Source organism: Vibrio sp. 1401 (assembly GCF_033340295.1).
In genome coordinates this window covers 1-57,671 of the sequence record NZ_JAWOWF010000023.1, presented here as the reverse complement: position 1 = coordinate 57,671, position 57,671 = coordinate 1, and the positions used below count along the sequence as shown (strand labels likewise).

Here is a 57,671-nt window from a genome sequence, read left to right as displayed (position 1 = left end):
GGCGCAAGCAATCAATGATGGCAGTAAAACTCGCCAACTGTGTTGCAGACCGTACCGCTTGATTAATACCAGAAAGATCACAGCACTGGCGGCTGCCAATAGTTCCATGATTTTGATTCGGTATTCACCAAATAGGGCGGATATTTCCTCAGCTTTGTTTAGATAAACAACATCAGACTGCGATTTGGCAAATGCCTTAACAACGGCGGAGTCTTGCAATTGGTTTAACACCACTACCGTTGCAGATTTTCCTTTGATCTTACCCAAATGGAGAAAACGCACAGGCGCTGATACTGGGTTTTGCAAGTACTGATCAACCGTGACAGGGATAAAGTCGGCGTCCATTTTAGGCTTTTTACTTAAGCTCAGTCCGGAAGCTAGTGGGCTGGATTGTGTCGCGTAAAGATCGCGAATCAATTGATAGTCTTGTTGCTGACGCTCCACCGAGCTCAAGTAGCGGCTCAGACTTTGGTAGCTTTCGATGGTGCTGTCCGCTTTCCACGCTTCTAATGTTGGCGTCAAAGACTCCAGCTTTTTCATTAGGTTTTCGTCATCGTCGGCGGTAACGACCAACATTTGCTGCGAAGATTGCATGCCACTAAGCGTCGTAATCAAGGTTTCTTGCTGCTTGAGATCGTTCGGCATCGTTTGCAGTAGACGAATGTCGTCATCGTAGTTCAATTGCAGCAAGAAAAAGCCACTCGCAACCACACATAACATCGGCAATCCGACTTTAATTCGAGGTTGATTCCAAAGCGTTAACCATTTCGCCAACAGTGATTGTCCCGGTAATGTCGAAATGGATCGCGATGGGTTACGAGCCAGTATCGGATACCAAGCCACCACGGTGACGTAAGCGGCAATCAGACCAATGGATGAAAACAGAGCAAGCTGCTGCAAACCAGGAAACGGTGCCACTAACATGCCCAAATAGCCGATCAAGCTGGTGATTAAGCCAAGTGTGATAGCTATGAAAATATGCTTTAATCCTTGCTCGCTATCCCATTCATTTCCCGCCGCAAGACGTTCGGTTAGGTAGTGGAATGCGTAGTCGATAGACACGCCGATTAAACTTGCGCCAAACACTAAACTGAACAGATGGACTTTTCCAAAAATCCACGTTGTCACTGACAACGCAACGAGCAAACCAATGGTGATGGAAAGCAGTGCCAGAGACAGCGGCATCACACTCCGAAAGACCAGCAAGAACAATGCAATGATACCGAGTAGAGAGAATACACCGATGGTGCTGATCTCCGATTTTGCACTTTGCGTACCAAAGTCGGCGTAAAATAGAACGCCAGTATGTGCGACTTCAGCGCCATATTTCTGCGCGACGCTTTGTTCTAGCGCTTGAATATCAGGGACTGCAAGCTGCCCAGTTAGGCTATAAGGCGAGTCTTTTAGTTCGGCAGTAATAAGCAAGTATTGAGCATCGCCTTTTTCGACGGACAGATAGCCGTTATCCAATCGGAAAGAGGACGATTGCTGGGTAACTTGGCTTAAATAATCACGAAATAGCAAGAAAGGGTCATTTTGTAACTCTTGCCCAGTCACCCCAGAAAACGGGTTGTACAGCGACTGAATCACATGCTGCACTTGCTGTTCTGGATTTTGGCTTAAACGCTCTCGTTGTTCAGGCGTCAGCAATTGGAAGCGGTGCTTAAAGTAGTAACTCGCCCAAGCTTGCTGTTCTTGAGGTGAGATTTTTCCTACCACATCGCGAAAATGATTACTTTGGCGTAACCCCTTATCAAATTCAGCGGCCGCTGCAAAAAGGGCATTTTTGTCCGGCGCTGTGATCACGAAAATGACTTTGTCGCTCATACTTGCCGAGACCGACTCAAAGGCTTGCTCAGCCACCGGGTTTTGTTGGTTCTTCGGCAGCAGTTTTAAAATGTTGGTCTCAATCGGAGATTCTGCACTCCAAACCCATTGTTTGAGTAGCAACGCGCCCGCTAAAACAACGAGATTGAGCCAAACCAGAGCAAAGGTGTGAGTGCCAAGACTGAGTTTAGAAACGGAATTGAGCGTCTTCGGCATCCGTGAGTTCCTGAGGTAGAGAGGTCTGGTTCGTAAACGTGATTTCGGTTTTATCGCCGCGCAGCTCTTGTAGGGTTAGGCGATCAATGTGCGTTTTACCGGAAAGAGTGATGGATTGAAACACCGCATTTAATGGCGACTGTTTGGGCACTAAAACGAGCTGCCAATGATTGTTCTCAACTGAAAAATCGAGTGTGAATTGTTCTTGCAGTGCAGAAGTATCCCCGTGGAACACGGATAAAAACACATGGCTAAAGTAGAACGCCATTGGGTTTTCTTCTGCAGAGATCGTTTTCGGAGCTTGGTCGGCAAAAGTCTGACGAAGTTTGTTTTCCGTCAATACCAAATTGACTGCGAAAGGTTCTGTTTGTTGCCACAACAAGCCATGTGTTTTGCTCAGTGTGAACTGACCTTTAGAGGTTAAAGGTTGACTAAACATTTCCAGATGACGCTGCTGCGTAAAATCTCCGCGTACGATTTCATGCTGAGACAACTGCTGTTGAAGCGACGCCAAATCCGTTACGTTTGCTGTCGGTGTGGCCAGTGCTGGAACAGAAAATATCAACAAAAAAGAGAGTAACCACTTTTGCATTAGTTCCGGCTCCCATGGTTGTGCCATTGCTCTACTTTATCTAAAAAGACTGCTGGAGACACAAAGCACATCTCTTGCTTTTCAATGGATACGGCGACTTGCGTTGTATGCGCTTTGCACATACGTTGATTCGTTTCGGCGTCGTAAATCACGTAATCCACACGTAAGCGGTTTTCCCACTCCGTGAGTTGCGCGGTAATACGAATGGTGTGATTAAACGGAATCGCCTTCACGTATTTAACGCGCGTATCGATGATCGGCCACATGTACCCAGAGTCTTGCATATCGCGATAGCTGTATTGGAGCTTCTCCATCAGCACACGACGCGCTTCTTCAAAATATCGAAAGAAGTTGCCGTGATAAATCACGCCCATCGGGTCAGCATCTTGGAATGAGGTGACCATAGTCACCTCCGCTTCTAATGGGTAGAGAACCTGCTCTTGCATTATACCTCCACGTAGAGTGGCCAATGACGTTGCTGAATGCGTTCAATGAAATGACGCAAATCTTGTTCTAACGGGCGATCTTCAATCACAAACTCAAACTCGCTCAGTACGGCGTCACGAATTACTCGCAAACTCTGACTCATGTGGTGTTCGTCCAATTCGTTATGACGGCGACGAATCTCAACCGCTTGAACGCTTGCTAGGAGTGAAGCCGCAGCAACTTGCTCTGTTAACTCAAGTACGCGTAAGCAATCACGAGCCGCGATGGTGCCCATGCTCACTTTGTCTTGGTTGTGACATTCGGTTGAGCGAGAAAAAACGCTTGCTGGCATGGTGTTTTTCAACGCTTCTGCCGTCCAAGCTGAGATACCAATCTGAACCGCTTTAAAGCCGTGGTTGATCGGTTTACGCTCGCCTTCTGCACCGGTTAAGTTAAATGGCAGGCCGTTATTGAACTTGTAATCCATCAATTGCGCCATCTGACGATCCAGCAAATCAGCTAAGTTGGCAATGTTCACTTTCAACGTATCCATCGCCATTGCGATATGACCACCGTAGAAGTGACCGCCGTGCAGAACGCGCTCATTGTCGCCATCGATGATTGGATTGTCGTTGGCACTATTTAGTTCATTCTCAATCAATTGACGTAGCCAAGGCAGTGAGTCTTGCACCATGCCAATGACGTGTGGCGCACAACGTAGCGAGTAACGATCTTGCAGTCGGTCGCTATTGCGTGGCGGACGCTCAGCATTGAGATCATCACGCAGCCAAGCCGCAACTTGCTGTTGACCAGGATGAGGTTTTACCGCAAACAACGCTTCATCAAAGTGGAAGTCATTACCTTGCATACCCACAGAGACCATCGCGGTAATCTTGGTGCACAGCTGCGTTAGGTATTCTGCGCGTTTGTAGGCAAGACAGGCGAGGGCAGTCATCACGGATGTACCGTTCATTAACGCCAAACCTTCTTTTGGTTTTAGGCGAATTGGCTCAATGCCCAGCTCTGCAAACACTTCTTGTGTTGGTCGCACATCGCCTTTGTAAAGCACTTCACGCTCGCCAATTAAGGTCGCTGCTAGGTAAGACAGAGGCGTTAAATCGCCACTTGCGCCCACAGAGCCTTCTTGTGGAATACGCGGCGCAATATCGTGATTGATAAGCGTAACGATTTGGTTCAACAGACCGTGAGACACGCCAGATACGCCTTGCGACAATGAACATAAACGTGTCGCCAACACCGCACGAGCTTGCTCATGAGAAAGGATTTGACCTAAGCCACAGCCATGGAAGCGCGTAAGGTGCAACGGAAGTTCATCCACAAGAGCAGGTGGAATCGCCACAGTGCATGAATCGCCGTAACCCGTGGTCACGCCGTAAATAACGCCTTCTTCCTTCAGTAATCGTTCCAGAAACGCCACGCCACGATCAATTTTCGCGGTAAATTCTGGCGAGGTGTTCATGTGTGCCTTTGCACCTTGAGCAATGGCAACGACATCTTCGATGGTTAAAGATTGGGCACCAAAAGTGATGTTGTGATTATTGTTGTTTGTCATGTGGCTGATTACTTAAAGTCCAGAAGTTAAAAAAGTTGTACCACTGTAACGGCGCTTGCAGTGTGTGGTGTTCTAATCTTTGTGCGTACTGTTGAACAACGTGTTCTAGTGCCTGCTGACGTTCCTTGCGCGGTAGCGTGATTTGGTCACTAAAGTGTTCAAAGTACACATTAAAATGCGGAGTGTTTGCTTCATCGTCGCGTAGGCCGAAGAGTAGATAAACCGGCGCTTTTAATACCGAGGCCAGCATGAATGGGCCTTGCGGAAATGGCGCTGGTTTACCAAGAAAATCTGCCCAAACGACACGATTTTCTTTGCTGGTAGAAGTGCGATCGCCAACGATCACCACCCATTCGCCTTGCTCGATTTTTTGTTGAAGCAGAATCGCGGTGTCTGGTCCCATTGAGCTGACTTGAATCAAATTCAGTTCCGAGTTTGGGTTTACCGCCTTCATTACCGCATTAAATTGTTCAGCGTGTTGGGTAAATACCAAGGCGTTGATTTTGACATGAGAGTGTCGACGACCAAGCGCGCGGCAGAGTTCGATATTGCCAAGGTGCGAGCCTAAAATGAGCACGCCTTGTTTTTTCTGCGCCATCTCTTCGAAATGATGCTGGCCGTGAATGGTTAGGTTATCGACGTTAAAGTCACCTTGCCAGGCAGCCAGTTTGTCGAGCATGGTTCGCCCAAAGGAAAGCAGATGATGATAGCTGTCCAACTGCTTTGGCAGTGCGATGTTCTGCTGCGCTGCGTAGTGCTGTAAGTTGTTCAGGTAAACCTCAGACGCTTCACGGGCAGATTTACCCGTGAAGTGGTAGTAGCGCATGACTAGCTTTAAAATCAGGTCGAACGCTTTTCTACCGAACAAGCGGTAAACCGCGAGCAAGGTTTTGATGCCTAAAATCGTGCCTTGTTCTTTTCGTTTCGACCAGTGGGCATTGCTGTCGTCTGTGTGACGGCGCTTTCTGGCGAGTAGCGAGGGTATACGCGGCAACATGCCAAAAAATAGGCGAGTGTGCATCCAGCTTATCTTGACGTTATCCCACAATGCGTCGAAGTGGGAAATGCCACCTTCAGGGTAGATCACGCGCGTTGGAACAAAATCAATATCGACGCCTTCCCAGTACATTCGCACCAGAATCTCGATATCAAAATCCATGCGTTTGCCGATGTTGTACTTGTTCAACACGGCGACCGTTTTCGCCACTGGGTAGGCGCGAAAACCGCACATGCTGTCTTTGATAGACAGTGACAAGGTTTCTATCCACACCCAAATGTGCGTAGCGTAGCGACCATACAGACGGGCTTTAGGTACGCTCGCGTCGTATATCGGTTGGCCAGAAATCAGGTTATCTGGTTTTGTTTCGCTGGCGCTGAGCAATTTTGGTAGTGCTTCTAGGTCGTGTTGACCATCTGCGTCGATTTGAATGGCGTGCGTAAAACCAAGTTGGTGAGCTTGATGTAGGCCAGCCATCACCGCGCCACCTTTACCTTGGTTTTCGCTCAAACTAATCAGTTTTATCAGCCCTTGCTCACTCAACGCTGAAAGCGCTTGTTTGGTGTCTTCATTGCTGCCGTCGTCCACGACAAGCACTGGCAAATCGAAAGAGGATAACGACGCAACCACGTCTGCAATTGTGCTGCCGTGGTTGTAGCAAGGAATTAAAAAGCAGGGACGGTAATCACTCACGTGACTCACCCAGTTTCATTTTGCCTGAAGAGTGAGTCACCAAGGTTTCACCGTTTTTCGATGTGTACTTAAAGGTCAATTTCTCGCGCTCATTGTCCCAAGAGAGTGAGAGACAAACGTCGGCGTTTGGCAGAATCGGCTCTTGAAATTTGATGACTTCCATTCCTTTAAATACCTTGGGAGTGTTCAAATATTGAACGGCGCAGAACAACGCCCAGTCAATTTGAGTGACGCCGGGTAAAAGAGGAAAGTGACTGAAATGACCTTGGAAATCTAAGATGTCAGCATCCACACGCAGCGAAAGCTCCGCGGTGTGGTCACTCACTTCAATATTCTGAATGGTTGGTTTTCTTTTATCCATGTTACTAGCTTTATTGGAATAGTTTTTCAATTTCAGCAACTTGGCGTTTGCCTTGGCTGTTCAATGGAATTTCGTCGACCACTCGGAATTTTCTCGGGATAGCGATCGGTTCTAGCCAATTGCGCAGTGCCTTGCGAAGCTCAAGCCAAAATTTGCCTTTACCAAGTTCATTAAGCACATCGCTGCCTTTATCGTTAAGTACGATGATCGAGACTAACGTGAGGCGACCAGATTCTTCCATTGGGATCACCACGCTTTCTTGAACCCACGGCAATTGCTCTAAACGTTTTTCCACTTCGACAAGGGAAATACGCTTTTCTTCGACTTTGACGATTCGGTCAGTGCGTCCACGCAATTCAAAAGAAATACTATCATGGAAATAGCATTCATCCGCAGTTTGGTACCAAGTGTTTTCATCAATGTGTGGCGAGCGGAGCTTTAAACAATTCTCATGGTTACGCTCGGCTTCAACACCAGGGAATAACGTCCAAGGAGTGCTGGCTACGTGCTGCTGACGGTAAGCGATGCCGCCGGTTTCTGTGCTGCCAAAAACTTCAATAGGAAGTGACCCAAACAACTGCTGGCTGTGCTGCGCCGCTTGGTTTGGCAAAGGGCCACCAGAAGAAAATACACACCGAATCGCAACCGGATTGTGCTCTTCACTGAGTCGTTTTAGTAACGCAGGGCTGCTTACTAGCGTGGTGTCAGCATCAGCGTGATGGACAATTTGCTCTGGGAACTCAAGGTTGTGTGCTGAAAATGGACGTGCAGAGCACAAAGGCCACAATACGCGGAACAGCAAGCCGTAAATGTGTTGATGAGAAACGGTGCTTTCAACGCGTGTGCTGGCAACCGTGTCGCCCCATAGGTTATCTAGAATAGAAACTTCGATGTCGAGCTGTTTCAGCGTTTTTGCAATGGCTTTTGGTGTGCCGCTTGAACCCGAAGTGAATAGCGTTACCGGTATTTCCGCCAGGTTTAATTCACGCCAAAAATAAGGTTGTTTGGCCTCTGACTCGTTAATCACGGTGGTTTCTAGCAATGATTGAGCTTCGATCAAAAGCGAGCTCACCAGTTCTGGAACCGAGACATCGGCATCATGCAGCAACAAATCGTAGTGCTCACTGAGCTCTTTGAGTGCTTCTGGTTGGTAATTACCAGGTAATACAATGGATTTTCCTGCATAACTACAAGCAAAAAAGCCAACGGCAAACAGGTAGCTGTTGCCAAAACACAACGCAATGTTTTGCGTTGGTTGGGTTTCTAACTGCTGAGCAAGTGTTGCGACGTGCTGCTGGAAATCACCCCACGTGATAACCGTGTCGCGCTCGTAAGAGACTGGGGATTGCTCAGACCTCTCTGCGATGAACAAGGTCGCTAGGGAGGTAAAGCTCGAATACGTTGTATTCATACGATTAGTGTTCCTTTCGAACAAATTGACGCACGATCCATTCTCCAGCGAACAAGCCACCAGCAAGTAAGTAGCTGATGAGGCCGTTATAAAGCGTCCATATTTTTACTGGTAGGAAACAGGTATAGAGTGCAACAGCAGCGTTGAGCGTAAAAAAGGCGCACCAAACCATCGTCACTTTGCGAGTGTAAGTCACGCCACTAGCCGGAAGGTCGGGTTCTTGCAAGCGAGCAAGCCTCTCTATGATCGATTGCGGCTGTTTTAAGCTCAGTCCAAATACACACAGCATACATACATTGACAACGACAGGGTAAAACTGAAGCCACCCATGTTGTTTAAACACCATGCCAAGCGTAATTAGGACAATGCCAACAGCGCCCGTAACGAGCGCCAAGAACTTAAACTCTTTTAGTGGGGTCTTATTTGCGACGAAAACACGCAAAAGTAACGCAGCAATTAACAAGCCCCCAACTAAGTTCAAGCCAAATTTATCTATACCGAAATAGACGGCGAAGGGGTAGGCAAACAGTACAATTGCAGACAGACCAGTCAGCAATTGGCGCATTAACTTTCCTTCAATAACTCAGTAACAGCGTTAACCACATCGTCGACGGTTCTTACTGTACTAAACTCTGCCGGCTTGATTTTTTTGCCAGTGACATTCTGTAGGTGTACGACCAAATCAACGGCGTCAATGCTATCAAGATCGAGATCTTGGTATAAGTGCGCATCTGATTGAATGTCGGCTGCATCAATTTCGAACAGCTCAACAAGCGCATCTTTAACTTGTTCAAATACTTGACCTTTATTTACATCAGTCATGAATATACCTACAACTTATTCATTAGTTTGAGAAGAAACGTATTTCGCTAGATTTGCTACAGACGCAAAGTGTTCGCGCGTATTTGAGTCGTCGGCATCAATAACGATGTTGTATTGTTTTTTTATTGCGAGTCCAAGCTCAAGCGCGTCGATAGAATCTAAGCCAAGTCCATCACCAAAAAGTGGTGCATCCGTTTCAATATCATCTACGGTTAAATCTTCAAGGTTTAAAGCATCAATAATAAGTTGCTTAATGTCGTTGTGTAACTGTTCCACTGGGACCTGCTTATTAATAAAAGTTTTCTGGAAAAATGTTTTCAGCTAGGTGCTGTTGTAAGCGTCGCGCCGCTATTGTCGGCGACGTAGTTTGCTTTATAAAGGGGGTAATCTCAACTTTATCCTTAACTTCAACCCTGAAAAAGGGCTTTGTTGCCGGTACTTGATACCATTTTTTCTCTTTTGTGAGGAAACTTGGCGTTACCGTAATATGGACAACTCTTAAATCTCGTTCTGTTCTTACCGCAATTTGTGCTGCACCGCGTTGTAATTTCGGCTCTACACCTGGTGTTGTTCTTGTTCCTTCAGGGAATATAAGCAACACGTTGCCTTTGTTAAATCGTTCATCACAAAGTGCTAATAAATCATCCGGTGCTTCATTGGGAATATATCCGGCTGCTTTTACGATGTGCTTCATAAAAGGATTCGACCATATTGCCGATTTTACTAAACAGTCGCAGCGATTTAATTGTGAAGCAATGAGAACGTAATCGATTAAACTAGGGTGGTTGGCAACAATTAAACAATTACGATCTTGTTGAAGAATATCGGCACCAATAATTTGATAATCGATTGCGCCACTTAGCTTCATCAATTTACAAAATGTGTTGAATGAATATCGAATCGCACCCTGAACTTTATATTCGCGTTCCGTTTGGTCTGAAACAAAAATACGAATGGTCGGAATAACAATGAAACTCAGTACTAAACCACCTAACCCAAATACTGAAAAACAAAAGCCTGTTGCTAGCACACGCCAATACTGATTTAAGCGAGTCATTTTTTGTGCCATTCCCAAGCTTGATGCGGAGCGAAAATAGTCCACTGGCTTTTATCTAACAAGTATTGTTGCAAAAATACTAAACCTTGAGGAAGAGGATGACCGGAACGTTCTGCGTTTATGGAGCTTTGTATCGCGAAATTGTCTCCATGAGAAAGTATTAAGCCAAGTCCAAACCCTTGGTATTGTTGGTTTTCATATTCTAAATAAGAGTCAGGCATAGGCTCATCAAAATCAACAAGCAGCACTTTTTTGTCAGGATTGTCGGACAAAAACAGCCATGCTTCTAATATTGCGCTTTGGAATGTGTTTTCTGCCGCAGCGATAGAAGTTAGGGGAATGGGTTGTTTAGTTGCGATAGTGGCAAGCCCTGCGGCGGTATTGTGCACCGATTGAGAAAAAGCCATCGGAGACGCCTCTTCTCCATTAATTATATCTTCAACTAGTGCGACGCTGCGATGCAGTTCACCATGACGGCTTGAAAATACAAGGTAATCAACTTGATGTTGATTAAGCATTTCGATTGCAGTTTGTACCGCCAGTTTACTGAGTGGGCTCATTCTTCTGCGCATCATCGCAGGAATATTTGCAACATTGATTTTGCCATCTTCTGGCCATTTTATCTCTGTTGCCCATTGTTTCCATTCATTGGATTCGGATAAACCGAATGAATTCGCTGTCCACGCATCAATATTGAACGAAATGTTGATCTTCGAGTTTGGCATATTGGGTTAAATTGTTTATTTTACAGCTCGATACAAATTGGGGTTGACCCAAATTCACAATAAAAAGGAAATTATCATGTCGCGTTTTAAGCTGTATGTCTCGTTATTATTAACTTTGCTTCTTGTTGGTTGTGGACGAGTACAACCTGTAATGAATGTGGAGGATACTCCAGTTGCTTATGATCTTCAAAATAAACAAGTAAAAATGGCCATAGTGCAATCAGCAACTAACCGAGGCTGGACGATCGAAGAAGTAAGCCCTGGTGTTCTTATTGCAAAAATCCACGTTCGTAAACACTCTGCAGAAGTAAAAATCCCATACAATAATAAATATTACTCAATTATTTATCTCAACTCAGTAAATCTCAAAGCAAGTGATGGCAAAATCCACCGCAATTACAATCGTTGGGTAAACAACTTGAATGTTGATATTCAGCGAGCTATTGCATTGTTGGGCAATCAATCTCAACAATAAAACTATTAATTGCAGTTAGGTTTTTCCGTGTTAAATCAAAATAATGACCCTTTTAATGCTTTTGAAGCGAAGACAGAAGCTCAGAAGTTATCTTTTGCACCAATCGTGTTCCAGACCGCCAAAACGCTTCGAGATTTAGGTATTTTAGCCGCTTTAGACAGCGCTGGCGCACAAGGCATGAGTGCCACAGATATTGCCGAGAAAACGGGAGTATCAGAATATGGTGTTAAAGTACTGTTGGATATGGCGATTAGTGCGCATATTGTTTTATGGGAACGACCTAACTATTCGCTTGCAAACCTTGGTTTTTACCTTCTTCATGATGGTATGACGAATGCAAACATGGATTTTACGGCAGATGTTTGTTACGCCGCGATGATGCATTTGACGGAAGCAATTCAAGAAGGTAAACCGTCTGGTTTGAAAGAGTTGGGCAATTGGGAGACCATCTATCAAGGTCTATCGACGTTACCAGAACAAGCCAAACAGAGCTGGTTTAAGTTCGATCATTTCTATTCGGATCGCTCGTTCCCACTTCTGCTTAAAGAGGTATTTGCAAGCAAGCCAAAGCATCTTGTGGATATTGGCGGAAATACGGGAAAATGGGCGATTCAGTGTTGTAAACATGACCCTGACGTTCAAGTGACGATTGTTGATTTACCGCAACAATTAGAAGTAGCGATGAAGAATGTTTCAGAAAACCAGTTCGTCGAGCGTGTACGTCCATACCCTGCAAACATGCTTGATAAAGCACAAACATTGCCTGAGCATGCTGACGTATGGTGGATGAGCCAGTTCTTGGATTGCTTTTCCCCAATTGAGATCCTCAATATCCTTAAAAAAGTTAAAGCCCAGTTAACGAAGGGAGATACTATTTACGTATTGGAGCTGTTTTGGGATGCTCAAAAATACGCGGGAGCTTCCTATAGCCTTAATGCCACTTCTCTTTATTTTACCTGTTTAGCTAACGGTAATAGTCGCTTTTATCGCAGTGATGATTTCTTAGAAATTGTCGAAGCGGCAGGTTTATCTGTCGTTGAAAGAACCGACAATATTGGCCTTGGTCATACCTTATTAAAACTACAAGCAAACTAAATTCAGAATGAAAACAGAGCTCAAGCAAGTTGTTGTCGTAGGAGCGGGGCCATCAGGTTCAACCGTTTCTGCCTTATTAAAATCGCGTGGCATAGATGTTGTTGTCTTAGAAAAAGCGACTTTTCCACGTTTTTCCATAGGAGAAAGCCTACTCCCTGCATGTATGGAAGTTGTTGAACAAGCAGGAATGACCAATGCAGTAAAGCAGTTTGGCTTCCAGTATAAAGATGGTGCTGCATTTCGTCGTAATGGCGTATACACCCAGTTCGACTTTACAAACAAATACACGCCAGGACCGGGCACGACGTTTCAGGTTCAACGTGCCAGCTTTGATAAAGTATTGGCAGATAGCGCTGAAGAGCAAGGCGTAGAGATTCGCTATCAGCATGAACTGCTCAATCTAGTGTTTGAAGGGAAAAAGTCTCGATTAGAAGTGCTCGACTCAAATAAGAAGGCTTATCAAATCGAAGCAGATTTTGTGTTGGATGCAAGTGGCTTTGGGCGTGTTTTGCCACGCTTGTTGGAGCTAGAAGAACCTTCTTGTCTTCCGCCTAGAAAAGCGATCTTTACCCATATCGAAGATCATATCTCTCCCCAAGAGCCGGAATACGACCGCAACAAAATTTTAATTTCAGTTCATCCTGAAAATCACGACGTATGGTACTGGCTAATCCCATTCTCTAATGGTACTTGTTCGTTTGGTGTGGTGGGTGAGCCAGAATTTTTCGAACAATACCCAGAAGATAAGATTGCAGCGTTGCAGCAGTTAGCCAATGAAGAGCCGGGTTTGGCTTCTTTGTTGCGAAATGCGAATTACCCGAATCCAGCAGGCGAGTTGGGTGGCTATTCTGCTAACGTCAAACGTTTAGCGACAGAGCACTACGCGTTGCTTGGTAATGCAGGTGAGTTTCTTGATCCTGTATTTTCATCGGGTGTCACTATCGCCATGAAATCGGCAGAGTTTGCAGCGGACTGCGTGGTTCGTCAGCTGAATGGTGAAAAGGTTGGTTGGCAAGAAGAGTACTCGCAACGCTTAATGGTGGGAGTGAACACATTCCGCACTTATGTGGAAGGCTGGTACAACGGCACGTTGCAAGATGTGATTTTCTATCAAAACCCGAACCCACGTATTAAACAGATGATTAGTGCGATTTTGGCTGGATATGCTTGGGATACGAATAACCCTTACGTAAAACAAAGTGAGCAGCGTTTGTCGACGCTTGCAGAACTGGTTCGGGAAGCTGAACTGTAAGAATATACATTCGCTTATCCGAGAATCAGTAAACCTAGGTCTTACCAAAAAAATTGGTAAGACCTTTTTAATGCCTCTTTACTTTTACTTCTAGCGTGTTGGAGACACATTGACCACTTACATCGGTGTGTATCGAATTTGAGAATTTTTATGGTGACATTGATCACATCTAGAATTCCTATTGCTGATATTTATATTAAATTTGTAGGAAATGGATTACATTCTGGGAGTGTTCCCTACATCTGGCTTCGTTGTGAAAACGGTTTATAAGCAACTGTATAAGTTAGTAAAGTTCCAAAAACTACACCAAAAAAAAGACAAGTTTCTTACCAAATCAATTCGCTTGGTGAGTTCGAGCCATCGACTACGCCAAACGCTTCCTCTACTTTCTAAAATTGTCGAAGAACATGACGCATCAACGGTCTCTTCGATTGCAGATCCCGAGAACGCGGTAGCGTGGGGAGGTAAAGTTTCTCCAGAGTTCAAATCTAAAGTCATCCGTATTAGTAAAGAGCTAAAGATCAATCATAATCATCTTATGGCGTGCATGGCATTTGAAACTGCTGAAACTTTCAGTCCAAGCATCAAAAATGGTTCCGGAAGCGGGGCTACAGGGTTAATTCAATTTATGCCCTCTACCGCAGAGTCATTAGGAGTGAACACAAAGACTCTTGCGAGAATGAGCGCGCTTGAACAACTTGACTATGTGAAAGCGTACTATTGGCCCTATCGAAATAAAATTAATAGCTTAGAAGATGCTTACATGGCCATTCTCTACCCTGCTGCGATTGGTAAACCGCCGTCTTTCGTTTTGTTCAGACAAGGCTCAATTGCCTATCGACAGAATGCAGGTATCGACCGCCACAAAACGGGGAAAATCACGCTTAATGATGTTTCCTACAAAGTGAGGAAAAAATTAGAAAAAGGTTTGCAGCCCAATTTCATGGGCTAAGATTGTGTCATGTTCCTAGTTTTTCGCGCATGAATCCTTCTGTTACTTCACGGGGATTCTGATACACTACGCGCCCATTTCCTCTGTTGAGACCTTTCTATGCCATTTTCTAAGCTTGGTTTAAGCGCATCGATTGCTGATGCAGTAAAAGCGCTAGGTTATGAAAAACCCACATCTATCCAACAAAAAGCCATTCCAATCGTATTGCGTGGCCGCAATTTAATTGCAGCAGCGCAAACGGGCACAGGTAAAACGGCCAGTTTTGTTCTGCCAATCTTAGAAAAGCTTAGTCGAGGCGAAACGCAACGTAAAAAACGCGCTCGTGCGATTATCCTAACGCCAACACGCGAACTTGCGCTTCAGGTTCATCAAAGTATTGAAGCTTATGGTAAAAACTTACCATTACGCTCAATGGCGATGTTTGGTGGTGTGGATTATGCACCACAAAAACAAGCCTTGATCGAGGGTGTCGATATTGTGGTAAGCACGCCTGGGCGCTTGATTGATCTGTACGGTCAACGCGCGATTCACTTTGATGAAGTGGAAATGCTAGTGCTTGATGAAGCCGACAAAATGTTGGATATGGGATTCATCGATGCGATCGACAAAATCGTCGACTGTATGCCAGAACATGTGCAAAGTTTGCTGTTCTCAGCGACGTTATCTAACCCTGTTCGTGACTTGGCGAAAAATGCGATTATTGATCCTGAAGAGATCACGATTGCAAAGCACAGTGCCTCAAAATCAAATATTAAACAGTGGATCACGACCGTCGATAAAGACATGAAGTCGTCGCTGTTAAGTCACTTGCTTAAAGAAAATGACTGGTCGCAAGTACTGGTATTTATTGAAACTAAACACGGCGCAGCCAAACTGGTAAGCCAACTTGAGAAACGTGGCATTGTGGCAGAAGCATTCCACAGTGGCCGTAATCAGCGTGTTCGCCAGGAATTAATAGAAAAGTTTAAAGCGGGTGAAATCCAGTACTTAGTCGCAACCGGCGTTGCTGCGCGCGGTATTGATATTGATAATCTGCCAGTTGTCATCAACTACGATTTACCTTACCCAGCGGATGAGTATGTACATCGTATTGGTCGTACAGGTCGTGCTGGCGCGAAAGGTGAGGCGATATCACTGGTTTCAAAAGACGACTTTAAGAACCTCTGCATGATTGAAAGTCGTTTAGGGCACTTGCTAGAGCGAGTGGAAATTGAAGGTTTTGCGCCAAGAAAGCCAGTACCAGTTTCAATTTTAAATTACGTGCCTAAGAATAAACGTAAACCGCACGATAAGCGCGAATCAAAATAGCCAGTTTATCCCATGATCTAAAAGCCGCATTCTTGCGGCTTTTTGCGTTTTTAGGCATCCAATTATGTAGCCATCGCGACGGTTTCTATTCGGTAATGAGGAAAAAAGTTAATCAGTGTCATACGCTTAACACGTAAAGTGAATCAAGGTGCGTTAAGCTTTTGTCAATTATCTGTCCGCAGGTTTGCACAAGGTAAGGAATGGGCGCAAACTTTTTTGCTTGCTAATGAATGCATAAGATGGGGCACAAATGAAAACAGGTGATAAGCAATTCGCCGTTATTGGTCTTGGCCGATTTGGTTTGGCAGTGTGTAAAGAGTTACAAGATTCAGGCGCTCAAGTTTTAGCCGTTGACATCAACGAAGACAGAGTTAAAGAAGCCGCCAGTTTTGTTAGTCAGGCGGTTGTGGCTAACTGTACTCACGAAGAGACGGTTGCTGAGCTCAAACTTGATGATTACCATCGGAGCGGATGTCAATGCCAGTATTCTTGCGACATTGATTGCTAAAGAGGCGGGAGTAAAGTCAGTATGGGTTAAAGCCAACGACCGCTTCCAAGCTCGTGTTCTGCAAAAAATTGGCGCAGACCACATTATCATGCCTGAGCGTGACATGGGGATACGTGTCGCGCGTAAAATGCTCGATAAACGGGTTCTTGAGTTCCACCCATTAGGCAGTGGCTTAGCTATGACGGAGTTTGTGATTGGCTCTCGTTGGATGGGTAAGACACTAAGTGATTTGGCTCTGTGCAAAGTCGATGGCGTGCAAGTGCTAGGGTTTAAACGGGGGCCAGAAATTACCAAGGCACCTGACCTTAATACCGCACTAGAAATTGGTGACCTAATTATTGTGGTCGGCCCTCAAGATGCGCTCGCAAATAAATTAAAATCGCTATGACGTATTTTCATCAGAAAGGTGTTTTTTACGCACCAGATGGTAAACAAGAGAAAGCGAAAGGCAACGAACCGCGAATTATATTGCTCAGTTTTCTCGGTGTTTTACTGCCTTCTGCGGTATTGCTAACCTTGCCAGTTTTTTCTGTTACGGGCCTGTCGATAACGGATGCTTTGTTTACCGCAACGTCCGCTATTAGTGTGACAGGGCTTGGTGTTGTCGATACTGGGCAACACTTTACGCTTGCGGGTAAAATCTTGCTGATGTTTTTAATGCAAATCGGTGGGTTGGGGCAGATGACTTTGTCGGCGGTCTTACTCTATATGTTCGGCGTGCGTTTGAGTTTGCGTCAACAAGCGCTGGCGAAAGAAGCATTAGGGCAAGATCGGCAAGTCAATCTAAACCGACTAGTAAAGCGGATTGTTGTTTTCGCGCTTGTTGCAGAAACGATCGGGTTTATTTTTCTCTCTATCCGCTGGGTCCCTGAAATGGGCTGGAAGACTGGTATGTTTTACGCCTTGTTTCATGCAATTTCTGCATTTAACAACGCTGGGTTCGCGCTGTTTTCTGACAGTATGATGAGCTTTGTGAATGATCCGTTGGTTATCTTTACACTGGCGGGGCTATTCATTTTTGGCGGGCTTGGTTTTACTGTTGTGGGTGACATCTGGCTAAACTGGCGCAAAGGTTTCCACTTTTTGCATCTTCACACCAAAATCATGCTGATTGCGACACCGATATTGCTCTTAGTCGGAACGATGATGTTTTGGTTACTTGAGCGAAGCAACCCAAACACAATGGCGTCTTTACCTGCAACAGGGCAATGGTTGGCGGCATTCTTTCAATCTGCGAGTGCTCGAACGGCAGGGTTTAATAGTGTTGACTTGGCGTTGTTTACCCAGCCGGCCTTACTGGTCATGATTGTTCTAATGTTAATTGGAGCGGGTTCCACCTCAACGGGGGGCGGTATTAAAGTTTCCACATTTGCTGTTGCGTTTATGGCTACGTGGACCTTTTTACGCCAAAAGAAACATGTGGTTATGTTTAAGCGAACCATAAATTGGCAAACTGTGACTAAGTCATTGGCAATTATCGTTGTGAGCGGAGCCATCCTGACAAGCGCAATGTTTTTATTGATGCTTACCGAGAAGGCCAGCTTTGATAAGGTTATGTTTGAAACCATTTCCGCATTTGCCACAGTGGGGCTCACCGCCGGTTTGACTGCGGAACTTTCTGAACCTGGTAAATACATTATGATCGTGGTGATGATCATTGGTCGTATTGGGCCGCTCACGCTTGCCTACATGTTGGCACGTCCTGAACCTACCTTGGTCAAATACCCAGAAGACGCCGTTCTTACAGGTTAATATAGCGTTCAACAATGGCCGCGCGACCATTACGAGCATTGATTAATAGCAGTGCTCGTACATTTATAGAATATGTGGAATGTTGCCCAGTTTTACCTACAAATTCGTAGAAGTTCATTTCTTCTTCCTTTCGTTTCGATACTATTCATTCACTCAATTTATATTCTCAGAAGCTACGCTCATAACAGCGTTTTGGAATCCGACGCTTTTGTAGTGTGACACCAAACTACGTCGTGTTATCTGAGCGAATTGATACCAGCCTTCGTCAATAGTCACTCAGTCTTACTCTATGCCCATAGGGTTACTTTGTGTTTGTTGTGCTTGGTATTAATTAACGAATCGAAAAGATGGAGTCGTACTTTGAAATTCAACACACTCGCCATGGCTATGCTAACTGCGCTTCTTGCAGGGAAGAGCATGGCAACTACTCCGCCATCACCGGTTTGGCATACTATTGCGTTGAGCGATGGTAGTTCCAGTGAGGCAATTCTACGTGGAACGGCAGATTTCCACTGGTTTGAAGATAAGCAGGGCAATGCCTTACTTCAGGAAGACGGCGTTTGGTTTTTCGCGCGGATTCAGCGCGAGTCAGACACGCCAATATTGATCTCGACAGGTGTGGTGAAAACGCAGTCGAGTGAGCCACCTGAGTCGGCGAGGTTTCGCCCGGATTTACAAGTTAAACCGCAATTATCTTCTCTAAAAACCATTGAACCGATGGCACGAAAAAACCTACTGCGTTCGGCGCAAGGTTACCAGGCGATGAGCAGTTCAACGGTGAAGCAGCAGCCCCTATTGGTTGTGCAAGTTTCGTTTGATGACCAAGCAATGGTGCATGATTTTGAGCAACGCGTATTTAATACCAATGGTCAAAGCGTTGTGGATTACTTTGATAAAAACTCTCAAGGTAAATTCAAAGTTGTTCCTGCACTTGAGAGTTACGGCACCGCCAATGACGGTGTGATAGATGTGACTGTGGCACAAAGCCACCCTAACTGTCACTCTAGTTCGACTGATAAGACATGCACCGCCAAGTTGAATGCGGTTTTCACCGAGGCTTATCAAAAACTGGATCCATACTTTAATCTTTCGGCCTACGACAGCAATCAAAATGGTACCGTAGAACCGTCAGAACTCTCTGTCATGTTTATTTTTGCGGGGGGCGATCGTTCAACAGGGGTTCTCAACCGTCCTGCTATTTGGCCGCACAAATTCTCTCACGATGATGTCACACTAGATGGTAAAAAGATCACAGACTATTGTGTGTTCGCTGACTATCAAGTTGATCATCAAGCGACCTTGGGCGTGATCGTACACGAGCTTGGCCACTTAATGCTTGGCTTACCGGATTTGTACGCAAGGAACAGTGATGCCTCGATCGGCTCTTGGGGCGTGATGGGTGGCGGTTCATGGGCGCAGAAACCGGGAGATTCATACGCTGGTGACACTCCGGTGAACATGAGTGCATGGAGCAAACACGCTGCTGGTTTTGTTGTACCAACGGTAACTCATGAAAGTCCAGCGCCTATTTCTGTGAACAACGACGATGTCAAGCTGGTGTATCTCGACCCGTACTTGAAAGAGTTTGGCCCACGTGTTTACTTGGAAAATCGCACCTTTAGCGGTTACGACCGAGCATTGGCGGCTGAAGGTATCCTGGCGACGTCGGTCAATGTCCAGAACCGCTTTAATGATGTTGGCGCGATGCAGGTTCAAATCATGCAGGCTGATGGTCTGAATGAGTTAGAAAATGATGGTAGGAGTGACGCTGACGATTTATACCCTAATGGTGGCAATGTCATTTCAGATACATCGACCCCGGGTCTGAGAACGATCACAGGGTTTGATACTGGGGTTCGTATTTCCAACATTGCCAGCAACACCAACGGTGGTAGTTTTTCTCTTGAACATACAAACGAACCAAATAAATCAGCATGGCTGAACTCTCTTCACCAAGGTTATGTGTACGCGAGTGGGAGTAACACTCTGGCGGTGTCACTGGACTTGAATAGTGATACAGAGCTTGATGGCCTTCAACTTTACGCGCAAAGAGATAGCGCTCAAAGTGACATGACTTATCGAGTTTGGCGATTCCCATTTTCTGGAAACATTGGCTATCGATTAATATTGAATCAAAACAACGCTGAGCTTTTACAGCAAGGTAACTTCCAAAAGTCATCTCGAATTTTATTCCCTCAATCAAGCCAATTGAGTGCGGGTCAGCATTTATTGGTCGTTGAATTGGAAGGCGGTCAATTTGATGCAAACTTTGACTTCGGCCGCTTGCTAAAAACTGAAAAAGCCTCCCTACCTGTAATGTGGACTGGTGATTACAGTGAGATTGGCACGTTTGGTCTAGAAAAAGCCGGGTTCTCTTATATTCCGTTTGCAGCATTATTAAATGTGGATGCGAGCAACTTGGTTGAAGCGAGATCTGATTCGTTACAAACCAATAAAAATACGCCAATCAAACTGAACCTGATGGACAATGATTTCATGGCGGTAGGGTATCAGTTCAATGTGGACATTGTGCAGAAGCCTGAGCACGGCACCATCTCTGGCAACCAGTACCAACCTGAAACTAACTTCGTTGGTCTGGACACTTTCCAATATCGTTTGTTGTCGGTTGATGGTGCGTACTCATCTTCAATCGTGAATGTGCAGGTGGAAGTGCTTGGCAGCAACGAAGCGCCAGTGGCCGTGATTGATGTTGATAATAAAGACATGACGGTTGGGCAGCGAGTCACGTTGTCTGCGTTAAATAGTACGGATGCTGATGGTGATGTGTTGAGTTATAAATGGGAGCAGTTGGCTGGCACTTCAGTTTCTCTTGGCAATGCAACCAGTGTTAGCACAAGCTTTACGGTGCCTCAAGGTGCAAAAGCGGGTGAGGTTCTGACATTCCGTTTAACCGTGACTGATCCTAGTAATGAAGCGTCCAGTGCTACCGTCGATTTAACCATGAAAAACGCAGCGCCACTTACGCTTGCAGATACGGCGACCGTTGCCGTTGGTGAAAGTATTCTGATTGATGCAGCGAGCAATGATTCGGATGTGAACGGCGATAAACTGGTTGTAGAAAGTGTACAGAACGTAACGGGTGTGGGAAGTGCGAGTGTAGAGAATGGCAAAATCCGTTTTCAAGCACCGGATAGCCCTACTGACGGCATCAAGCTGCAATATACGGTTTCAGACGGTCATGGTGCCACTGCTACGGGTGAAGTTATCGTGACGGTTGTTGCTTCTTTGAAGACAACGACATTCAAGAACTCAGAAGGTAGTGGCAGTGTTTCTTATTGGGCTTTGATGTTACTTGCAACATTAGGCTGGCGACGTCGCGTCTAAAACGGTATTGAATTGCGGTATAAGCCACTCACATTGGGTGGCTTATTTTTTATCTGATTTATTTTGGTTTCGTTCTCATTATCTTATGAGATGTGTTTCTCATTATTTTTAAAGCGATTTTTCTACTCTGCGGTTACCCTAGGGGCCGATTTTTATGAACTAAGGATGTTATATGTCTACCGAGGGCTTTTCTGTTTCGGAAATATGCCGAGAAGCGGCAGTGATGGTCAGAAGGAATCTACTCGCAATTGTTATTGCTTGTATTCCGTTGATTATCGTGCACTCAATTTTTGCTTTTATGTATCCTGAAATGACGGGGCAAGATCAAGCGAACGTTCAAGAAGGCAATGTCTCAGGATTTTATTTCGTCACAATTATTTTGTACCCACTTGTTGCCGCTATGGCGGCTGTGCGTGTGCATCGAATTTATTTAGTCGGTGATTACATGCACTCGGCGTTGGATGTATTTCGTTTGTCAGCGCGAGAATTCCGTTTCATAGGCTGGTGGATACTGTTTGGACTGATGATGATGCTCGTTATTGGTATCCCGATCTTTGTGTTGTCGTTTATCTACATTGCAGAAAGTGGTGAAGCCGACTTTGTTGCTATGGCTATTATCACAACGATTGCAAGCGTTCCTGGCTATTGGGTAATGGCGCGATGGTCATTTGTGTTGCCAGCGACTGCAATGGATCATCAACCGCGCAGTTTGCGTCGTTCGTGGAACCAGAGCAGAGCATACAACAAACAAGTATTCATTTTGATGGGACTAATTCCATTGGGTGCGGGCTTGCTCAGTCAGCTGATCTTTAGCCACTTTACGAATCTCTTTATGTTGAGCCTCGTCGGTGTGGCCTATGGTATTTTTGGCGCGTACCAGCTGGCATTGTTATCGTTGAGCTATAAAACGGTAGTGGATATCGAACGCGCTCGTTTTGATACGCCATCACAGCCACCAAAAACGGGTGAAGAATTTTCCGCTTAACCCTTTGATCGTTTTTACATGCTACCTCCGTTTAGGAGACGGTCTGCGGCAGGTTGATACCTTCCTGCCGCCTTCGCGTTATTCACGCAAAATACCCATGCCCATTTCATGGCTGAATGACAGGGACATTCACACGTATACTCACAACAGTACTTCTTTTTATTAAGGAACCCTACATGTCCATTTGGCAACGGGTCAATTTCACCCATCGCTTTAGTCAATTACCGTCAGCGTTCTATACGTTGGTCGAGCCACAACCCTTGGACAACACTCGCTGGGTCGCTTGGAATGGTGAGTTTGCACAGCAGTTTGGTTTACCAGAAGAGCAAAACGATGAGTTATTGGCGGTTTTTTCCGGGCTAAGTGAATTCGAACAATTTCGTCCTCTTGCGATGAAATATGCAGGCCATCAGTTTGGCGTTTACAACCCAGATTTGGGCGATGGACGTGGATTACTGTTGGCAGAAATTGAGCATCAGGATGGTACTTGGTTTGATCTTCACCTCAAAGGTGCAGGGCTAACGCCTTACTCGCGAATGGGAGATGGGCGAGCGGTATTACGCTCGACTATCCGTGAGTACCTGTGCAGTGAAGCCATGGCAGGCCTTGGGGTTCCCACGACACGTGCTCTCGGTATGATGGTCAGTGATACACCTGTTTATCGAGAAAAAACGGAATCGGGCGCTTTGTTACTTCGAATGGCTGAAACCCACGTTCGATTCGGTCACTTTGAGCATTTCTTTTACACCAACCAGTTAGCAGAGCAGAAGCTGTTGGCGGATAAGGTGATTGAGTGGCACTTTGCTGATTGTGCATCGGTGGAGAAACCATATGCCGCGATGTTTGACGCCATCGTGACTAAAACAGCCGAGATGATCGCATATTGGCAAGCTTTTGGTTTTGCGCATGGTGTGATGAATACCGATAACATGTCAATTCTTGGGCAAACTTTTGATTATGGTCCGTTTGGCTTTCTTGATGATTATGAGCCGGGATACATTTGTAATCATTCAGACTACCAGGGTCGTTACGCATTTGATCAACAGCCTAGAATTGCGCTTTGGAACCTGTCAGCACTGGCGCATGCGCTATCGCCACTCGTTGAACGAGAAGATTTAGAATCGTCGTTGAGTCAATTTGAAGTTCATTTAAGCCAGCAGTTCAGCCGCCTCATGCGTGAGAAGTTGGGCTTAAAAACCAAGATAGCGGAAGATGGGCGTTTGTTTGAAGCTATGTTTGAGCTTCTTCACCAGAACAAAACGGACTACACTCGCTTCTTCAGAACACTTTCAAATCTTGATAATGCGCCTTCCCAAGCCGTAATCGATTTATTTCTCGACCGAGAAGCTGCGCGAGCTTGGCTTGATCTGTACTTAGCTCGGTGTGAGCTAGAGGTTGATGAACTAGGGGGCCTGATTTCAACCGAACAGCGTTGCAAACAGATGCGTCAAGCCAATCCCAAATACATCTTGCGTAACTACTTGGCTCAGTTGGCGATTGATAAAGCGGAAGAAGGGGACCTTAGCGAATTACACCGATTGGCCGAACTGTTAAAACGCCCATTTGATGAGCAACCCGAGTTTGATGATTACGCGAAATTGCCGCCGGAATGGGGGAAGAAAATGGAGATAAGCTGTTCTTCATAAATGGGTCATTTTCCACCCATTTGTATCTTTTTCTTGGGTGGAATTCACTCGTTACACTTCGGATTCATGTTAATGGGCCATGTTAATTTATTGAAATACATATAAATTTTAACATGGTCCATTAATTGCTCTTTGTTGAACATCCGTACCCATCGCCTAACACCTAGTTACTCATGGACGGGATGGGATGTGATTCAACAAGGAGAATAATAATGTTTAAGCCTCTAACTCTACTATCTGTCTCTGCACTTGCTGTTACCAGTTTTAATGCTGCCGCAAATTGTGACCCGGGTGAAACGGTCATCAAGTTTAGCCATGTAACGAACGCGGACAAACACCCTAAAGGCATCGCGGCTTCGTTACTTGAAAAGCGCGTCAACGAAGAGATGAACGGTAAAGTCTGTATGCAGGTGTTTCCTAACTCAACACTTTATGATGATGACAAAGTGTTGGAAGCGCTACTGAATGGTGATGTTCAACTCGCTGCTCCTTCTCTTTCTAAGTTTGAGAAATTCACCAAGAAGTACCGCCTATTCGATCTTCCTTTCTTGTTCGATGATGTCGACGCGGTTGACCGTTTCCAAAACTCGGAAGCGGGTGAAAAGCTGAAAAATTCAATGAAACGTCGTGGCCTACAAGGCATTGCGTTTTGGCATAACGGCATGAAGCAAATGTCAGCCAACAAGCCGCTCATTTCTCCAACTGATGCTGAAGGACTTAAGTTCCGTGTTCAAGCCTCTGATGTACTCGTTGCTCAGTTTGAGCAGCTAGGTGCTAACCCACAAAAAATGTCGTTCAAAGAAGTTTACGGTGGCTTGCAAACTAAGGTTATTGATGGTCAAGAAAATACTTGGTCAAACATTTACGGCAAAAAATTCTTCGAAGTTCAAGATGGCATTACGGAAACGAACCACGGAATTCTGGATTACTTAGTTGTGACGTCAAACGACTTCTGGAAAAACCTACCAGATGATCAGCGCGAGCAGTTAAATACCATTATTCAAGAGGTAACTGCGCAGCGTAATGCTGAGTCAACCAAAGTAAACCTTGCGAATAAGAACAATATCATCGAAGCCGGTGGTGTGGTTCGTACTCTAACGCCAGAACAGCGCCAAGAATGGGTCACTGCACTTCAACCAGTATGGAAGAAGTTCGAAAAAGACATTGGTTCTGACCTAATCGAAGCCGCTTTGGCGTCTAACCAAAAATAATAACACCTAGCACATTTAGCCCTCTCAAACTAAGGGGGCTCTTTCCCTCTACAGACGACGTGATGTAATTATGGAACAGACTTTTTTTGCCAAGGCTGGACGAATCACCGATGCCATTGAAGAGACTTTGATTGCTTTCTTCTTGGGTGCCATGACCTTGCTGACCTTTGCCAATGTCATCTTTCGTTATGTCTTTAACGACAATATTCTTTGGGCGCTTGAGCTCACCGTTTTCATGTTCGCATGGATGGTGTTGGTTGGCGCATCTTATGGTGTGAAAAAACACTTTCATATTGGTGTCGATGTCATTATTAACATCGTTCCGGAAGGTAAACGAAAAGCCCTGGCGCTTTTTGCAGCAATGTGTTGCTTAGCCTTCTCTATTTTGCTGTTAATTGGCGCTTGGAACTACTGGTATCCGTTCGCTACTGACCGAGCGTGGTATGAAACGGACGATATTCCGATGCCTGAAATACTCCAGTTCATGGCCGACTGGTTAAATGAGGGAGAGCGTTATGAAAAGCTGCCACGTTTTATTCCTTACTTCGCTTTGCCACTTGGAATGGCGCTACTAACGTTTAGATTTGTTCAAGTCACGTGGCAAATCGCTACTGGTAAGCTCGATCGCTTGATTGCAGGACATGAAGCGGAGGAAGAGCTCGAATCTCTTAAAGCTGAGATGAGTGACGCTGAAGACGTAATGGCTCCAAAGGCCTCGCAAGACGCTAAAAACAAGGAGCAATAAGCCATGGATATCTTATTTCTATTTTTGATGGTAATTGGCTTTATGCTGGTTGGCGTGCCAATTGCTATTTCGCTGGGTCTTTCCAGTGTTCTTTTCCTTTTAATGCATTCGGATGCCTCTTTAGCGTCAGTTGCTCAAACGCTGTTTAATGCATTCGCGGGCCACTACACGCTATTGGCTATTCCATTCTTTATATTGGCTTCAAGCTTTATGTCGACGGGTGGCGTAGCAAAGCGGATAATTCGTTTCGCCATTGCCATTGTAGGCTGGTTCCGCGGCGGTTTGGCGATGGCTTCGGTTGTGGCGTGTATGATGTTTGCCGCGTTGTCAGGTTCCTCACCTGCAACGGTTGTTGCCATAGGTAGTATTGTTATCGCAGGTATGATCAAAAACGGTTACTCAAAAGAGTTTGCCTCTGGGGTAATTTGTAACGCAGGTACGCTAGGGATTTTGATCCCACCTTCGATTGTGATGGTGGTGTATGCAGCCGCAACGGATGTGTCAGTTGGACGTATGTTCCTTGGTGGTGTGATTCCCGGTTTGCTGGCGGGTGTCATGTTGATGATCGCGATTTACATTGCCGCGAGAATCAAGAACCTTCCAAAGCAACCTTTTGTCGGTTGGAAAGAAACTTTTGATGCCGCCAAGGATGCAAGCTGGGGCTTGTTGTTGGTCGTCATCATTCTTGGTGGTATCTATGGCGGTATCTTTACGCCGACAGAAGCCGCTGCGGTTGCTGCTGTGTACTCATTCTTTATTGCTAACTTTGTATACAAAGACATGGGGCCATTTGCAGACAAGAAAAACACTAAACCTGCGCTCGTTAAAATCTTCCAAACCTTTGTTCATAAAGACACGAAACACACCCTGTATGAAGCGGGCAAACTCACCATCATGCTGCTGTTCATCATTGCTAATGCCTTAATTTTGAAGCATGTTTTAACGGAAGAACGCATCCCGCAAATGATCACCGAGTCGATGCTCTCGGCTGGTCTCGGACCAATCACTTTTTTGATTGTGGTGAACGTCTTGTTGCTGATTGGTGGTCAGTTCATGGAGCCATCAGGCTTGTTGATCATTGTTGCGCCGCTCGTGTTCCCAATTGCGATTGCATTAGGTATAGACCCAATTCATTTGGGCATAATGATGGTGGTGAATATGGAGATAGGAATGATAACGCCGCCCGTGGGTCTTAACTTATTTGTGACCGCTGGTGTTGCCAAAATGTCGATGATGAACGTAGTGAAGGCAGCATTACCCTGGGTTGGAGTGATGTTCTTGTTCCTAATTATCGTCACATATGTACCATGGGTTTCGACTTGGTTGCCTACTACCTTGATGGGGCCGGAGATCATTACCAAGTAATGGAAGCCAGAAAGTAGAAAGAGGTGTGAGAATTCACACCTCTTCGTCTATTGACTTGTAACAAGTTTTGCGCGGGTCTGAATTAATTCGACGTTCATAGTGTCGCCACCTCTTTTTATTTTTACGACGCTCTTCACCGAATCTTCTCTCTTCTTGATAGCAACCGTCTACGAGCACGGTATCTGTAACAATCGGTATTCTCACTTTTTCGTTCATATCTATAACAACCATGATAAACCCGTTGTTAAAAATTATGATTCAAGTTGAATATAATGCCAGCTATTTGAACGTGTTTTATTTGTAAAGGTCTTTATTTATTTGGTAGCGCTGCATCTTGTCGTAAAGGGTTTTTCTTGGCACATTCAATTGGCACATTGTCTGTTTAATACTACCGTTGTTTTCTAATAAAGCGCCTTCAATGGCTGCTCTCTCAAACTCCGCCACTTGCTCTGCAAGGCTTGAGGAAGACTTAGCGACTGGGTTTGATTCTCCCAACTGAATTAACTTACCCAATAGCACAAAACGCTCTGCAGCATTTCTGAGTTCTCGAACATTGCCAGGCCAGTCATGGCTCATCAGTTGCGCTAGATCTTGGGGTGACAAGCTAGGTGAGCTTTTGCCATAACGTGAAGCTGCTACCAACAGAAAGTGGTGAAAGAGGGCTGGAATGTCTTCTTTTCGTTCGCGTAGTGGCGGGAGATCCAAGGTCACGACATTGAGCCGATAATAGAGATCCTGACGGAAAGTACCTTCTTCAGCTGCGTGTTTTAAATCGACCTTTGTTGCGGCAATCACTCGAATATCTAAAGGCAATAATTCATTTGAACCGACACGCTCAATCACGCGCTCTTGTAATACCCTCAATAAACGAATTTGGGCTTGGATAGGCATCGACTCGATCTCATCCAAGAAAAGTGTGCCGCCTTGTGCAAACTCAAATTTACCGATACGACGGCTTTCGGCGCCAGTGAATGCGCCTTTTTCATGGCCGTAGAGTTCACTCTCAATTAAGTTCTCTGGAACCGCTCCACAATTTACGGCGACAAAGTTTTGGTTCCGGCGAGAGCTTTGCTCATGTAAAGAACGAGCGATTAACTCTTTCCCTGTACCGGTTTCACCAAACAATAAAATATCGGCGTCGGTATCGGCGATTTGGGTGATGGTCTCTCGTAATATTTGGATGCTAGAGGTTTCACCAATAACTCGTGGACCAAGGGTTTTACTGGCTTTAAGTGACAGGCGCAGTTTTTCATTTTCATTGGTTAGTTTGCGCTTCTCAATCGCCCGCTTAACCGTTTCAACCAAATGCTCTGGCGCAAAAGGTTTCTCAATAAAGTCGTAAGCGCCTTGATGAAGGGCTTGCACTGCCATGGAAATATCACCGTGTCCAGTGATCATGATGACGGGTAAGTTTGCATCGCGTTGAGTCAAAGTTGTTAGCATATCCATACCAGAAATGCCCGGTAAACAGATATCAGTGACCACGACGCCAGCTTCTTCTCCTTGCTGCATCGCTATTAAAGCCGATTCTGCATCCACAAAAAACTTGGCGTCGATATCCGCAAGTTCAAAGGTCTGCTCTATAGCGAGTCTGAGATCGGCCTCATCATCAATAAAAAACACCTGACACATGATCTTATCCTTTTGATGGTTCAGTGTTGTAAGAAGTGATAGGTAAACACAATGAGAATCGAGCGCCGCCTTGTTCTCGATTATGGGCACATAATTTTCCATTCATACTGGCTAAGATTTGTTGCGAGATAGAGAGACCCAAACCTAAACCGTTCAGTTTAGTGGTTAGAAACGGCTCACATAAATCAGAAAGTGAGAAAGAGCCAAGTCCTGGGCCATTATCATCAACATGAATCCAAACTAAATCAGTGTGCTCATCGTGTTCTACAGATAATTCTACCTGTTTGTCTTGTTGTTCTTTGAGTGCTTCTATCGCATTAGTCAGTAAATTGACCAACACTTGCTCCAGTTGAATAATATTGATCTGCACTTCAACATCATGCTCTGGCAAATTTGTTTCTAACGTGACGCGCCCTGATTTAAATGCGGGCTTCATCAGTTCTTTTACAGAGGCTATCACAGGGAACAATCGAGATTGAGCCAACTCGTCACCACTGGTTTTTTTGGCGAAAGAGCGAAGTTGCTGACTGATATTTGCCATACGGTCAGTGAGAGCAGAAATGCGAGTGAGATTATCTTCCACTCGCTCATATTTTTCTTTTTTTAGAAACAGCTTGCCGTTCTCCGCAAAGCTACGAATTGCCGCAAGTGGATTATTCAGTTCATGGCTGATACTGGCCGACATTTGTCCTAACACCGCGAGTTTCGCTGCTTGCACCAATTCGTCTTGAGTAACGCGTAAAGTTTGTTCGGTATCGATACGCTGTGCGATCTCCGCTTGCAACTCGGCAGTCCGTGCCATTACTTGATATTCCAACTTTTGATTTGCTTCTTGTTGAATTCGTTCAAGTTGCAAGTGACGCTGTTGACGGTGATAGATAAGCTGACCAATTAAAAACAAAACCATGAATGCTAGAGTGAGTACAAAGATGTAACCCATGGTGAACCAAACGATCGACTGTTTAGGAGACAGCACACGAATTGTCAGTTTGAGTTCGGGAAGGGGCAGCGAAGAGACCACCAAGGTTCCTTTATTGTATGGGTAACCCTGTTTAAGCTCAGAATGCACCTCGTCCAAACTACCCACTAATCCAAGCGTTTCAATTGGCGCATCAAGATATTGTTGGCTTGCCCAAACTTGCTTTTTCTCTTTTTTTGTCAGTGGTTGTAAGCTTTTGAGTAGCCATTCACTTCGGCTACTCATGAAAACAATTCCGTATGGGTCGCTGGCGACAAAAACACTGTTTGGTTGCTGCCAGTTGTCCTCTATCTTACTTAGGTCCATCTTCACCACGACGACACCAAGTACACCGCCAGCGTATATGATGGGATAAGAATAGTAGTAGCCACGTTTACCAGATGTTGAGCCCAGTGCGTAGTATTGGCTTCTTTTGCCTACAATGGCTTGTTTGAAATAAGGGCGAAATGCAAAATTTCGCCCGATAAAGGAGCGCTGTTTACGCCAGTTGCTGGCCGCGATCGTTGTACCCCATTGATCGATTAAGTACGTATCCGCTGCTTCAATCACGCCATTAACGGATTCTAAATACCGATTAGTGATTTCCAGTTGCGCACTGTTGTTGGGGTGCAGAAGCGCTTGATAAAGTGGATCATCTTTAGCGAGAAGATTTGGGATATGGGCGTACTTATCGAGTTTATTTTTTATATGGCCAGAAAATTGCTCAAGCTGTGATTGGTGTTTATCAAGTAGAGATTGATAACTGGTCTGCCAAACCCAATGGCCACCGATAATTGCGCACAGGAAATAGAAAGCAAAAAATGTCAGCAGAATCCGTTTTTTTTGCGACATCCTTACACTCCTTACAACTTCCTTTGGTCACGTAAGAAAATGTTAATAGTTTGTAGGAAGGATTAGGGATTTAGTTTTCAACTCTGTGGAGTAAAACAAGAGCAAGATCTCTTTTTAGGCTTTTCGATAAAAAAACCGGTCGATTCTCTTGAAAAAGTCGCTATTGTCCCCATTCTAGATATGCTGGCGATGCTTAGACGGTGTCTGAATCGCATTTTTGAAGAAAAAATGGGTCAGCATTCGAGAATTTAGCGCAGACAATGTCCACATAGTGGCTATTGGCTCGACAGGGTTGCGACAGATCGCTAGAATGTCGCGTCTAAAAATTCTGTCCTGAGGCTAATAGGAGATACCTTTGGTTATTTTATCGAAGATATCACTGATTAGTCCGGTACTGACAACCAGTATCGATACTCGATTTTAAATTAGGTGTTCGGACAGAACACTACACAAGGATGAAGCGTAAGCTCCTCTGAGTTTCGCTCATACGCTCGGAAAACCGAGCCACTTTAGAGGTTTATATATAATGCAAGTTACTGTTGAAACGCTAGAGGGCCTAGAGCGCCGTCTAAACATTACTGTTCCAGCTGCAAACATCGAAGACGCTGTAACAGCTGAACTACGCAACATCGCTAAAAACCGTCGTTTCGATGGTTTCCGTAAGGGTAAAGTGCCTCTAAAAATGGTTGCTAAGATGTACGGCAAAGCAGTACGTCAAGACGTTCTTGGTGAAGTAATGCAACGCCACTTCATCGAAGCTATCGTTAAAGAGAAAATCAACCCAGCTGGCGCTCCAACTTTCGCTCCTGTAGAGAACAAAGAAGGTTCAGACCTAGTTTTCACTGCAACTTTTGAAGTTTACCCAGAAGTTGAGCTTAAAGGCCTAGAGAGCATCACTGTTGAAAAACCACTAACAGAAGTTAAAGATGCAGACGTAGAAGAGATGATCGATACTCTACGTAAGCAACAAGCAACTTGGGTTGAAGTTGAAGAAGCAGCAGAAGATGGCAAACGCGTAAGCATTGACTTCGTTGGCTCTATCGACGGTGAAGAGTTCGAAGGTGGTAAAGCTGAGAACTTCCCTCTAGAAATGGGTGCTGGTCGCATGATCCCTGGTTTCGAAGACGGTATCGCAGGTAAAACTGCTGGTATGGAATTCGACATCGACGTGACTTTCCCAGAGGATTACCACGCTGAAAACCTAAAAGGTAAAGCAGCTAAGTTCGCAATCAAAGTGAACAAAGTTGAAGCTCGTGAACTACCAGAACTAAACGACGAGTTCGTTGCTAAGTTCGGTGTTGTTGAAGGTGGTGTTGAAGCACTTAAAGCTGAAGTTCGTAAGAACATGGAACGCGAACTTAAGCAAGCTGTTAAGAACCGCATCAAAGAGCAAGCGATTGACGGTCTAGTTGAGCAAAACGACATCAACGTACCATCAGCGCTTATCGAGCAAGAAATCCAAGTTCTACGTCAACAAGCTGCACAACGCTTCGGTGGTAACCCAGAAGCTGCTGCTCAGCTTCCACGTGAACTGTTCGAAGAACAAGCTAAACGTCGCGTAGTTGTTGGTCTTCTACTAGGTGAAGTAATCAAATCTGAAGAGCTAAAAGCGGACGACGAGAAAGTTAAAGCTCTAATTGAAGAAATGGCTACTGCATACGAAGATCCATCAGAAGTTATTGCTTACTACGAGCAAAACGAAGAAATGATGAACAACATGCGCAACGTAGCTCTAGAAGAGCAAGCAATCGACGCGATCATCGCTAAAGCACAGGTTTCTGAGAAAGAAGTAGGCTTCAACGAGCTACTTAACCAACAACAACCTGCTGCTTAATAAGCAATATCTTGCGTAGAAGGTTGACTTAACGTTAACTATTCTGCTAACAATGGTCCGTATGATAGTCATCATCCGGGCCATTTATTTTAGGGACATAAGAATATGAGCTACCAAGAAAAAAATGCAATGTCGCCAATTATGGACGCGCTAGTACCAATGGTGGTTGAACAAACTTCCCGAGGCGAACGCTCTTACGACATCTACTCACGTCTGCTGAAAGAGCGCGTGATTTTTTTAACGGGTCAAGTGGAAGACCACATGGCAAACCTTGTCGTGGCTCAGCTACTTTTCCTAGAATCTGAAAATCCAGATAAAGATATTTTCCTATACATCAACTCGCCAGGCGGCAGCGTAACAGCTGGTATGTCTATTTACGATACCATGCAGTTCATTAAGCCAAATGTCAGCACTGTGTGTATGGGTCAAGCATGTTCAATGGGTGCCTTCCTGCTTGCAGGTGGTGCGCCAGGTAAGCGTTACGTACTGCCTAACTCTCGTGTAATGATCCACCAACCATTGGGTGGTTTCCAGGGTCAAGCTTCTGATATCCAAATCCATGCTCAGGAAATCCTGACGATTAAACAGAAGCTAAACAAGTTGTTAGCAGAACATACAGGCCAACCTCTTGAAGTCATTGAGCGCGACACTGATCGTGATAACTTCATGTCATCAGAGCAGGCTGTGGAATACGGTATCGTGGATGCAGTGTTAAGCCACCGTGGCGAGTAATTAGCCAGCGCATTTTGGCAAAAATTGATATACACTCATTCATGAAGAGTAAAGGCTAAGAGGTTAGCGAATGACAGATAAAAGCAAAGAAAGTGGCAGCGGTAAATTGCTGTACTGTTCTTTCTGCGGCAAAAGTCAGCACGAAGTTCGCAAGCTAATCGCAGGTCCGTCAGTGTACATTTGCGACGAGTGTGTCGACTTATGTAACGATATTATTCGCGAAGAAATCAAGGATGTTCTCCCTAAGAAAGAATCTGAAGCGTTACCAACGCCAAAACAGATCCGTGAACACCTTGATGACTATGTGATCGGGCAAGATTACGCGAAAAAAGTGCTCGCAGTTGCGGTATATAACCACTACAAGCGTTTACGCAATGGTGATACAACGAGCGAAGGTGTGGAGCTTGGTAAGAGTAACATCCTTCTAATTGGTCCTACAGGTAGCGGTAAAACACTACTTGCGGAGACATTAGCTCGATTCTTGGATGTGCCATTTACAATGGCAGACGCGACGACACTAACCGAAGCCGGTTACGTAGGTGAAGACGTTGAAAACATCATCCAAAAGCTTCTGCAAAAATGTGATTACGATGTAGCTAAAGCGGAACGCGGCATCGTTTACATTGATGAAATTGATAAGATTTCACGCAAAGCTGAAAACCCATCTATTACGCGTGACGTATCTGGTGAAGGTGTTCAGCAGGCGCTACTAAAACTTATCGAAGGTACGGTTGCATCGGTTCCACCTCAAGGTGGTCGTAAGCATCCTCAGCAAGAATTCCTACAAGTGGACACATCTAAGATCCTGTTCATTTGTGGTGGTGCTTTTGCTGGCTTAGACAAGGTGATTGAGCAGCGTGTTGCAACAGGTACAGGTATTGGCTTTGGTGCTGAAGTTCGTTCGAAGAATGAATCGAAGACGGTAGGTGAGCTATTTACTCAAGTTGAACCTGAAGACTTAGTGAAGTACGGCCTCATTCCAGAATTCATTGGTCGTCTACCTGTAACAACAACACTGACTGAGCTTGATGAAGAAGCGTTGATTCAGATCCTATGTGAACCGAAGAACGCACTGACCAAGCAATATGCAGCATTGTTTGAGCTAGAAAACGCCGAACTTGAATTCCGTGAAGATGCGCTGCGCGCTATCGCGAAAAAAGCAATGGAGCGTAAAACAGGTGCTCGTGGCTTACGCTCGATTCTTGAAGGCGTGCTACTTGAAACCATGTACGAATTACCATCTGCAACAGACGTTAGTAAAGTCGTGATTGATGAGTCCGTCATTAATGGCGAGTCAGAGCCACTGCTTATTTACAGTAACGCAGACAATCAGGCAGCTGGAGCAGAGTAAATTCAGCCATAATGAAAAAGGAGGTAAGTAATTACCTCCTTTTTTTATTTCTCTTATTGAATCCAAACAATTAGCCCCCATATACTGCCTTAAGTAATACGTTAAACGTGAAAGCGGAAGAGAGAATTATATGAACTTGGAACGTTCCGAGCGTATCGAGATCCCGGTACTACCTCTACGTGACGTAGTGGTCTACCCACACATGGTTATTCCATTGTTTGTTGGTCGTGAGAAATCGATTAGCTGTCTAGAAACGGCGATGGAAACCAACAAACAAGTTCTTCTTGTGGCACAAAAGCAAGCGGATACTGACGAGCCTACGGTTGACGACCTATTTGACGTAGGTACGGTAGCCACCATTCTCCAGCTCTTGAAGCTTCCGGATGGCACAGTAAAAGTATTGGTCGAGGGCCAGCAGCGAGCAAAAATCAATCACTTTAAAGAGAGTGACTTTTTCCTAGCGGAAGCTGAATTTGTTGTTACGCCAGAATTGGATGAGCGTGAGCAAGAAGTGATTGTTCGCAGCGCGATTAATCAGTTTGAAGGGTTCATTAAGCTAAACAAGAAGATTCCACCAGAAGTGCTAACGTCACTTAATGGTATCGACGAAGCCGCACGCTTAGCGGATACCATTGCGGCTCATATGCCGTTAAAGTTGGTGGATAAGCAGCAAGTGCTTGAAATTGTTGACGTCACTGAGCGTCTGGAATTCCTGATGGGCCAGATGGAATCAGAGATCGACTTGCTGCAAGTTGAAAAACGAATTCGTGGTCGCGTTAAAAAGCAAATGGAAAAATCTCAGCGTGAGTATTATCTGAATGAGCAAATGAAAGCGATTCAGAAAGAACTTGGTGAGATGGAAGACGCACCAGACGAGTTCGAAACGCTACAGAAGAAGATTGACGAATCAAAAATGCCTCAAGAGGCACGTGAAAAGACAGAGCAAGAGCTGCAAAAGCTTAAGATGATGTCTCCAATGTCTGCTGAAGCAACAGTGGTTCGTAGCTACATCGATTGGATGGTCAGCGTTCCTTGGGCTAAGCGCTCAAAAGTTAAGAAAAACTTAGCGAAAGCAGAAGAGGTTCTTAATGAAGATCACTACGGTCTAGAACGCGTCAAAGAACGTATCCTTGAATACCTGGCTGTTCAAAACCGTATCAACAAGCTAAAAGGTCCTATCCTTTGTCTTGTTGGTCCTCCTGGTGTAGGTAAAACGTCTCTTGGTCGTTCAATTGCTTCAGCTACAGGCCGTAAGTATGTTCGTATGGCGTTGGGTGGTGTGCGTGATGAAGCGGAAATTCGTGGTCACCGTCGTACTTATATCGGCTCATTACCAGGCAAATTGATCCAGAAGATGTCGAAGGTTGGTGTGAAGAACCCGCTGTTCTTATTGGACGAAATCGACAAAATGTCTTCCGATATGCGTGGTGATCCGGCATCGGCTCTACTAGAAGTACTTGATCCTGAACAGAATAACTCGTTCAACGATCACTACCTAGAAGTGGATTACGATCTCTCTGACGTTATGTTTGTTGCGACATCGAACTCGATGAACATCCCGGGTCCATTGTTAGACCGTATGGAAGTTATTCGTTTATCTGGTTACACCGAAGACGAGAAGCTGAACATTGCAAAACGTCACCTTGTTGATAAACAAGTGAAGCGTAATGGCTTGAAAGCGGATGAGATCGTCATTGAAGATTCTGCGATTATTGGCATCATTCGTTACTACACGCGTGAAGCGGGTGTCCGTAACTTAGAGCGTGAGATTTCTAAGATCTGCCGTAAAGCGGTGAAGAACATCTTGCTGGATAAGGACATCAAGTCAGTAACGGTAACGATGGACAACCTAAAAGAGTACTTAGGTGTTCAACGTTTCGATTACGGTAAAGCGGATGAAAGTAACCGAATTGGTCAAGTAACTGGCCTAGCTTGGACCGAAGTGGGTGGCGATCTATTAACGATTGAAACTCAATCAATGCCAGGTAAAGGTAAGCTGACACAAACGGGTTCTCTTGGTGATGTGATGCAAGAGTCTATCCAAGCAGCAATGACAGTGGTTCGCTCTCGTGCAGAAAAGCTAGGTATCAATACTGACTTCTACGAGAAGAAAGATATTCACGTACACGTCCCGGAAGGCGCGACACCAAAAGATGGCCCAAGTGCGGGTACAGCAATGTGTACAGCATTGGTTTCTTCTCTAACAGGCAACCCTGTGAAAGCAGAAGTAGCGATGACGGGTGAAATCACACTGCGTGGTGAGGTTCTACCTATCGGCGGCCTAAAAGAGAAGTTACTTGCGGCACACCGTGGTGGCATTAAGACAGTGCTAATTCCAAAAGATAACGAGCGTGATTTGGAAGAGATTCCTGATAATGTTATCGCGGATCTGGAAGTTATCCCTGTACAGTGGATTGATGAAGTACTGAAAGTCGCACTAGAGCGAGACCCGACGGGCGTTGAGTTTGAGTCTCAAAAATAGTGATGTGTAGCAAAAATAAGTAAAAGTTTACGCTGATAAGCCCAAAAAGGCTTGTCAGCGTTTTTTTTGGGCGCTAAGTTAGTTTCGATAGCTGCCAGCCCTTGATGAATAAGGGGTGGAGCATATTTTCTTAACAATGGAACGAAAGTCATCACAAAAATAATCACAGATGACACAAAGGGGAAATTACAGTGAATAAAACTCAGTTAGTAGAACAAATCGCAGAAAATGCAGATATTTCTAAAGCGTCAGCGGGTCGTGCTCTAGATGCATTCATCGAAGCAGTAAGCGGAACTCTTCAATCTGGTGATCAAGTCGCTCTAGTTGGCTTTGGTACATTCAGCGTTCGTACTCGTGCTGCACGTACTGGTCGTAACCCAAAAACTGGTGAAGAAATCCAAATCGCAGAAGCAAAAGTACCAGCTTTCAAAGCTGGTAAAGCACTGAAAGACGCTTGTAACTAATCACGGCGTTATTTCTGTAACCGGCCATTTGCTTAACTTTTGCTCAAACAATAAGTTTCGAACAAAAATTTACAAACTTCGAGCCGAACTTTCTTAAATTATGCGCATCATACTGATGCGCATTTCTTTTTCTGATATTATTGCGCCATTATTTCTATTAGATAGAAGCAGTAGGCTTCAATTGTGGAGAGCAGTTAAATTATGATGGATCGACTACGCGAAGGCGTGAATAGCATCGCGGTCAAAATTATCCTTGGACTTATCATCCTGTCTTTCGTATTTGCAGGTGTAGGTAGCTACATCGTTGGTGGTAGCAACAACTCTGCAGCGAAAGTCGGTAACACTGAGATTCCTCGTGGTGAGTTCGAGATGGCATACCAAAATGAGCGTAACCGTATGCAAGCTCAGTTGGGTGACTACTTCTCTCAAATGCTGGCTGACCCTGCATATGTTGAATCTTTCCGCAAATCCGTTTTAGATCGAATGATCAATGACGTGTTGCTTGACCAACAAGCTGAAGCTTTGGGTCTGCGAATCAGCGACACTCAAGTGCGTAGCATGATTCTAGACATGCCTCAGTTCCAATCTAATGGTCAGTTTGATCAAGAGATCTATCAAGCTTCTTTGCGTCGTGCAGGCTTTTCGCCAGACTCTTTTGCTGAGTACATGCGTCGTGAATTGGTTCGTGAGCAACTGCTGAATGCGCTACAAAACAGTGAATTTATTCTGCCGGGTGAAGTACAAGCAGAAGGCAAGCTGTTCACTCAAACTCGTGATATTCGCACGATTCAGATCGACTTAGCGGAGTTTGCGAAAAATATTGAATTGACCGACGAAGAAATTCAAGAGTACTACAAAGCAAACCCAGACAACTTTACACGCCCAGAGCAGGTTAAAGTCTCTTACATCGAACTGTCAGCTGAAGCGCTAAAGGAACAAGTTAATGTTTCTGATGCTGAGGTGAAAAAGTACTACGACGAGCACTTAAACAAATACTCTTCAGAAGAGCAACGACGTGTCGCTCACATTCTTGTAGAAGGGGACGATGAAGCAAAAGCGCAAGCTATCCTAGACGAGCTAAACGCGGGTGCAGATTTTGCGACGCTTGCTCAAGAGAAATCTGACGATTTTGGCAGCGCTGAAAACGGTGGTGACCTAGGTTGGATTGAGCGTGATGTGATGGACCCTGCTTTTGAAGAAGCGGCATTCGCACTGAAGAATCCTGGCGATACGTCGGGTCTAGTAAAGTCGGACTTTGGCTATCACATTATCAAGCTTGAAGAGCTAAAAGATTCTGTGGCGAAGCCATTTGAAGAAGTCGCTGCTGAAATCAAACAAGAGATGGTCGACCAACAAGCGATCGATCAATTCTACGAGTTGCAAAATGAGCTTGAGCGCGTAGCGTTTGAATACCCAGACTCATTGTATGATGCTTCTCAAGCGGTTAACCAAGAAGTGAAGACAACGGACTTTATTTCTCAGGTTGATGCACCTGAAGTGCTTCGTAGCCCTGCGGTAATGCAAGCTATCCTAAGTCCTGAAGTTAAAGAAGATGGCCTAAACTCTGAAGCTATCGAAGTTGCGCCTGAGCATATTATCGTTGTTCGTGTTGAAGATGCGCGTGACGAGACAGTTCTTCCACTAGAAGAAGTGAAAGATCAGGTTGTTGCAGAGCTATCTCGTGTTAAAGGTGAGCAAGAAGCGATGGAACTTGGAACACAAGTCGTTGCGGCATTGAAAGAAGGTAAGACGAACGTGCTTGCTGAAAACAATCTTGCCTTTGGTGAACAAGAGACAGTAGATCGTCGTTCTCCGTTAGCAACAACGGTATTCGCGATGGCAAAACCAGTCGATGGTAAACCAGTATACGGTCAGTCTAAAGATCTTGAAGGTAACATCATTATCATCGAGCTTGATGCTGTAAACGCAGAGCTAGATAGTGAGTTAGAAGATCAAGTTGCGATGCAAATGCAGCGTGCATCTTCTCAGCAAGATTTATCATCTGTACTAGCCGTACTGCGTGCAAATACTGACATTGAGTACTTTGTTGTGAGCAACTAAGCACAATTAGTGTAATTTGTATGTTGAATAAAACGGACCGCATAAGCGGTCCGTTTTATTTTTGTCTTTATGAACTTCAATCATCAATAGGCATTACTTAAATTAGTGCGCGTTTAAGTGATAGCGGCCGTTGTGAATTCCGGGTCATCTCAGTTTGTTAAATGCATAACCATATTGCTTTCCATTGCAAACTTGATAGTGACTCGCTCTCGATGACTGTTTTTAGCCTACTATTTTGGAGATTGTATGTTCAATATGAAATGGATTTTGACATTGTGCTTATTTGTTTGTGCACCTTTTAGCATGGCTGCGGATTCAGCCACTGACAAATATGAAGGAATTGAAATTACTGTAAATATCAACACGGCCACTGCTGAAGAAATTGCGACCATGTTGAAAGGTATAGGTGAGAAGAAAGCGCAGAGTATAGTGGACTACCGCGAGGAACATGGCCCTTTTAAAACGGCAGCAGATTTGAAGAGCGTAAAAGGCATTGGTGAAGCGACAGTTAAGAAAAACGAAGACCGCATTTTACTGTAGCTTGATGTATTGCAGATATTGAGTCTGAATTCAGAACAATATCTGCTTCCCTATTACTGCTTTCCCGAACCAGCACCTCTTTCGTGGTTCGGGATTTTTATCCGAATAAACGACGGCGAAGGCCTTTTTCCAGTAAAGCCATTACTAACCCACCGAGTGCGCCAAACATATGAGCATCAATAGCAACGTTTGCACCGATAAGCTCAGCAGTACTGCTTGATGGGCCATAGACCTGCTCCCATGCTACTTTGGCGATTAGCCCTCCGACTAACAACACACTGCTTCTTCTACTTTCAAAGACTTCTCTGAGCGCCCAAAATCCAAACAATCCGTGTAATACGCCGGATAAACCCACGTACACCGACATGTTGGTAAACAAATTCAGCGCACCAACACATGCACATAAGATTGAAAAAACGATAAGGAAGTTACGAGTGCTTGGGCGAAAAATAAAAGTAATGATCCACAATCCGGCGAGGTTCATTCCTAAGTGCGCAAAGTTGGTATGTGTGAGATTTCCTGTTACGATTCGCCACCATTCACCATGGCGTATATTGTAGCTGTGCCACTCGGTTAGGCTTGCCATTGGTTCAAATTGAAGTATCAAACAGATCACGCTGATAATACTCAGCAAGGTATAAAGGTTCACTCTATGTCTCGTTATTGTTCTCGTTGTGGAAAATCGCAAAAAGCGTGTATTTGCCAATGGATTGTACCGCTGGCAAGCGAGGTAGAACTTATCATTCTTCAGCACACGAGTGAAGAACATCGTCCGCTTGGTACGGCACGGATTCTCAATTTGAGTTTAGATAACTGTATTTGTTTGATAGGAGAGGACTTTTCTTGTGATGATGTCTTAAATCACTTATTAGCGGATGAGTCATATCAACATTTTGTTCTTTACCCATCAGAAGGGTCACGATGCATTTCTGAAATCACTCAAGCGAGTCATAGTGTATCTAAGAAAATACGTTTGATTTTGCTCGATGGTACGTGGAAAAAAGCGTACAAAATGTGGCAACTCTCAAGCAACTTACATCCACTCCCAACCGTGCAGTTGCCTAAGCAACTACAAGGGCACTACACCATTCGTAAGGCGCCCTCTGAGAATAGCTTATCGACAGTCGAGGCAGGTTATCATTCGCTTCGCTTGCTTGAACCCGAGCGAGACTTTACACCGCTTATGCATGCCTTTGAAAATATGATCGAATTCCAAATCGCCCAGATGCCTCCGGGCGTTTTTGAAAAGAATTATTTGAAAGGTTGAGTGTTACTAAAGAACGATGGAAGAGAAAAGTTGGCGGTGTAGCTTTTGTGCGTGACCATCGGTCATTGCAGAAATGTAATCGGCGATGACCCTCATCTTATTGCTTTCGCTCTTCGCCTGACACCACAGCTCTTTTGTATGAACGGGTAGTAAGCGCTCTGGGTCTGCTGTTAACGCTTCAAAAATATCCATAATAATTTGCTGACCCTTATACTCAACGATCTGGACCTGCGGGACTTGGATAACGAAGGTGCTGACAAAGTGCTTGAGTACGTCAAGTGCACGTGCCATCTGTGGTTCTAAACACGCATTCCAAGAAAGTAAAGGGTTATTAAACGGCTCATCCACCGTTTTGATTGAAATGCTGGTCAGTAGCGCGTTAACCATACCACCGATGGCATCTTTCCGCTCATGGTGCTTACCGCTAAATAGCATCTGTCCGATGGAATCGATATGAGCTTCAAACCACGGGTCGCCACAGTCCGCTAATTGACTTGCTGCGCCTTCTTGCCATTGCTGACGTGTCACCATACCAAGTACGATTGCATCTTCTAAATCATGAACACCGTAGGCGATATCATCTGCTAGCTCCATGATTGAGCAGTCGATTGATTTAAAACGCGTTTTACTGTGCTCAAACTCCGATTCTGGCGTTGAACGCATCAGACTAAGCAATGCCTTGTCGTTGTCAGAAAGCGGTGCAATTACCCAATCAAATAAGTCTTTATCACAATCATAAATGCCTTTAGCTGGGCTCCAATCTTTTGCTTTTAGTTTACGTTGATGCTTGGCTGGTTGAGGCAACTTGACGGAGCGTGTTTGACTAATGAGGGCAGGGTACTTAATCAAACCAAACAGCGTGCGGCGTGATAAATTCATTCCGAAATGCTCGGTATAAGGCTCTAACTTAGTGACGATACGAAAGGTTTGGGCGTTCCCCTCGAAGCCGCCATGTTCGCGCATTACGTAGTTTAGAGCGACTTCTCCCCCATGACCGTATGGAGGATGCCCGATGTCGTGAGCCAAACATAATGAATCAATTAAGCTGTCTGATGGTAATAGTTCACGGAACTCTGGTTGTTTTTTCTTTAACTGGGCGACGATACCGGTCCCGAGTTGCGACGCTTCTAAGGAGTGTGTTAACCGACTGCGGTGAAAGTCTTCCAAGCTATTGCCGTGTACTTGGGTTTTTGCTTGTAGGCGTCGAAATGCAGCCGAGTGAAGAATGCGTGCTCGGTCTCGTTGGTACGGGCTCCGATGGTCGTCTCGACGGATTTTATGCTCATCATCATGGCGCTCTTGCCATTGCGGGTGTAATTCAAACGACACGGTTATCTCCGTAAGCTAACTGATTTCATCTAACGATAATTCGAAACTTGGGGCAAAGGTATTGAGAAAGTAATCCATTTCAGGCGTTTTGCGTTCTTGCAAAGTGACGTCTAAGCGTTTTTTTGCCAGAGCGAACTCATGGTTACCGGCGCTTAGTTCTTCAAGACATTTTAAATAGGCACAGATGGAATCGGCTTGCTTAACGATTTTTGCGTCCTCTTCGTGTGCAGAGTGAGAAAGAAGATAGGGAGCAAAATCATCTTGGAACTCTTCCGGTAACATTGAGAGTAATTTTTGCTCCGCTGCTGATTCTATCTTCTTATATTCTTTGGCAATTTCAGGGTTGTAATACTTCACTGGAGTCGGAAGATCACCCGTTAATACTTCACTGGAGTCATGGTACATGGCAAGAATCGCGATGCGCTCTGGATTAAGGTTACCGCCGAACTTTTTGTTTTTAATTAGGGCAAGGGCATGAGCGACAAAAGCAACTTGTAAGCTATGCTCTGAAACGTTTTCTGGTGAGACGGACCGCATTAAAGGCCAGCGTTGGATCAGCTTCATTCGAGCCAGGTGGGCGAAAAAATGGCTTTCTTTCATGGCTTTCTCCGTTTCTGGTGTAAAAAAGGAACTCACTAGGAGTTCCTCTAAGCATATGAGAGATCAGCACTAATTACTACCAGTGATTCATTACTGGCTGTAGGTTGATAGGAATCTTTCAAAACGTCCAATGGCGATTTCTAGATCTTCAACGTGCGGTAGTGTCACGATGCGGAAGTGGTCTGGTTTTGGCCAGTTAAAACCAGAACCTTGCACCAGTAAGACCTTCTCTTGTTTTAAGAAATCTAAAACCATCTGCTGATCGTTCTTGATGTTGTACATTTTAGTGTCGATTTTCGGGAAGAGGTACATCGCACCCTTAGGTTTGACACAAGAAACACCAGGAATTTGATTGATCAGTTCATACGCTCGGTTGCGCTGCTCTAATAAGCGTCCGCCAGGTAAAATCAGTTCATTGATACTCTGGTACCCACCTAACGCGGTTTGAATGGCATGTTGCATTGGTACGTTTGCACATAAACGCATCGATGAAAGCAGCTCCAAGCCATTCACGTACCCTTGAGCCAGATGTTTAGGCCCCGTTAGGAACATCCAGCCACCACGGAAACCACAAACACGGTAGGCTTTTGAAAGGCCATTGAATGTCATGACTAGCACGTCTTCAGTGAGTGTGGCGACTGAGGTATGTGTTGCACCGTCGTACAACACTTTGTCGTAGATCTCATCTGCGAAAATGATCAGTTTGTGCTGGCGTGCTATCTCAATGACTTCAAGTAGGAAGTCACGGCTGTATACCGCACCTGTCGGGTTGTTCGGGTTGATCAGAACAATGCCACGTGTCTTTGGTGTGATTTTCTTTTTGATGTCTTCAAGGTCTGGGTACCAGTCAGCCTCTTCATCACATAGATAATGAACCGGCTTACCACCAGATAGTGCAACTGAAGCTGTCCATAACGGATAGTCTGGTGCTGGGATCAGCATTTCGTCGCCATTGTTTAATAGCGCTTGCATGGCCATTACGATCAACTCAGACACGCCGTTACCTACATACACATCTTCGACATCTAGCGAGCGTATACCTTTACGCTGATAGTGTTGGACCACAGCTTTACGAGCAGAGTAAATACCTTTGGAATCACAATAGCCTTGAGAAGTCGGCAGATTACGAATTACGTCGACTAAAATCTCATCAGGGGCGTCAAAACCAAATGGGGCAGGGTTACCAATGTTTAGCTTTAGGATTTTATGCCCTTCTTCCTCCATGCGCTTAGCATGTTTGAGTACAGGCCCCCTAATGTCGTAGCAGACATTGTCGAGTTTTGACGACATCCCGATATTTTGCATTGTTTAATTCCTAAAAATTCGTTAATTTCTTTATTAAAATACAATAATTTGTTTTTTATTAGAATATATATCTGTAAATAATCTGTCTGCTGGTTAAGTTTTGCTCGCTTGCTATCACAGGATTTTGCAAAAGATCGCATACGACCTTGATTTGCTTTGGGTCTAAACTTAGAGTAGCCGTCAGTTACCATTTATCCTCACATACAACGAGGTTGATTTGTCACAGTTCCATCAAGCCGTAAAGAGAATTATCGAGCGAGTTCAGCAATCGGAAGGCAATCAAACACGTCTGGTCGAGCCCCTTAGCGAGAAACCTAATTTCTCATTTATTGATTGGCTTGATGCACAACCACTTTTCCCTAAGTTTTATTGGCAGTCCCGCGATACACGTGAAGAGGTCGTTGCACTAGGGCAATTGCACGCTTTTGTTGAGCCAGGTCCTGCTTATACCATTCTAGGTGAAGGGCAAAGAGTTTGGGGCGGGCGCTCTTTTGATGGGCAGCATGAGAAGAATCGTCGCTGTATGCCTTCTTTTTTCTTTTTGCCTCAAATTGAGTTAATTCGTTTTGACCAACAGTGGTCTCTCGCAGTTAATATTTCAGAAGACAAAGCGCGAACTCTAGCTGGGTTGAATAAACTGGTTTGTGAGGTCGCAACCTTAGCTCCAATTTCGTCTCACATCCGCTCTATTGTTCATACGCCAAGTCAGCCTCAATGGAATGAGTTAGTTCATAAGGTTCTGACTGGTATAGAGAATGATGATTTTAAGAAAGTGGTTTTAGCGCGTCGCTCTACCGTGCAGCTTGATAACACATTAAGTGCTGCACAGCTACTTAAAGCAAGTTACTTAAATAACCATCATAGCTTCCATTTCATGCTGAGCTTAGACAGTAAGCACAGTTTTATGGGGTCTACGCCAGAACGTTTGTATTCTCGCGTAGGGCATGAGCTACATACCGAAGCGTTAGCAGGCACGATTGGTCGTGGTGACAATGCTAAGCAAGATATGGAACTAGCGAACTGGTTATCTCAAGATTCAAAGAACCTGAACGAAAACCAGTATGTGGTGGATGACATTGTTGATCGCTTGTCGCCACATTCAGAGAGCGTTGAAGTAGAAAAAGAGCCTCGACTTGTTCGCCTGAGAAAAGTCCAACATCTTAAGCGTAATATTCATGCGGATCTGAAAGCAGGCATCAACGGTGTTCAATTGCTTTCAGCTTTACAGCCAACCGCCGCGGTAGCCGGTTTACCGCGTAAAGAGTCGATGCAATTTATTTTGGATAATGAGCCGTTTGCACGCGGCTGGTACGCGGGGTCAATGGGTTATATAAGCCATGAGCGTGCAGAGTTTTGTGTTGCAATCAGAAGCGCGCTTGTGCTCGGTGATCAAGTACAACTGTTTGCAGGCGCAGGGATTGTGCCTGGTTCTGTGGCAGAACATGAGTGGGCAGAACTTGATAAGAAAATGTCGACGTTACTTACGTTGATTTCTGATCATCCGCCATTGGGAGTCGCATCATGAGTCATGACCAAGCGGTGCTCAATCGAGTTTGGTCAGAAACCATATTGATTGAGCTTCAGCGATTTGGCGTTAAGCATGTTTGTATCGCTCCCGGATCTCGTTCTACGCCTTTAACTTTAGAAGCGGCAGAACAGTCCGACTTTTCCATTCATACTCATTTTGATGAGCGTGGATTGGGCTTTATGGCTCTTGGTTTAGCGAAAGCTACTCAGGAGCCCGTGGCAATTATCGTTACCTCTGGTACGGCAGTGGCGAACTTACTACCGTCGGTTGCCGAAGCCAAACTTACTGGTGAAAAACTGGTGCTGCTGACAGCAGATCGTCCAGTAGAACTTGTCGGCTGTGGTGCAAACCAAGCGATAAATCAATTGGGTATTTTTTCACATCATGTTTCGGCCAGTTTGAATTTACCAAGCCCAAATTTAGCAACGTCGCTTAACTGGTTGCTGACCTCTGTTGACGAAGTGATGTTTACTCAGCAATTGCAGGGTAGTGCTGTTCATATTAATTGTGCATTTCCAGAGCCTTTGTATTCCAACGGCGCAAAAGCGGATTATCAAACCTACTTAGATTCGGTCGCCGGATGGCGAAAAGGAAGCGGCACTTATACTCAGCGTTTTAGCCATTTGTCACAGGCGAACATCCCGCCTTTTTCGGACAAAAAAGGCTTGGTTGTGATTGGCAGCTTACCGCTTGAACAAGCGCGTTCGGCGCAGGCATTTGCACAAAAGATGGGATGGCCAGTACTTGCAGACCCGCAAAGTGGCCTCAGTTCGGATTGGGCGTATTACGATGTATGGCTTCAACTTCCCGAGTTTGCAAACGAGCTTGAATCTTGTGAACTTATTATCCAATTTGGTAGCCGAATCATCTCCAAACGTTTGAACCAATGGATTGATAAACAAGTATCGAAAAATCAACAAAGTAAAGACGTTCAATACTGGTATATCTCGCCGCGTATGGACCGTAATAACCAAAATCATCTGGCGCAAATGCACTGGGTTGAGCTTCCTCAAACTTGGGTTTCTCGCATTAGCTTTGAGAAGCCAATATTTGCTGGGTGGGCTGATAGGTTAGCGAATGGAGTTAAGCGAGTTCATCAACGTATTGAAGAAGCTTTCCTATCTGGTTCAGCGTCTGCCATTGACGAAATTGCGTTGGCAGCAGACATCAACGAGCGCACTAAAAACGCTGATGTCTTTTTGGGTAACAGTTTGTTTGTTCGACTTGTCGATATGTACGGCAAACTTGATGATGTAGAAGTGTTCACTAACCGAGGCGCGTCAGGGATTGACGGTTTGTTTGCTGCAGCATCAGGCGTGCAACGGGCAAGAGGTAATCCGTTACTGATGTATATCGGTGACACAGCAGCACTTTATGATCTCAATTCTCTGGCGCTATTTTCTCACAATAAACTGCCGGCGGTACTTGTTGTTACCAATAATGACGGCGGTGCGATTTTTGATATGTTGCCAGTACCACCAGAGCGCAGGACGACATATTATCAAATGCCTCATGGTTATCAGTTTGAACACGCGGCAAAGCAGTTTGGTTTGGCGTATTTGCATGTTTCTACACTGGAGCAATTCCAATCATCTGTAAAAGAGCATTTATGTCACGGCCAAGGAACGTTGCTGGTCGAGGTTCAAACCCCATCTAACCAAGCTGCTGAGACACTCAAGGCATTTAATAAGAGTCTGAATGCTTTACTTTGAACGTTTCCCTGTATTAGAAAAGCACCAAAGTATTACTTTGCCTACTCTGGTGTTTTTGCATGGTTTGCTTGGTAGCGGTGAAGATTGGCAATCGTGTATCAACGCGTTACCCGAGTATGAACGTGTTACGGTTGACCTCCCTGGTCATGGGCATAGCCAATCTATTTCTTGCAGCGATCTGAATGATTGCTGCAAACTTCTTGGTTCCACACTATCTTTATTATTTCCCTCACAACAACCACTTATTTTGATTGGTTACTCTATGGGCGGCCGCATTGCGATGCATGGTATTGCCCATCAATGCTTTCCAGATCTCAATATTGCAGGCGCGATTATTGAAGGGGGAAACTTCGGGCTTCAAACTGAGTCAGAGAAACAGGTGAGATTAGAGAATGATGCTCGCTGGGCAATGCGTTTCAAAACTGAACCACTTGAACGTGTTTTGAACGATTGGTACCAACAAGCGGTGTTTTCTTCACTAAACCATGAGCAAAGACAAACATTCATTGCGAAGCGAAGTGATAATCTTGGCTCAGCGGTGGCGAATATGTTGATGGCGACATCGTTAGCCAAACAGGCATATTTGTTGCCCTCACTGCAAAAGCAGAACATACCAGTGTATTACTTGTGTGGTGAGAAAGACCAAAAATTTAGCCAACTGGCACAACGTAGCGGGTTGGCGTATCGACAAGTTGAAGGCGCTGGTCATAACGTCCATCAAGAGCAGCCCAAACAGTTTGCGATACATACCAAGCAAATAATTCAGTCTCACTTTGGTGAGAGTAACGAGAACAATGGGAATCACCATGGCTAAAACAGTAGGCATTTCTGAAGAAGAACTTTACGCTCCGGTTCAATGGAAAGATTGCGGCGAGAAATACGAGGACATTCATTACCATAAGTCTGAAGATGGTATCGCGAAAATCACCATTGCGCGTCCTCAAGTGCGTAACGCGTTTCGTCCTCAAACGGTAAAAGAGATGATTGATGCGTTGGCAGATGCGCGTTACGACTCTGGTGTTGGCGTGATCATTCTGACAGGTCTAGGTGAAGACGCATTCTGTTCTGGCGGCGACCAGAAGATCCGTGGCGACTACGGCGGCTATAAAGACGACCAAGGTACGCATCACCTAAACGTATTGGACTTCCAACGCGATATTCGTACTTGTCCAAAACCAGTGATCGCATCGGTAGCGGGTTGGGCTGTTGGCGGTGGTCATGTACTGCATATGATGTGTGATCTAACAATTGCAGCTGACAACGCTCAATTTGGTCAAACAGGCCCTAAAGTGGGTTCATTTGACGGCGGTTGGGGCGCATCTTATATGGCTCGTATCGTAGGCCAAAAGAAAGCTCGCGAAATTTGGTTCCTATGTCGTTTCTACAATGCTCAAGAAGCGGTAGACATGGGCCTAGTAAACACAGTTGTACCACTAGCGGATCTAGAGAAAGAAACCGTTCGTTGGTGTCGTGAAGTACTACAGCACAGCCCAATGGCATTGCGCTGCCTGAAAGCTGCATTAAACGCAGATTGTGATGGTCAAGCGGGTCTGCAAGAACTTGCGGGTAACGCGACTATGATGTTCTACATGACAGATGAAGGCCAAGAAGGTCGTAACGCATTCAACGAGAAACGTCGCCCAGACTTCGACAAGTTCCCTCGTAACCCATAATCCGTATAGAAGAGGAGCCTTTGTGCTCCTCTGTTTCGTTTTTCGTCCTGAGCGTCTCGCCCTCTGGGAGACTAGCGATTTCTCTCGTTAAAAAGCTCAGAATATACGGCATTACATAGGATTCGAATTATGCGTAAAGCGAAGATTTACCGTTACTGTCTACCAATGGACAGTGGTGTAATACTACGTGATAACAAGCTGACGGAACGTAAAGGTTATATCCTTGAATTAACGGACGGTGACAAGGTTGGTCGCGGTGAAGTTGCCCCTTTGGTTGGCTTCAGCCTAGAAAGCACTGAAGAAGCGGGCATTCAGCTGCAAGCACAAGCAGAGCGCTGGGTGGCAAACTTGCCTTTAGATTACAACCACATGTACCCATCGGTTGCATTTGGTCTGTCTATGGCTGAGCTGGAACTTGAAGGCGGTTTACCTGCACAAGGTAAGTACCAAATCGCCCCTCTGTGTAACGGTGATCCGGATGATCTGATCCCGAAACTGAACGAAATGGAAGGCGAAAAAGTCGCGAAAGTAAAAGTGGGTTTGTACGAACCTATTCGTGACGGCATGCTAGTGAACTTGTTCCTTGAATCGATTCCACAGCTGACGCTTCGTCTTGATGCAAACCGTGCTTGGACACCAGAAAAAGCGCAGCAGTTCGCTAAGTACATTGCTCCGTCTCTGCGTCAACGAATCACGTTTCTAGAAGAGCCGTGCCGCTCTCCTGGCGATAGTCTCTCTTTTGCGATTAATACTGGTATTGCTATCGCTTGGGATGAAACATTGCAAGATGCGGTTCGTCGTGAAGATTTCCGTCTTGAAGATCTAACTGGTGTGAAAACGATCATCATCAAACCCACACTCATTGGTTCAGTGGATTTTTGTATTACACTGATAGAGAAAGCGAAGTCACTGGGGATGAAAGCAGTGATTAGCTCGAGCATTGAATCCAGTCTCGGTTTAACTCAATTAGCGCGCTTTGCCCAATGGCAGCTGCCTGATGAAGTTCCAGGTTTGGATACGATTGGCTTATTCAAAGCTCAGCTAGAGCAGGGCTGGCCTAAGTGTGAACTTCCCGTTCTTCCTCTAAAAGACCAGGAGATTGTGTGGCATTCTGCGTAGACAATATTGCGAAGGCACCGTGGAAATATTGGGCTCAAACGAGCCCTTTTTCTATTGCACTCAAGACACCAACAGAAACATTAAACTGGCAACAACTCTCAGTACGTATTGACCAATACGCTCACTATTTGAATGACTTGGGCGTAACGCGGGGAGATGTGCTGACTTTGGTAGGTAAAAACCAAGTTGAAACTCTGCTGTTTTATCTTGCCTCCAAACAGTTAGGTGCGCTCGCTGCGCTGACCATGGAACAACCACTAGATAAGTTGCAGGGTAAGCTTGCTACACTTTACAGGCCTGATCAAACTCGGTTTATCTGGTTTTCTCAGGAGTGCGCTTCGACCTTTTCTGAACATGATATACAAAAACTCAAGGCAACATTGCTTTCACCTCCTGTAGTATCACAGCAAGAGAGTGATTCGTTGACTGAAGATAGCTATCATCATGACCGGCTCGCTTCAGTAGTATTTACTTCTGGCTCTACAGGGGAGCCTAAAGCTGTGGTTCATACACATCGACAGCATCTTGCGTCTGCAGAGGGCTTGTTGCAGGAGTTCATTTTCACTCAGCAAGATGCTTGGCTGTTATCGCTTCCGCTGTATCACGTCTCTGGATTAGCGATTGTCTATCGTTGGCTATATGTCGGAGCAACACTAAAAGTCGGTTCAGGGAAACTTGTTGATGATATTCAGGGCGTATCACACGCTTCTTTGGTTGCGACTCAGCTCAAACGGTTATTGGATGATGATGCACATTTGTCATTGACACATGTGCTACTGGGCGGCAGTCACGTTGATCATGAGTTGGCACTACGAGCATCAGGGCAAGGCATTGAGACGTGGTTAGGTTATGGGATGACGGAGGCGGCCTCTACCGTTACCGCAAAGAGAATTGACAGCACCAGTAATGCTGGACATGTATTGAAGCACCGTAAGATAAAATTAGTTGACCAACGCATTTTTGTTGGCGGTAAGACATTAGCGGCAGGGTATTTCCATCAAGGACATGTTACCCCATTTCTGGATGAGAAAGGCTGGTTTGACAGCAAAGATCTTGGCGAGTGGCAAGGTGATGAATTAAAGATAATCGGCCGTGCCGACAATCAGTTTATCTCTGGTGGTGAGAATATCCATTGTGAAGAGATTGAAGCCGCTTTGAACCAAATTGATGGTGTAGTGCAGAGTATAGTGGTTCCAGTCGAAGACGCGGAGTTTGGTCATAGACCAGTAGCTGTGATTCAGACCAATGGATTGCGCAGCAAGTCGGAGTATGACCAGCACTTGCAATCAAAGTTAGAGAAGTTTAAATGGCCAGTGGAATACCATGTAATGCCAGAAACTCTACTAGAAGGTGGGATCAAAATTTCACGTAAGGCCGTGAAAGAGTGGCTGTTGTCATCACTTCAGCATTAGTCAATTTTGCTATGTATTAGTCATAAAGAGAATTTCGTATCCTTATAACTCTGAATCATAATTATGCTTCTTAGTGGAGAGAAAATGCATAAGGTTCAGGATGGCAAAGCTAGTTTTAATTGCGGCAGTAGCACTACAAATTGGTATCGCGATAAGTAGTGAAGGGCTAGCCCGCTCTCTTGCAGAGCTAACGGCATTTTTGATCGCTATTGCGTTGGTCGTTATATACAAAAATAGCAAACGGGAAATACCGTCCCCTCAACGCGATAAGCAGACCACCAATATCTAAAACAGTAACCAACTTAGAGAAGTGGTAGAAATTAGCACCCACAGAGTCACACCAAACAACAGCGGCTTAGCTCCAGCTGACTTTAGTTTTGAAATTGAAATGCTGCAACCTATCAAGAACAGACATACAACCAACGCTTGCTTTGCTCCAATGAAAATGCCGTGATAGACCATTTCAAATTGAGGAAAGAAGTCGCTAAACGCGATAGCTGCACAGTACCAAAAAATGAAATAAGGGATAGCTAGTTTTTTCTTTCCATTCTCTTTTTGGCCTCTTGAAAAGATGACGGCACTGATCAAAGCAACAGGAATGATCCATAAAGCGCGCGCGAGTTTCAATGTTGTTGCCGTCGTTAGTGCTTCTTCCCCATAGGCCGAGGCAGCCCCGACAACAGAAGATGTGTCATGAATGGCAATCGCAGCCCATGTGCCAAACGTGTGTTGATCTAGCCCTAAAGCATGTCCAATCACAGGAAACACAAAGAGTGCAATGGAGTTCAGGACAAACACTGTTGCCAGTGCTAATCCAATCTGCTCGTCTTTCGCTTTAATCGCCGGTGCCACAGCAGCAATTGCGCTACCACCACAAATTGCAGTACCTGATGAGATTAAGTAAGCGGTTACTCGCTCCAATTTAATTACCCTGGCAATGAGAGTGCCCATGATCAGTGTGCCTGTAATAGTGGCGATGATCAGGCCGATACCATCCGATGTGACTGCAAGTGCTTGCTCAAAGTTGATGCCAAAGCCTAAGCCAATAATCGAGTAAGACAGCAGCTTTTTAGTAAAAGAAGCGATGGGCAGCTCGGAAGGCACAAAACCAAAACTTGCGAGTAGAAAACCGATAACTAGAGCAATGGGAGAGGAGGCAAGAGGGGTTAGACAAAAAAGTAACGCCAATCCAAACAGGAGGTAGTTTCTATTCAAGGTTTTTATTCGCTGTTGTGAATGAAAGGGAGAGTATATCGCACTGGGTGTGGTCAGTTTGTCTTAATGATTTGAACACATGTTCAGTTATCCTAAACATGTGTTCAAGTGTATTTATCGCCAGTCGCCTCTAAGTTGATGCACTTTATCGAACATTGTTTTTGCCGTTGCCTCGTTTGGTGGCACCGGTTGTCCAGCCTCAATTTCTAGCTTTGACCAAAATCGAGTCGGTAAGCCACAGCATGCGCGACCTTTTGCGCGGCTGAAATAGCTTCCCCATAAGCCTTTAAGTGCAACAGGTATGACAGGTACTGGACTACGACGTAGGATTATATCAATACCGCGCATGAATTCATTCATTTCACCATCTGAAGTTAATCTTCCTTCAGGGAAAATACAGACGATATGACCTTCGCTTAGCGCAGCTTCCACATCGTTAAATGCACGTCTGATAGAGCTTCTGTTACTCGCTGAAATTGGAATTACCCCAGTTCGACGTAAAAAGCGCCTTAATGGAGGTAGGTTGGCGTAATCTTCCTCCATCACAAAACGAATCAACCTTGGGCATACGGCACTAAGTAGCAATGCATCCATGTAGCTTACATGATTACATACAATCAATGCCCCACCATGCTCGGGTAGGTTGTGTAGATTCTTATGCTTAACTCGATAGATGGTGTGCGTAAGCATCCACATGACAAAGCGAACTACAAAAATAGGAATTTGCAAAAAGATGTAAGCGGCGACTAAGAAATTTAAAATGGCTAACAATGCAAACAGCTGAGGAATTGTCATCTTGATTACACTTAGGCACACAATACCTAAGACAGCGCTGCCGACCATAAACAGAGAGTTAAAAATGTTGAGCCCTGCGATGACTTGAGCACGTTCGGTTTCCTTTGCTCGATGCTGCATTAATGCGTAAAGAGGCACGATAAACAAACCGCCCGAAGCGCCAATCATCAATAGGTAGAAAAATAATGGCCAAAAAGGCTCATATCTAAAGAAGTCTACAAAGTTATGGAAAGTAGGTAGATCATTGGGAATGGAAGTGGCCATTAGGTACCCAAATACCGTAATGCCAAAGGCACCAATTGGCACAATACCGACTTCGATACGATGGTTTGAGATCCAATTGCAAAGTAGCGACCCTAGCGCGATACCAATGGAAAATAGAGCGAGCAAGAAAGACACCGTACTCTCGGTGCCATTTAGGTAAATCTTAGTGAAATTCGGGAATTGTGTTAGATATGCGGCGCCTAAAAACCAAAACCAGCTTATTGCCATTATGCATTGAAAAACAACTCGATCGGATTTGGCGATAGAGAGCGTGTGTTTGGTTTGCTTGTATGGTTGCCAACGAAAAGAGAGATTGGGCGCGCTGGCTGCAGCAAAGGGGATTGAGCGGCTCGACAAGTAGCCTAACAATGCGAAGATCACGACACAAAATGCGGCAAGGTATTTTGCGTTGTCTGCAGAGGCTATAATCCCAGCGCCTAAGGTGCCAATAAGGATGGCGATAAAGGTACCAGCTTCAACAAGAGCGTTGCCGGGCACTAACTCTTTAGCATTTAACTTTTGAGGCAAAAGGGCATATTTAACTGGGCCAAAAAATGCTGACTGTGTGCCCATTAAAAACAGTAGCAATAAAAGCACACCATAACTTTCGGTTATGAATCCGATGGCACCCAACAGCATGATGGCTATTTCAAATAGTTTGACCTTACGAATAAACCATGACTTTTCATATTTGTCGGCTAATACGCCAGCGGAAGCAGAGAACAGAAAGAACGGTAGAATGAACAAGCCTGCCGCAAGGTTGATGAACAAATTGCTCGAAATAGGCAGTGCACTGGAGCCCGCGAATGCGACAAACAACAGCAAAACGTTTTTAAAAATATTGTCGTTGAAAGCGCCAAAAAACTGAGTAATGAAATAGGGCAGGAACTTTCTCTGCGTAAGTAACGACGGCTGTCTGTCGGATGACATGGATAATCCTTTGCTACCAGTTCGTGAGATAGTTAGAAAGAAGATTACTGATCAACTCTTTGCCATCAATCGGTTCACTAGAGAAAAACTTATCATCAACACTGAGTAAAGTAATGCCATGTACGCCAGACCAAAGGACTCGACTCGCTTGAATCACTTCGGATTCAGTACGATGTGGTGCGATTTGAGCCAATAGTGACTCTAGCATTCCCGTCATACCATCGATACGTTTGGCATGCCATTCCGGAAGTTCTGCTCCATTCATGTTGTGTTCGAACACTAACTGCCAACGGTATGGGTGTTTTTGAGCAAAATCGTGGTAGCAATAAGCGAGTTCAAAAAGCGCTTGATGGGAGTCTTTGCTGTCATTAGTCGCTTTGCGTGCTTCTTGAGATAACTCATCTAAAGTTTGAGCGACAACATGAAGCAACAACAAATTATAATTACCAAAAACATTTACCAATGTGCTTGGCACGTAACCAATCATGTTAGCGATTTTACGAAGACTGAGTTCGTGGTAAGAATTCTCATCTAAAAAGTTTTTGACCGTTGTTAACGTCAAATTCACTAACTCTTCTCGGGTGTGATCGTTTCTGCGCGCCATACTCTCAAACTACTTTATTGAACATCGTTCAATATGATAGTCAGCTACCTCTTAACCGTCAACAAGGCAATGTGTCCAAGTGCCCTCAAGGTGTAGGATTCTGAGCTGTGTCACTGATTCTAATTCAAGTAAAACAATCTGGAGTATTAGTGAACTTATTCCATACTTTTTTTACATTGATCAAGCGCCTTCAGCTGAATTGTAAGCAGTGTGAGCAGTCTGCATTTTTGGCAATATTCTGATACATGTCAGCTTCTATAAGCTATTTTCATCAATCGGTATACAGAGTATGATGACTTAAAAATCATCTTTGGCGTGCTACTGTTTGAAACAACGATTGTTTCGTCTTGAAAATGGGGCACTATCTTAGATAGCTAACTTTAAGGATAACGATGAAACGTTTATTTTCTATTGTTGCTTTATTGATGTTTACTGTTGCTGTAACGCCTATCGCGGAAGCGAAGAAGTTTGGTGGCAGTAAGTCTTTCGGTAAGAGCTACAAAACTGCACCAGCACCGAAACAACAGCAACAAAACACCAATACGGTCGGCAAAGATCAGACGACAAAGTCTTCAAGTAAGAAAGGCCTTATGGGTGGTCTGCTAGGCGGACTTCTTGCTGGTGGTCTACTTGCTGCATTCTTTGGCGGTGCTTTTGAAGGTATCCAGTTTATGGATATCCTAATTATTGGTTTGATTGCCTTTGTCATCTTTAAACTAATGCGTGGTATGCTAGGTGCGAAGCAGGGCAGTATGAACCAGCATCGTCAACAGCCTGCATTTGGTGGCAACGCATCTAAGTTTGAGCAACCAAACATGCAAAACTTTGAGCAACAACCAAACACAAATAATGGTGGCTTTGGTGGTTTTGGCGCTCAAACAGACGTACCACATAACTACCCACCGGGTTTTGACCAAGCAGCGTTCATTAATGGTTCTCGTGAACACTATCGAATCCTGCAAGGTGCGTGGAATCACAACCAGTTAGAAACTATTGAAGAATATGTTTCTCCAAGCTTGTTTGAAGACCTAAAAGCAGAGCGCGCGAAGCTCGACGGTGAGCAGCATACTGACGTAATGTACGTTGATGCGGAGATCGTCCGTGCTGATTACGATGCAAATAAAGCACAGCTTAGTCTGCAGTTTAGCGGTCGTTACCGTGACACAGTAGAAGGTGTTGAAGAAGAAATCGAAGATATCTGGCACCTAGAGCGTGACTTGACTGCGCCTAATGCGCCATGGTTAATCGTTGGCATTCAAGGCTAGTCACCTTTAAACCAATTTAGTCACTAGTAAAAATCCCGCATCCCCTGCGGGATTTTTTGTATCTATCATTTATATTTCTTGTACGTGTTTTTATACAAACATCACTAATTGAGTCCGCTTGATAACTTTTGCTCTAATTTTGCGAGCCCACTTTTTCTAGTAAATCCTCAAGTGTTTTCCTATTTATATTGAACATTCATATTAAGGCCATACGAACTAACAAAATCAAAATAGCTAGTAAATTGTTTGTAGGGTAAAGATCTGCTCCTCAGCCTTTTGTTTGTGGAGTTTCACATGGGGTTGGTTGCTTTAGTGAGATTGAGTATAGGTTATACCAATCGTAGTAAATAACTGGTCATTCTAGCTTGTTAAAATACTCGATAACTGCGTTGCAATTTTTGATTGTAG

50 protein-coding genes and 2 pseudogenes (1 of these 52 running past the window's edge) are annotated in these 57,671 nt (G+C 44.9%); 30 read left to right on the top strand and 22 right to left on the bottom strand.

Going from position 1 to position 57,671, the window contains the following annotated elements:
• The 12 genes in view from R7Z77_RS13395 to R7Z77_RS13340 are tightly spaced (at most 15 nt apart) and all read right to left on the bottom strand, a layout consistent with a single transcriptional unit that may run on beyond the window.
• Window positions 1-2,043, bottom strand: the 5' portion of a protein-coding gene (locus R7Z77_RS13395; protein ID WP_064376296.1) for an MMPL family transporter. Its footprint begins 300 nt before the window's first position; the window shows 2,043 of its 2,343 coding nt (coding positions 1-2,043); its start codon is at window positions 2,041-2,043; the stop codon falls past the left edge of the window.
• Window positions 2,015-2,635: a LolA family protein gene (locus tag R7Z77_RS13390; RefSeq protein WP_064376295.1), complete on the bottom strand. Its 621-nt coding sequence runs from the start codon at window positions 2,633-2,635 to the stop codon at window positions 2,015-2,017. The genes R7Z77_RS13395 and R7Z77_RS13390 overlap by 29 nt, the downstream gene beginning before the upstream one ends.
• Entirely contained in the window at window positions 2,635-3,081 is a 447-nt protein-coding gene (locus R7Z77_RS13385) for an acyl-CoA thioesterase (RefSeq protein ID WP_064376294.1), read from the bottom strand. Before R7Z77_RS13385 ends, R7Z77_RS13390 begins: the two co-directional genes overlap by 1 nt.
• Window positions 3,081-4,634, bottom strand: a complete 1,554-nt coding sequence (gene hutH, locus R7Z77_RS13380; RefSeq protein ID WP_064376293.1) for a histidine ammonia-lyase — start codon at window positions 4,632-4,634, stop codon at window positions 3,081-3,083. The genes R7Z77_RS13385 and hutH overlap by 1 nt, the downstream gene beginning before the upstream one ends.
• Window positions 4,618-6,324 carry a glycosyltransferase family 2 protein gene (locus R7Z77_RS13375; protein WP_165935336.1) on the bottom strand — a complete coding sequence of 569 codons (1,707 nt, stop codon included), beginning with the start codon at window positions 6,322-6,324 and terminating at the stop codon, window positions 4,618-4,620. The genes hutH and R7Z77_RS13375 overlap by 17 nt, the downstream gene beginning before the upstream one ends.
• Window positions 6,317-6,685, bottom strand: coding sequence for a 3-hydroxyacyl-ACP dehydratase (locus R7Z77_RS13370; RefSeq protein ID WP_132936503.1), 369 nt, complete (start codon window positions 6,683-6,685; stop codon window positions 6,317-6,319). Before R7Z77_RS13370 ends, R7Z77_RS13375 begins: the two co-directional genes overlap by 8 nt.
• A gap of 10 nt (window positions 6,686-6,695) precedes the next feature.
• On the bottom strand, window positions 6,696-8,096 hold the full coding sequence (locus tag R7Z77_RS13365) for an AMP-binding protein (RefSeq protein ID WP_213967342.1): 1,401 nt from the start codon (window positions 8,094-8,096) through the stop codon (window positions 6,696-6,698).
• 4 nt (window positions 8,097-8,100) lie between these two features.
• The gene (locus tag R7Z77_RS13360) at window positions 8,101-8,661 is read right to left on the bottom strand and encodes a hypothetical protein (protein WP_132936505.1); all 561 of its coding nucleotides are present in this window, start codon (window positions 8,659-8,661) and stop codon (window positions 8,101-8,103) included.
• Window positions 8,661-8,918 (bottom strand): acyl carrier protein, encoded by a 258-nt coding sequence (locus tag R7Z77_RS13355; protein WP_318136703.1) that lies wholly within the window; start codon window positions 8,916-8,918, stop codon window positions 8,661-8,663. The genes R7Z77_RS13360 and R7Z77_RS13355 overlap by 1 nt, the downstream gene beginning before the upstream one ends.
• Window positions 8,919-8,933: 15 nt before the next feature.
• Window positions 8,934-9,194, bottom strand: coding sequence for a phosphopantetheine-binding protein (locus R7Z77_RS13350; protein WP_005382278.1), 261 nt, complete (start codon window positions 9,192-9,194; stop codon window positions 8,934-8,936).
• A 13-nt stretch (window positions 9,195-9,207) separates the two neighbouring features.
• Entirely contained in the window at window positions 9,208-9,975 is a 768-nt protein-coding gene (locus R7Z77_RS13345) for a lysophospholipid acyltransferase family protein (protein ID WP_005388305.1), read from the bottom strand.
• Entirely contained in the window at window positions 9,972-10,700 is a 729-nt protein-coding gene (locus R7Z77_RS13340; protein WP_054865733.1) for a beta-ketoacyl synthase chain length factor, read from the bottom strand. Before R7Z77_RS13340 ends, R7Z77_RS13345 begins: the two co-directional genes overlap by 4 nt.
• A gap of 76 nt (window positions 10,701-10,776) precedes the next feature.
• On the opposite strand from R7Z77_RS13340, the gene R7Z77_RS13335 reads away from it, so the two are divergent.
• From R7Z77_RS13335 to R7Z77_RS13275, 13 genes and pseudogenes are all read left to right on the top strand, one after another.
• A complete protein-coding gene (locus tag R7Z77_RS13335) occupies window positions 10,777-11,175 on the top strand; it encodes a hypothetical protein (RefSeq protein WP_005382272.1) in 399 nt (132 codons plus the stop codon).
• Between the two features lie 27 nt (window positions 11,176-11,202).
• Window positions 11,203-12,270: a class I SAM-dependent methyltransferase gene (locus R7Z77_RS13330; protein ID WP_053307501.1), complete on the top strand. Its 1,068-nt coding sequence runs from the start codon at window positions 11,203-11,205 to the stop codon at window positions 12,268-12,270.
• 7 nt (window positions 12,271-12,277) lie between these two features.
• Window positions 12,278-13,522, top strand: coding sequence for an NAD(P)/FAD-dependent oxidoreductase (locus tag R7Z77_RS13325; protein ID WP_025766964.1), 1,245 nt, complete (start codon window positions 12,278-12,280; stop codon window positions 13,520-13,522).
• 211 nt (window positions 13,523-13,733) lie between these two features.
• Window positions 13,734-14,474, top strand: a complete 741-nt coding sequence (locus tag R7Z77_RS13320; RefSeq protein ID WP_132936508.1) for a transglycosylase SLT domain-containing protein — start codon at window positions 13,734-13,736, stop codon at window positions 14,472-14,474.
• Window positions 14,475-14,573: 99 nt separating this feature from the next.
• On the top strand, window positions 14,574-15,782 hold the full coding sequence (locus tag R7Z77_RS13315; protein WP_053303272.1) for a DEAD/DEAH box helicase: 1,209 nt from the start codon (window positions 14,574-14,576) through the stop codon (window positions 15,780-15,782).
• A gap of 250 nt (window positions 15,783-16,032) precedes the next feature.
• Window positions 16,033-16,678: pseudogene (locus R7Z77_RS13310) on the top strand (potassium channel family protein).
• Entirely contained in the window at window positions 16,675-18,042 is a 1,368-nt protein-coding gene (locus tag R7Z77_RS13305; protein ID WP_064353721.1) for a TrkH family potassium uptake protein, read from the top strand. The pseudogene R7Z77_RS13310 and the gene R7Z77_RS13305 overlap by 4 nt, the downstream one beginning before the upstream one ends.
• A 360-nt stretch (window positions 18,043-18,402) precedes the next feature.
• Entirely contained in the window at window positions 18,403-21,387 is a 2,985-nt protein-coding gene (locus tag R7Z77_RS13300; RefSeq protein WP_198039101.1) for a M6 family metalloprotease domain-containing protein, read from the top strand.
• Between the two features lie 172 nt (window positions 21,388-21,559).
• Window positions 21,560-22,372, top strand: coding sequence for a hypothetical protein (locus tag R7Z77_RS13295; protein ID WP_005382260.1), 813 nt, complete (start codon window positions 21,560-21,562; stop codon window positions 22,370-22,372).
• A gap of 176 nt (window positions 22,373-22,548) precedes the next feature.
• On the top strand, window positions 22,549-24,018 hold the full coding sequence (locus tag R7Z77_RS13290; protein ID WP_085569944.1) for a protein adenylyltransferase SelO: 1,470 nt from the start codon (window positions 22,549-22,551) through the stop codon (window positions 24,016-24,018).
• A gap of 212 nt (window positions 24,019-24,230) precedes the next feature.
• Window positions 24,231-25,229, top strand: coding sequence for a TRAP transporter substrate-binding protein (locus R7Z77_RS13285; RefSeq protein ID WP_017634784.1), 999 nt, complete (start codon window positions 24,231-24,233; stop codon window positions 25,227-25,229).
• Between the two features lie 70 nt (window positions 25,230-25,299).
• Window positions 25,300-25,974 carry a TRAP transporter small permease gene (locus tag R7Z77_RS13280; protein WP_005384308.1) on the top strand — a complete coding sequence of 225 codons (675 nt, stop codon included), beginning with the start codon at window positions 25,300-25,302 and terminating at the stop codon, window positions 25,972-25,974.
• Window positions 25,975-25,977: 3 nt separating this feature from the next.
• Complete coding sequence (locus tag R7Z77_RS13275; RefSeq protein WP_005382255.1) at window positions 25,978-27,339, top strand: TRAP transporter large permease; 1,362 nt, start codon at window positions 25,978-25,980, stop codon at window positions 27,337-27,339.
• 33 nt (window positions 27,340-27,372) lie between these two features.
• Here the strand turns inward: R7Z77_RS13275 and R7Z77_RS13270 are convergent, their stop codons facing one another.
• From R7Z77_RS13270 to R7Z77_RS13260, 3 genes are all read right to left on the bottom strand, one after another.
• Complete coding sequence (locus R7Z77_RS13270; RefSeq protein ID WP_021034161.1) at window positions 27,373-27,555, bottom strand: hypothetical protein; 183 nt, start codon at window positions 27,553-27,555, stop codon at window positions 27,373-27,375.
• A gap of 78 nt (window positions 27,556-27,633) precedes the next feature.
• Window positions 27,634-28,971 (bottom strand): sigma-54-dependent transcriptional regulator, encoded by a 1,338-nt coding sequence (locus R7Z77_RS13265; protein WP_017819922.1) that lies wholly within the window; start codon window positions 28,969-28,971, stop codon window positions 27,634-27,636.
• Between the two features lie 4 nt (window positions 28,972-28,975).
• Window positions 28,976-30,781 (bottom strand): ATP-binding protein, encoded by a 1,806-nt coding sequence (locus R7Z77_RS13260; RefSeq protein ID WP_017819921.1) that lies wholly within the window; start codon window positions 30,779-30,781, stop codon window positions 28,976-28,978.
• Between the two features lie 39 nt (window positions 30,782-30,820).
• Between R7Z77_RS13260 and R7Z77_RS13255 the strand changes: the two are divergent.
• From R7Z77_RS13255 to R7Z77_RS13220, 8 genes and pseudogenes are all read left to right on the top strand, one after another.
• Window positions 30,821-31,033: pseudogene (locus R7Z77_RS13255) on the top strand (hypothetical protein).
• A 274-nt stretch (window positions 31,034-31,307) separates the two neighbouring features.
• Window positions 31,308-32,615 (top strand): trigger factor, encoded by a 1,308-nt coding sequence (tig, locus tag R7Z77_RS13250; protein ID WP_005382251.1) that lies wholly within the window; start codon window positions 31,308-31,310, stop codon window positions 32,613-32,615.
• Window positions 32,616-32,720: 105 nt separating this feature from the next.
• Window positions 32,721-33,347: an ATP-dependent Clp endopeptidase proteolytic subunit ClpP gene (clpP, locus tag R7Z77_RS13245; RefSeq protein ID WP_005382347.1), complete on the top strand. Its 627-nt coding sequence runs from the start codon at window positions 32,721-32,723 to the stop codon at window positions 33,345-33,347.
• Between the two features lie 70 nt (window positions 33,348-33,417).
• On the top strand, window positions 33,418-34,698 hold the full coding sequence (clpX, locus tag R7Z77_RS13240) for an ATP-dependent protease ATP-binding subunit ClpX (protein ID WP_005382345.1): 1,281 nt from the start codon (window positions 33,418-33,420) through the stop codon (window positions 34,696-34,698).
• Window positions 34,699-34,828: 130 nt separating this feature from the next.
• Window positions 34,829-37,180 (top strand): endopeptidase La, encoded by a 2,352-nt coding sequence (gene lon / locus R7Z77_RS13235; protein WP_005382343.1) that lies wholly within the window; start codon window positions 34,829-34,831, stop codon window positions 37,178-37,180.
• Between the two features lie 191 nt (window positions 37,181-37,371).
• Window positions 37,372-37,644 carry an HU family DNA-binding protein gene (locus tag R7Z77_RS13230; protein WP_005382341.1) on the top strand — a complete coding sequence of 91 codons (273 nt, stop codon included), beginning with the start codon at window positions 37,372-37,374 and terminating at the stop codon, window positions 37,642-37,644.
• A 201-nt stretch (window positions 37,645-37,845) separates the two neighbouring features.
• Window positions 37,846-39,705 (top strand): peptidylprolyl isomerase, encoded by a 1,860-nt coding sequence (ppiD, locus tag R7Z77_RS13225; RefSeq protein ID WP_005382334.1) that lies wholly within the window; start codon window positions 37,846-37,848, stop codon window positions 39,703-39,705.
• A gap of 255 nt (window positions 39,706-39,960) precedes the next feature.
• Window positions 39,961-40,245: a ComEA family DNA-binding protein gene (locus R7Z77_RS13220; RefSeq protein WP_064353730.1), complete on the top strand. Its 285-nt coding sequence runs from the start codon at window positions 39,961-39,963 to the stop codon at window positions 40,243-40,245.
• Between the two features lie 97 nt (window positions 40,246-40,342).
• Here R7Z77_RS13220 and rrtA read toward each other — a convergent pair whose 3' ends face one another.
• Window positions 40,343-40,894 (bottom strand): rhombosortase, encoded by a 552-nt coding sequence (gene rrtA / locus R7Z77_RS13215; RefSeq protein ID WP_005382331.1) that lies wholly within the window; start codon window positions 40,892-40,894, stop codon window positions 40,343-40,345.
• A 3-nt stretch (window positions 40,895-40,897) separates the two neighbouring features.
• On the opposite strand from rrtA, the gene R7Z77_RS13210 reads away from it, so the two are divergent.
• A complete protein-coding gene (locus tag R7Z77_RS13210) occupies window positions 40,898-41,512 on the top strand; it encodes a tRNA-uridine aminocarboxypropyltransferase (RefSeq protein WP_054575199.1) in 615 nt (204 codons plus the stop codon).
• A 6-nt stretch (window positions 41,513-41,518) separates the two neighbouring features.
• Here R7Z77_RS13210 and R7Z77_RS13205 read toward each other — a convergent pair whose 3' ends face one another.
• The 3 genes from R7Z77_RS13205 to R7Z77_RS13195 all read right to left on the bottom strand — a co-directional run bounded on the left by R7Z77_RS13205 (window position 41,519) and on the right by R7Z77_RS13195 (window position 44,746).
• Window positions 41,519-42,841, bottom strand: a complete 1,323-nt coding sequence (locus tag R7Z77_RS13205) for an anti-phage deoxyguanosine triphosphatase (RefSeq protein ID WP_064353724.1) — start codon at window positions 42,839-42,841, stop codon at window positions 41,519-41,521.
• A 15-nt stretch (window positions 42,842-42,856) separates the two neighbouring features.
• Window positions 42,857-43,441 carry a 5'-deoxynucleotidase gene (gene yfbR / locus R7Z77_RS13200; protein ID WP_062730721.1) on the bottom strand — a complete coding sequence of 195 codons (585 nt, stop codon included), beginning with the start codon at window positions 43,439-43,441 and terminating at the stop codon, window positions 42,857-42,859.
• Between the two features lie 90 nt (window positions 43,442-43,531).
• Window positions 43,532-44,746: a pyridoxal phosphate-dependent aminotransferase gene (locus tag R7Z77_RS13195; RefSeq protein WP_005384283.1), complete on the bottom strand. Its 1,215-nt coding sequence runs from the start codon at window positions 44,744-44,746 to the stop codon at window positions 43,532-43,534.
• Between the two features lie 217 nt (window positions 44,747-44,963).
• On the opposite strand from R7Z77_RS13195, the gene R7Z77_RS13190 reads away from it, so the two are divergent.
• The 7 genes from R7Z77_RS13190 (at window position 44,964) to R7Z77_RS13160 (ending at window position 52,479) form a co-directional block, all read left to right on the top strand.
• Window positions 44,964-46,271: an isochorismate synthase MenF gene (locus R7Z77_RS13190; RefSeq protein WP_213967343.1), complete on the top strand. Its 1,308-nt coding sequence runs from the start codon at window positions 44,964-44,966 to the stop codon at window positions 46,269-46,271.
• Window positions 46,268-47,986 carry a 2-succinyl-5-enolpyruvyl-6-hydroxy-3-cyclohexene-1-carboxylic-acid synthase gene (gene menD / locus R7Z77_RS13185; protein ID WP_186584409.1) on the top strand — a complete coding sequence of 573 codons (1,719 nt, stop codon included), beginning with the start codon at window positions 46,268-46,270 and terminating at the stop codon, window positions 47,984-47,986. Before R7Z77_RS13190 ends, menD begins: the two co-directional genes overlap by 4 nt.
• Window positions 47,973-48,800: a 2-succinyl-6-hydroxy-2,4-cyclohexadiene-1-carboxylate synthase gene (gene menH, locus R7Z77_RS13180; protein ID WP_213967344.1), complete on the top strand. Its 828-nt coding sequence runs from the start codon at window positions 47,973-47,975 to the stop codon at window positions 48,798-48,800. The genes menD and menH overlap by 14 nt, the downstream gene beginning before the upstream one ends.
• Window positions 48,793-49,659, top strand: coding sequence for a 1,4-dihydroxy-2-naphthoyl-CoA synthase (gene menB, locus R7Z77_RS13175; protein ID WP_005382318.1), 867 nt, complete (start codon window positions 48,793-48,795; stop codon window positions 49,657-49,659). The genes menH and menB overlap by 8 nt, the downstream gene beginning before the upstream one ends.
• A 129-nt stretch (window positions 49,660-49,788) precedes the next feature.
• A complete protein-coding gene (gene menC / locus R7Z77_RS13170; RefSeq protein WP_213967345.1) occupies window positions 49,789-50,778 on the top strand; it encodes an o-succinylbenzoate synthase in 990 nt (329 codons plus the stop codon).
• Window positions 50,763-52,190, top strand: coding sequence for an o-succinylbenzoate--CoA ligase (gene menE / locus R7Z77_RS13165; protein ID WP_213967346.1), 1,428 nt, complete (start codon window positions 50,763-50,765; stop codon window positions 52,188-52,190). Before menC ends, menE begins: the two co-directional genes overlap by 16 nt.
• Window positions 52,191-52,290: 100 nt before the next feature.
• Window positions 52,291-52,479: a hypothetical protein gene (locus R7Z77_RS13160; protein ID WP_017634658.1), complete on the top strand. Its 189-nt coding sequence runs from the start codon at window positions 52,291-52,293 to the stop codon at window positions 52,477-52,479.
• Here R7Z77_RS13160 and R7Z77_RS13155 read toward each other — a convergent pair.
• The 3 genes from R7Z77_RS13155 to R7Z77_RS13145 form a co-directional block, all read right to left on the bottom strand.
• Window positions 52,476-53,405 (bottom strand): YeiH family protein, encoded by a 930-nt coding sequence (locus R7Z77_RS13155; RefSeq protein WP_005384270.1) that lies wholly within the window; start codon window positions 53,403-53,405, stop codon window positions 52,476-52,478. The two genes, R7Z77_RS13160 and R7Z77_RS13155, sit on opposite strands and share 4 nt — an antisense overlap.
• A 114-nt stretch (window positions 53,406-53,519) precedes the next feature.
• Complete coding sequence (locus tag R7Z77_RS13150; RefSeq protein WP_213967347.1) at window positions 53,520-55,394, bottom strand: MFS transporter; 1,875 nt, start codon at window positions 55,392-55,394, stop codon at window positions 53,520-53,522.
• A 13-nt stretch (window positions 55,395-55,407) separates the two neighbouring features.
• Window positions 55,408-55,998, bottom strand: a complete 591-nt coding sequence (locus R7Z77_RS13145) for a TetR/AcrR family transcriptional regulator (RefSeq protein WP_005382308.1) — start codon at window positions 55,996-55,998, stop codon at window positions 55,408-55,410.
• A gap of 392 nt (window positions 55,999-56,390) precedes the next feature.
• Between R7Z77_RS13145 and R7Z77_RS13140 the strand changes: the two genes are divergently transcribed.
• Window positions 56,391-57,263 (top strand): Tim44 domain-containing protein, encoded by an 873-nt coding sequence (locus R7Z77_RS13140; protein WP_005384268.1) that lies wholly within the window; start codon window positions 56,391-56,393, stop codon window positions 57,261-57,263.
• Window positions 57,264-57,671 lie beyond the last annotated feature (408 nt).

Coding starts and splice junctions, on each gene's coding strand:
- R7Z77_RS13270 (WP_021034161.1), bottom strand. CDS start 27,555: ATGAACGAAAAAGTGAGAATACCGATTGTTACAGATACCGTGCTCGTA.
- R7Z77_RS13360 (WP_132936505.1), bottom strand. CDS start 8,661: ATGCGCCAATTGCTGACTGGTCTGTCTGCAATTGTACTGTTTGCCTAC.
- ppiD (WP_005382334.1), top strand. CDS start 37,846: ATGATGGATCGACTACGCGAAGGCGTGAATAGCATCGCGGTCAAAATT.
- R7Z77_RS13340 (WP_054865733.1), bottom strand. CDS start 10,700: ATGCCAAACTCGAAGATCAACATTTCGTTCAATATTGATGCGTGGACA.
- R7Z77_RS13145 (WP_005382308.1), bottom strand. CDS start 55,998: ATGGCGCGCAGAAACGATCACACCCGAGAAGAGTTAGTGAATTTGACG.
- yfbR (WP_062730721.1), bottom strand. CDS start 43,441: ATGAAAGAAAGCCATTTTTTCGCCCACCTGGCTCGAATGAAGCTGATC.
- R7Z77_RS13320 (WP_132936508.1), top strand. CDS start 13,734: ATGGATTACATTCTGGGAGTGTTCCCTACATCTGGCTTCGTTGTGAAA.
- R7Z77_RS13390 (WP_064376295.1), bottom strand. CDS start 2,635: ATGCAAAAGTGGTTACTCTCTTTTTTGTTGATATTTTCTGTTCCAGCA.
- R7Z77_RS13265 (WP_017819922.1), bottom strand. CDS start 28,971: ATGTGTCAGGTGTTTTTTATTGATGATGAGGCCGATCTCAGACTCGCT.
- R7Z77_RS13305 (WP_064353721.1), top strand. CDS start 16,675: ATGACGTATTTTCATCAGAAAGGTGTTTTTTACGCACCAGATGGTAAA.
- R7Z77_RS13285 (WP_017634784.1), top strand. CDS start 24,231: ATGTTTAAGCCTCTAACTCTACTATCTGTCTCTGCACTTGCTGTTACC.
- R7Z77_RS13140 (WP_005384268.1), top strand. CDS start 56,391: ATGAAACGTTTATTTTCTATTGTTGCTTTATTGATGTTTACTGTTGCT.
- menH (WP_213967344.1), top strand. CDS start 47,973: ATGCTTTACTTTGAACGTTTCCCTGTATTAGAAAAGCACCAAAGTATT.
- R7Z77_RS13210 (WP_054575199.1), top strand. CDS start 40,898: ATGTCTCGTTATTGTTCTCGTTGTGGAAAATCGCAAAAAGCGTGTATT.
- R7Z77_RS13195 (WP_005384283.1), bottom strand. CDS start 44,746: ATGCAAAATATCGGGATGTCGTCAAAACTCGACAATGTCTGCTACGAC.
- menC (WP_213967345.1), top strand. CDS start 49,789: ATGCGTAAAGCGAAGATTTACCGTTACTGTCTACCAATGGACAGTGGT.
- R7Z77_RS13295 (WP_005382260.1), top strand. CDS start 21,560: ATGTCTACCGAGGGCTTTTCTGTTTCGGAAATATGCCGAGAAGCGGCA.
- R7Z77_RS13280 (WP_005384308.1), top strand. CDS start 25,300: ATGGAACAGACTTTTTTTGCCAAGGCTGGACGAATCACCGATGCCATT.
- clpX (WP_005382345.1), top strand. CDS start 33,418: ATGACAGATAAAAGCAAAGAAAGTGGCAGCGGTAAATTGCTGTACTGT.
- R7Z77_RS13370 (WP_132936503.1), bottom strand. CDS start 6,685: ATGGATAAAAGAAAACCAACCATTCAGAATATTGAAGTGAGTGACCAC.
- clpP (WP_005382347.1), top strand. CDS start 32,721: ATGAGCTACCAAGAAAAAAATGCAATGTCGCCAATTATGGACGCGCTA.
- R7Z77_RS13260 (WP_017819921.1), bottom strand. CDS start 30,781: ATGTCGCAAAAAAAACGGATTCTGCTGACATTTTTTGCTTTCTATTTC.
- R7Z77_RS13335 (WP_005382272.1), top strand. CDS start 10,777: ATGTCGCGTTTTAAGCTGTATGTCTCGTTATTATTAACTTTGCTTCTT.
- R7Z77_RS13220 (WP_064353730.1), top strand. CDS start 39,961: ATGAAATGGATTTTGACATTGTGCTTATTTGTTTGTGCACCTTTTAGC.
- R7Z77_RS13160 (WP_017634658.1), top strand. CDS start 52,291: ATGGCAAAGCTAGTTTTAATTGCGGCAGTAGCACTACAAATTGGTATC.
- R7Z77_RS13325 (WP_025766964.1), top strand. CDS start 12,278: ATGAAAACAGAGCTCAAGCAAGTTGTTGTCGTAGGAGCGGGGCCATCA.
- R7Z77_RS13385 (WP_064376294.1), bottom strand. CDS start 3,081: ATGCAAGAGCAGGTTCTCTACCCATTAGAAGCGGAGGTGACTATGGTC.
- R7Z77_RS13355 (WP_318136703.1), bottom strand. CDS start 8,918: ATGACTGATGTAAATAAAGGTCAAGTATTTGAACAAGTTAAAGATGCG.
- R7Z77_RS13365 (WP_213967342.1), bottom strand. CDS start 8,096: ATGAATACAACGTATTCGAGCTTTACCTCCCTAGCGACCTTGTTCATC.
- menD (WP_186584409.1), top strand. CDS start 46,268: ATGAGTCATGACCAAGCGGTGCTCAATCGAGTTTGGTCAGAAACCATA.
- R7Z77_RS13275 (WP_005382255.1), top strand. CDS start 25,978: ATGGATATCTTATTTCTATTTTTGATGGTAATTGGCTTTATGCTGGTT.
- tig (WP_005382251.1), top strand. CDS start 31,308: ATGCAAGTTACTGTTGAAACGCTAGAGGGCCTAGAGCGCCGTCTAAAC.
- hutH (WP_064376293.1), bottom strand. CDS start 4,634: ATGACAAACAACAATAATCACAACATCACTTTTGGTGCCCAATCTTTA.
- lon (WP_005382343.1), top strand. CDS start 34,829: ATGAACTTGGAACGTTCCGAGCGTATCGAGATCCCGGTACTACCTCTA.
- R7Z77_RS13290 (WP_085569944.1), top strand. CDS start 22,549: ATGTCCATTTGGCAACGGGTCAATTTCACCCATCGCTTTAGTCAATTA.
- menB (WP_005382318.1), top strand. CDS start 48,793: ATGGCTAAAACAGTAGGCATTTCTGAAGAAGAACTTTACGCTCCGGTT.
- R7Z77_RS13345 (WP_005388305.1), bottom strand. CDS start 9,975: ATGACTCGCTTAAATCAGTATTGGCGTGTGCTAGCAACAGGCTTTTGT.
- R7Z77_RS13150 (WP_213967347.1), bottom strand. CDS start 55,394: ATGTCATCCGACAGACAGCCGTCGTTACTTACGCAGAGAAAGTTCCTG.
- R7Z77_RS13315 (WP_053303272.1), top strand. CDS start 14,574: ATGCCATTTTCTAAGCTTGGTTTAAGCGCATCGATTGCTGATGCAGTA.